We start from the raw sequence: 55706 nt of genomic DNA, 5'->3' as shown, positions 1-55706 counted from the left end.
AAGGCCTTAGAAAAAACCCAGATGTTCCTCGTTGATCAGGTACAGTCGGTCTATCAATCCCAGGGAATCGATATTGCCGATAAACACATCGAAGTGATCGTGCGTCAGATGACCTCTAAGGTGCGGATCGATGACGGCGGCGATACCAGTATGTTACCCGGGGAATTGTTGGAACTGCGACAGGTGGAGACGGTCAACGAAGCCATGTCGATCACCGGCGGGGCGGCGGCTAAATATACGCCTGTACTACTGGGAATCACCAAGGCCTCCTTGAATACCGATAGCTTTATCAGTGCCGCCTCCTTCCAAGAAACCACCCGCGTTCTCACCGAAGCGGCGATCGAAGGCAAGTCCGACTGGTTACGCGGTCTCAAGGAAAACGTGATTATCGGTCGTCTGATTCCGGCAGGTACTGGCTTCAATGCCCACGAAAACACGGCGGGGATCGGCGATTACCCCCCCCCAGAGGAGGAATATAACTACAACAATCGTAGCTATTACGCTGCCCCCGGCGGGATCGGACTCCCCCCCCGTCCCGGTTTCGGCGATAGTAGTGACGATAGCGATATGATTCTTGACGATCAAACCGCTCGCGCCTACGCTGAGGGTGATGTGGTCGATTTAGAGGATGATGAAATGGCTTTCCTCTCCTCCCGCGGCAGCAGTCGCTTTAGTCGCCCACCTATCAGCGATCGCTGGTCAGCAGCTGATGAGGAAGGAGAGGAGGACGATTTCGAGGAGGATTACGAAGAAGAAGAATAATCCTCGGTCGAGATATTACAAGCAGCAGTGGGAGACATGGGGAGGCCAGGGCAATTTTTCTAGAGAAAAACCCTGATGATTCCCCAAGAATCTCCTACTTCTCCGAATTTTCTCTTAAGTCGGGATGACAGGATTTGAACCTGCGGCATCCTGCTCCCAAAGCAGGCGCGCTACCAAGCTGCGCTACATCCCGAAGTGAACTCTTTTTTTAGTATAGCCTAAGAGCGGCGTTCTTAATCGGGATACCAAAACATCCCTTTAATACCTTCGGGATCGAGAACAAAACCGAGACGACGATAGAAATCCACCACCTGCGGATCGGCGAAAAGAGTTATATTACTGATGTCCTCACCTCGCAACTTCCTGATCATAAATTTCATTAAGGCTTTACCAAAGCCTTTACTTTGATAGTTAGGATGAACCACCACATCCCAGACCGTAGCATTAAAAGCGTGATCGGAAGTGGCACGAGCAAAACCCACTAAACGACGACGATTACCTCGCACTTCCCACATCGACACCACTAAAAAACTACATTCGATCGCCTTTTTAACTTTGCGTAAAGGACGACGGGCCCAACCTACCGAGTCACAAAGTTCTTCTAACTCATATAGGTCTAGCTCTCGATCGGTACTAAAAAACACTCGTGTCTGTCCGAGGTCATTCTGGGCAACCTCTACCAAGTCTCCCGAATAGTCAGGTGATGCAGTGACTTCGGAACTATTAAACAATCTTTTCCAAAAAACCATGCCAGGGGGCTATCGCCTCAATATTATCCTTTTAGCCTAGTATATTTTATTTTCCCCTCCCTACCAACAATCGGGACACCTGAGCGCCAATTTGATTGGTTGAGTACGGAGAGGGTGGGATTTGAACCCACGAACCATTGCTGGTTACTCGATTTCAAGTCGAGCGCAATCGACCACTCTGCCACCTCTCCAAGGCAGTCAGACCTATATCCTATCATTACATCTCTTGCATAAATCAAAAAAAATTTTTTCCGCAAATGTAGGGAAAAGGGCAGGGTTAAAGGTTAAAATTTCCCCTTCCCCCCTTCCCCCACTTCTGCAAGAAGTCTATTCTAGTTAATTAGAGGCGTAATTAGGGGTTTCCGAGCCGGATTTTGGGGGGACGATCGGCCAGACCAGAGCTACTTCCCCTCACCATCCCCACCCAGAGAACCGACTTATTTCTTTAATTTCTGTAATCTTCGGCTTTCATGGGGGAAAACTACAATTAAAATGGGGGGGTGTCTTGAAATCGCTGTTTTGACGTATAATCACCTCAATAAAATTTAGAAGCTTCTAGAGTTTATAGTTTTAAACCTTTCTGTGGGGAAAATGTATTTATTATGAGTTCAATTATTGAAATCGGCGAGCAAAAAATTAGCGACTCACAGGTCTTGCCTCTTTTGACCAAATATGGTATGTTACCGCAGTTAATCCGGGAAGTAATTATCGAGCAAGCGATCGCCAATAGCAGCTGCAATCCTGAAGAAAGAAACGCCGCCTATTCCCGTTTCTATCAAAATAATCAAATTGCCAACGATGAACAAATGAAATCTTGGTTACGACAAAACGGGATGGATTCCGAACAACTAGAATATCTAATTCTTCGGGACATTAAATTGGAAAAATTTAAACAGGAGACTTGGGATAACAAAGTAGAATCCTACTTCTTGCAAGTCAAAAATCAATTGGATAAGGTGGTTTATTCGCTGATTCGGACAAAAAATCTCGGCATTGCCCAGGAACTATTTTTCCGGATACAGGATCGAGAAAATAGCTTCGCTGAACTAGCCAAAAAATATTCCCAAGGATCAGAAGCGGAAACCGGAGGACTGCTCGGACCGGTGGAACTGAGCGTCCCCCATCCCCAGATCGGGCAAATTCTCAAAGCAAGTAAACCGGGGCAACTGTGGCCACCGACGCAAGTGGGAGAATGGGTCGTGATTGTCCGGTTAGAAAAATATTTATCCTGTGAACTGGATACTCCCACCCGTCAACGCTTACGCAATGATTTATTCCAACAATGGTTAATGACTCAAATGCAAACAGTGAAATTTATCTCCGAATCAACCCCAGTCAATAGCGAGCAGGTATCGGTTATATAGCATCCCTTGCAAAGCTGGGTAAACCCAGTCTTTTCGCTTAATTATTTGCCAACTTAGTCAATTTTCGCCTAGCTAATGAGTTACACCACTTTAGATTTTACCGCCTTTCTGGAGACTGTACAGCCCTTTGATCGCCTGCCCGTCGAGGTTAGACGTTCTCTGGGCCAGAAATTACAACCCTTTCGCTATGAGATGGGCAATGCCATACTCAAGTGCGACCGCTTACCCTCTCACCTCGTTCTTCTCTACCAGGGAGAGGCCAGACTTTTGGGTTACGATGCTAGGGTTAACAATCCGTTGCCGGTTACTTTGGCTAAATTGCAGCCGGCCGATTTATTCGGGTGGATTAGTCTTCTGCGCGGTAGCCCCTGTGAAACGGTGATCGCTTCTTCGGAAGTCACGATCTGTTTAACCTTAAAAGAAGAGGATTTTTGGTATTTAATCAATAATTACCCCGAATTTAAGGAACATTTCTTTAAAGAAACCTCAATCGCTGAAGTTTATGCTGTCCTAGGCTCCTATCTTAATCAACAGGCCTGGGGTGGGGGGGACCTGAAAGAAATTGCTCAGGCTCTTTTAAACAAAGCTTGTGTGTCCTACAACCAGATTAACGATGATTATCTCTGGTTAGTCAGCGAAAATACCGATAATTATCCTATCGGCACAGTTATCACCCAGAATAATCCGACTAACGCCCGCTTATTAGGTCTTTCCTCCAATCAGTTAGACGAATTCCTGACAGTTGCCACCGAAGCGGCCGCAGCAACAGAAACGGATGATATCTGGGAAACCCAAGTCATCAAAGGAAATAAACCCACCCAGGTATTGGATATCCCCCAAGGAAGAATAAGCGACATCACCAGCGATATCGACCTTGAAAAAACTGTCCAGAAAAACCAGAAATCCTATCCTTTTTTCAGGGGAAAAACGGAACTAGAGGCGGTGAGTGCCTGTTTTCAGATGATCTGCAAATATTTTAATATCCCCTTTCGCAAGGACGTGATCCAACGCATACTAAGGGATCAACTGCAAAGAACTGGCAGCCTTTCCCTGCCCCTGTGTGGGGCTGTGGCTGAGGTAGTGGGACTCCATAGCCAATTAGTACCCCTAAATGCTACTTCCTTGCCCAATATCAACCCTCCTGCCCTAATTCGCTGGCAAGACACCATCGTTATCCTCTACGAAATTAATCAACGGGAAACCACGATCGCCGTTCCCGAACGGGGGATAATTAAACGCAAAACCAGCGAATTTCTGGAATCTTGGGGCGAAAAAGGGGAAGTAATTCTGCTCAAACCCACCAAACACACCCAGCAACAGCGTTTTGGCTTATCATGGTTTTGGCCCTCTGTCAAGAAACATAAACGAGTCTTAATAGAAGTTTTTATCGCTTCTTTCTTCGTGCAGTTGTTTGCCCTAGCCAATCCCTTGATGATTCAGGTGATCATCGATAAAGTGATCGTGCAGAATAGCCCGGAAACTCTGAACACCCTCGGGGTTTTCCTCTTAGTAATTGCCGTTTTTGAGGGAATTTTAACCTTTTTGAGGACATCCCTTTTTGTCGATACCACTAACCGCATCGACATGACCCTCGGTTCGGAAATTATCGATCACCTGCTGCGCTTACCGCTGAAATACTTTGAACGGCGACCTGTGGGGGAAATTTCGACAAGAATCAACGAATTAGAGAATATTCGGCAATTTTTAACAGGTACAGCCCTAACGGTGGTATTAGATGCCATTTTCTCGGTTATCTACATCGTGGTTATGTTGATCTATAGCCCGATCCTAACCGTTTGGGCCCTGGGAGTCGTGCCGATTTTAGTTCTCTCCACAGCTATTTTCGCACCGATCGTGCGGCGACAACTGCGAGCAAAAGCGGAACGAAACGCCGAAACCCAATCCTATCTAGTGGAGGTAATGACGGGAATCCAAACCGTGAAAGCACAGAATATCGAATTGCGTTCCCGTTGGCAGTGGCAAGAGCGTTATGCGCGCTATGTGGCCGAAGGTTTTCAAACGGTCATGACCTCAACTTTGGCCGGTTCCTTTAGTCACTTCTTTAACCAATTATCGGGTTTATTAGTGCTGTGGGTGGGAGCAGCCCTGGTTTTAGACGGAAAACTCACTCTCGGTCAATTAATCGCCTTCCGGATTATCTCTTCCTACGTTACCTCGCCGATTCTGCGTTTGACCCAACTCTGGCAAAACTTCCAAGAAACCGGCTTATCCCTGGAAAGATTGGCCGATATCGTCGATACTCCCCAAGAAGCGGAACTAGATCGCCAAAATATACCCATGCCCTTAATTAAAGGCCATGTCACCTACGAAAACCTCGCTTTCCGCTTCAATCCCCACGGCGCCCTGCAACTATACAACGTCAATTTAGAATTCCCCGCCGGTACTTTTGTCGCTTTGGTGGGAGAAAGTGGTGCCGGGAAAAGTACCATCACTAAACTATTAGCCCGTCTCTACGAACCAGAATCGGGACGGATTCTCATTGATGGCTATGATATCAATAAAGTGGAACTCTATTCCCTGCGTCGTCAAATCGGCATGGTTCCCCAAGAAACCCTATTATTTGACGGTACGGTACAGGAAAATATCGCCCTGACTAACCCAGATGCTACTGTGGAGGAAATTGTCTCGGCAGCGAGAACAGCGGCGGCCCACGAATTTATTATGACCCTGCCCAATGGCTATAATACCCGTGTCGGTGAACGGGGAGCATCCCTATCGGGGGGACAACGACAACGGGTTGCCATCGCTCGTTCCGTCCTGCAAAGACCGCAAATTCTCATTCTTGATGAGGCCACCAGCGCCCTCGACTATAACACCGAACGGCAAGTGTGTCTGAATCTCAAAGAAGCTTTCAAGGATCATACGGTCTTTTTTATCACCCATCGTCTAGCTTCGATCAAATCCGCCGATATTATTGTCATGATGGATAAAGGGACAGTAGCGGAGGAAGGCACCCACGAGGAATTAATGGCCAAAAAAGGCCTTTACTATACTCTCTATAAACAACAGGATTCGCAAATCTAGTCAGTCAGTTATCAGTGATCAGTGATCAGTTATCAGTTATCAGTGATCAGTAAACGGTTATCGGTTCACTGATTACTGTTTACTGTTCACTGGACGGCTACGCCGTGCCTTTGGCAACACTGAAAAAATAAATATAGGAGAATCTTCATGGATGGTAATTCTAACAACGGTCAAAACGGCAACGGCAACGGTAAAAGCGATGAACTGACCCAAGCGGGTAAAAACGTGGCCACTACCACGAAAAATAAAAGTATTACCCCTTCCTTACCCACTTTCAGCCCACCGGAACAATCGGTGATCCTGAAACAATCGCCCATTTGGTCGCGGACGATTATCTGGACATTAATGAGTGTCACCACTGCCGCTTTAATTTGGTCAGCGTTCGCCAAAATCGAGCAGGTGGTGGGCGCCCAAGGACAACTTAAACCCCAGGGCAAAGTGCAAGAAGTACAATCACCGGTGAATGGGGTAGTACAGGAAGTTAAAGTTAAAGACGGCGATCGAGTTAACAAAGGTGATGTACTGGTTTTAATGGATTCCAGTGCCTCGCAAGTGCAGTTAGAATCCTTGAAGAAAATTCGCACCAGTGCTGAGAAGGAAAATCAATTCTATCGTCTCTTAATGGCGCAGGATCTGACACCGGCAGCAGTGGAAAGTTCGATCGCTCAATTAAAATTACCGAGTGAAATCGCCGACTTAGCCCGTAATCGTGCCGCTTTGGTGGCAGAAAATCAACTTTATCAAGCACAGGTCAATGAAGGTGCCTCTAGCTCTTCTTTACAAGGTGATCAATTAGCCCGTTTAGAGGCGGCCCAACGGGAGTCCGATTCTCGACAAGCGGCCGCTAGATTGGAAATGGAACAACTAGAAAAACAATTGGCCCAAACTAGGGTACAGTTGGCCGATGCCCGCTCGCAATTAATTAATGATCGCTTCGTCTTAGAAGAAATTAAGACTCGTAATGCCAATGCCATGAAACAGGGCCAAGAAAGCTTGGATATCGAGCGCAATATTCTTAACGATATTGAACCGTTGGCAGAAGAAGGAGCAGTGGCTCGTTATCAGATCAACAAGCAAAAACAATCGGTTACTGACCGTCAAAATGAACTGCTGCAGCAAGAGGCTAATGGCAAAATCGATCAAGAAAAACAAGAGAAAGAAGTACAAACCGGCATCGCCGAAATTTCCCGTTTGGAACAGGAGGAAAAGCGTTATTTCCTGTTGATCTCCCAAGCGCGAGAAAAGCTGATTAATACCACGGTAATCACGGAAAAAGATGTGCGCGATAAAATGGCGGACAATCACAAACGGATCGCTGAAATCGATAGTCAGATCAGTCGCATTATCATTGATAATAACAAGCGCATTGCTGAACTAGACAGTCAAATTAGTCAAGCACAACAGACGATTAAATATCAAAAAATTACCGCCCCCATCGATGGTGTGGTCTTTGATCTCAAGGCGCGGCCGGGGTTTGTTCCCCAACCGAGTCAAGCGGAGGCATTATTAAAACTTGTTCCCGATGGCTGTCCCACCCAGGTCAAAGATGCCGCTAAAGGTTGTTTAGTGGCAGAGGTGGACGTGACTAACCAAGACATCGGTTTTGTCCGCGTGGGACAAAAAGCCGATATTCGCATTGATTCCTTTTCCTACAGTGAATACGGCGATATTAAGGGAGAAGTAATCTCGATCGGTTCCGATGCTTTACCTCCCGACGAAAATCACCGTTTTTATCGGTTCCCCGTCCGGGTACGCTTGAACAGTCAAGATTTAGTTTTGAAAGATCAATCCACTCTACCCCTGCAATCGGGGATGTCCGTGAGCGTCAACATCAAAGTCAATGAAAATCGCACTGTTTTGGGACTATTTACCGATATGTTCAACAAACAGGTGGATACTCTCAAACAAGTCCGTTAAGCGAAAAAATTCGGGGGTACATCCTGCCAACGGCCCGATCCGATGGCGTTAATCGCTTCCGAGAGGTTAACTGCACCGGTATAAAGGGCGCGGCCCACGATTACTCCCGTTACTCCCAAAGGTTCCAAAGACAATAAACTCAGTAGATCCGTCAGGGAACTAATACCCCCGGAGGCGATCACGGGAATTTCGACAGATTCGGCTAATTCTCGCAAAGCGGCGAGATTAGGGCCAGAAAGCGTGCCATCTCGATGAATGTCAGTGTAGATAATCGTGCTGGCCCCTCTTTTTGCCATATCTTGCCCAAGAGCGATCGCTTCTACCGCAGAGGTTTCTAACCAACCCCGAGTGGCTACTTTGCCATCGCGAGCATCAATACCAACAATTATTTGCCCCGGAAAGCTTTGACAAAGTTCGCTGACTAATTCTGGCTTTTCTACGGCTATTGTCCCTAAAATCGCCTTTTCTACCCCGATTTTTAGGAGATTACTCACCGTTTCTAGATCTCGCAGTCCACCCCCCACCTGCACCGGGATGGCAATATCATTAAGAATTGTTTCAATAGTTGACAAATTAACCGATTTACCCTCTTTAGCTCCATCCAAATCAACTAAATGTAATCTGGTTGCCCCCTGATTGACCCATTCTCGCGCCACTATTGCGGGATTATCGTTAAAAACCTGCGATTGTTGGTAATCTCCCTGATAAAGTCGCACACATTTGCCATCGAGAATATCAATAGCGGGGATAACTTCCATGTTTTTCTCAATATCTAACTAAGGAGCGTTTTTTATTATATAGTACCAGCCGTCAGCTATCCGTGATCAGTTTGGAGTCTGACAGGGGAACAATCCCTCTCAAAGCATTGTCCACAAAGGTTTTGAGGCTCTTCAGTTACAAACAGATACATCGCTTTCAGCCAAAAAGCTAAGGAGAGAATCAGGGATTTGGGCGAGCTTACTAGAAATCTTGATCAACAACTGGGGATCAGCTGCATCGAACTTTTTGGCTCGAACACCCCAAAAAGCTTGTACTGTAAAGAGTTCAGCCAGCTTGTCCCCCTGTCAGGTTTTGAGTATTAAGTGAGCAGTATCTATTAAGTGTGCATGATTAAATGGCAGTAACATTGCTGTCTTTTCACTGATTACTGTTTACTGATCACTGATTACTGATTATCGATTCCTAGAAGAAAAAATTCTTCTAGAATGATAAGTAGATATACTAGAGGAATTATACTCATGTCTGCTGGGAAGTTTCAAACAGCCGCTTCATTATCTGATCGAGAGCTAGAAATACTCGATTTAGTGGCTAATGGTTTAACTAATCAAGAAATCTCGGAAAAGCTAGAGATTAGTAAGCGTACCGTCGATAATCATATTAGTAACATCTTGACGAAAACAAAAACCGATAATCGGGTGGAGTTGGTGCGTTGGGCATTGCATTGGGGTAAAGTTTGTCTGGATGATATTAATTGTTGTATCCTTCCTTCCCCGGTGCCGACCGATGATCAGGTTTCCTAAACTTCTGGGACTTTTGCTTGCGGTTAATATCATCAGTCTGGGGGGATGTAGTGATGCGGGTTTTGTCACCCCTCCCCAACAGCTTTTAGGAAATACTTTAAATACCCCTTCCTCTGAAGATAATCCCCGTTTTAACTACGATGGTCGTTATCTGGTCTTTGCCTCCGATCGCAGGGGTCAACGAACGATTTATTTATTCGATCGAGTGGCTAATCGTTTAGTTCCCCTACCCGGGTTAAATCAAGCAAAAACCTATCAAGATCAACCGGATATTAGTGCCGATGGTCGCTATATTGTTTATGTGTCGGAACAGTCCGGTAAACCCGATATATATATTTATGATCGACAAACTCTGCAAACCAAAAATCTCACCGAAAATATTTTAGGAGAAGTGCGTCGTCCGACGATTAGTGGTAACGGTCGTTTTATTGCTTTTGAAAGTAATCGTTTCGGTCAATGGAATCTGGAAATATTTGATCGAGGTGGTGAAATTTCTCCTTCTTTACCCTCGATCAATTCTTCCCCGTCCCGATAATCAGTGATCAGTAATCAGTGAAAAGACAGCAATGTTAAGTAGTCGTGCAAAATTAATTTCCTAGTGAAGATAGGCAAGAGGCAAGAGGTGGTTAGATATGTGTAATTAATTTTGCTTAGGTACTTACTGCCATTTGATATGGAGAGTTTGGTCAGTATCTCTGTCAAAACTGGAATTAGCAGCACGGCAGGGATCAACAGATTAAATCCCTGGGACTTTATATTATGCCAGAAAGGACTGTCCCTCCCGGAGAAAAACAGGCAATTGAAAAAGAACTACTCTGGCAGCAAAATTGTCGGCTCTCCCAGGTTTGGTGGGTAAAATGTATTCTAAGATACATTCCTCCTAGCGAGGGGGTGGAACGAACCACAAAGACACAAAGGACACAAAGATCGATCGATCCTATGTCAATTAAACTTATCACACAGAACCTAGAAGAGCCAATTGTCTTTAATCAGCTATCAGTCATCAGTCATCATTTATTATTTATTAGCCAGATCCAAGTCATCTTTTTCCCTTTCCCACTAACTACCGCTCAACTTTAAACATCGCTAGAACCGCTCTGGAGAGTAGCGAGGGATTTCTCAAAATTCATTCTCTGTTCGGCATTGCGGAGAAAGTAACCACTCATCATTGCCGAGGCCAATAACCGGCCTAGATGTTCGCGACTGGTACTGATAGTGACCCCGAAATGTTCAGAGGGAAGGTTGCCCAAAAGTCCGATAATGTTGCGTTCCATCACCTGGAAAACCTCTGGGGACTCCGGTTTCGAGAGTTGGGCGATTGTTTCTGGACTTAGGGTCTGCACATACTGCCACAAACTCTCGGAAAATTCGCTATCGGTACCAAATAAATTGTGATGGCGATCGTTTTCTCTATACACCTTTGATCTCCTTAACTCAATTTTTTTAAATTACCCTTTTGGTTCTTCCAATCTAACAGTTTTTTGAAATAGTGGGAGTCGGTAGAACCGAACCTGAAGGTGATGGTAATCCCAAGCAGAAAACCCATCTCCAGCAAAAATAAAAAACTTAACACTGATGATAACCGATCGCTGTTCACCGATAACTTTTATTTACCCATACCTAACTGCTGGGCCTTTTGATAGACTTTCCCCTCCGTCAGCAGCGAGGGAGCAATCACCACTTCCACCTGTTGCATTTCTCTTAAGTTCTTAGCACCTAAAGTTCCCATACTGGTTTTCAGCGCCCCTAGGAGGTTATGAGTACCATCATCTAATTTTGCCGGTCCAACGAGGATTTCGGCAATAGTTCCCGTACTGCCCACACTAATTCGGGTCCCCCGGGGTAGAACCGGACTAGGTGTGGCCATACCCCAGTGAAAACCGCGGCCAGGGGCCTCCAATGACCGGGCAATGGGAGAACCAATCATCACCGCGTCAGCACCACAGGCGATACATTTGCAGATATCACCGCCGGTAATAATGCCGCCATCGGCAATAACGGGGACGTATTTACCGGTTTCTTGGAAAAAATCGTCCCTAGCGGCGGCACAATCGGCCACAGCAGTGGCTTGGGGAACTCCCACTCCTAAAACGCCGCGAGAAGTACAGGCAGCCCCCGGACCGATACCGACTAAAACCCCAGCTGCCCCGGTTTTCATCAGGTTAAGGGCGACTTCGTAGGTGACGCAGTTACCCAAAACCACGGGAATGGGCATTTCTTGGCACAGTTGCACCAAATCGAGGGGGGTGATAGCTTCCGGGGATAAATGGGCAGTGGAAACAACCGTTGCTTGGACAAAGAGAATATCGGCCGCTGCTTGGGCAACGATAGCACCGTATTTGACGGCACCGGCAGGGGTGAGGCTAACTGCCGCAATACCGCCTTTTTCTTTAATTTCTTGAATACGAAGCTCGATTAGTTGCGGTTTAATCGGTTCTGCGTAGAGTTCCTGCATTAAACCGACGAATTCTGCTTTGCCGACCGCCGCAATGCGATCGAGAATCGGGTTAGGATCCTCGTAACGAGTTTGAATACCTTCGAGGTTTAGTACCCCTAGCGCCCCCAACTCGGAGAGAAGGACGGCCATTTTAGTATCCACCACCCCATCCATAGCGCTGGCGATAATCGGGATTTCCCGCTCGATATTGCCGAGAGACCAACGGGTATCGGCTAAACTAGGATCGAGGGTTCGCACTCCGGGTACAAGTGCGATTTCATCGATACCGTAAGCTCTACGGGCTGTTTTGCCCCGACCAATAATTGTATCCACGTTTCTATACTATTTCAGACCTATTTAGCCTAGACTAGCAAATTTCGCACCATCTCGAAAAGCTTTTCGGTATTATGGCAAACTAGGCATCGGGAAAATAATCGCCACAGTTGATCGCTTGTTCGGTGTTGGCGCTCCTGGGTTGTACACTACATTTGAGGCGATAATCGTTGGTAAAGTAGCGGCAGTGGGAGCAAGGGATAGAGTGCATCCGTCGCGCAACTTGCCAACTATCGCGCACGGCACTGGTTAAAGACCAGCAAACTAAAGCGATAATGGCAGCGGCGATTGAAAAACGTAAAATAATCCAGATTTCCATAGCGAGCAACTAAAATTACCTGATGTGGATGGGAATCAACCGAGGTAATCGGCAGATGGTTAGATACTGAACAGTTTACTGACATCCAGACTAACCGTTAGCAATCACCAGACTTTTAAGAACATTTTCGGTCATGGCCGCTATTTGATCCAATTGTTCCTGATGGCGTTTTGCCTGTTTTTTGGCTTCTACCTTGCGTTTCAGGGCTTCCCGGGCTAAATCATCGCGATTTCTACTTAAAGCTTCGATCGCTACTCGATTCCATGTTTCTGCTTCTTGAATGGCTTTTTTGTACTGGGGTTGAATTTCATCCCAACTCACCTTAAGATTGCTTAAAGCCCCTGTTAACAGGGTTTGGGCATTGTTGGGGTCGGCTCCGATGAGGGATTTTTTCAGAGGTTCGTAGAGTCCCACCGCTTGTAAATGGGTAATAATCGGGATAAATTCTTCTATCTGTTGACTTTTGCTAATACCAGTCTTACACCAAGTGGCAAAATGTTCGCAGTTGTTAAAAAGAAGATTATATTTCTGCTCCCCCAGACGACTTAGCGCCCTTTCTACCACCACATCGGGGATAAATGAAAATCCCACCTCTACATAGCGCACCACATAGATTTTACCCCCCCTAGCAAAGGTTTCTAGGGAAGTTCGTTCCACAATCTCGCTCGGTTTTCGGTAATGAATGACGCTACCATCACCGCAATCGATGCCATGATGGGCATAAACACCCCGAAGATTGAGCAATTCCCGATAGGCGTATATTTGATCCCCTTTAGCCATATTTTTTTAGTGATAAAGTAAACAAGGAGATTATCTATTGAGTCAGTTTTTCTGGGTATTAATCTTCGTTTTCATGAAAATATTCCCGATCGCGATTTGTCAAAACCTATGGTAGCATTTATCTTAATAGTGAGGTACAAAGTTTTCCTTTAGGGGAGTCGGTCGTCAATACCAAATTAGGTTACACTTCATTTTTATGGGAAACGCTGTAAAAATTATCGCAGCAGAAATTGAGAACTATAGCCTAAATACCAGCGATGGAAGCCCCTTTTTGACTGTTAACCCCCTTAAACCAGAGATTATGGATGCTTTTAGTCCCTTTCCCCCTGACTGGACAGAGAATGCTGTTCACGCCTACAATTTTTGTTGTCCTTACTGTGGGGCAAAAGCTAAAGAAGCTCAGGCCGTTTGGATCAATCGCCGCGCTCCCGTTTTAGGAGAAGATTCCCGTCGTAAATGGCAGGAATTCTATCATTGTCAATGCGATCGAGTTTGGTGGGCCTGGAGTAGTGATCGACCTGCCGAAAATAAGTAATTCTCAATCGGGAATCGAAAATATGGCCGATGTTTATGTTTCTTGGGATGAATACCATCGTCTGATCGAAAAATTAGCAGTAAAAATCGATCATTCTGGTTGGCAATTTGCTCAGATTGTCTGTTTAGCTAAGGGAGGATTGCGCGTCGGTGACATTCTCTGTCGTCTTTTTCGTCAACCCCTAGCCATTCTCTACGCTGCTTCCTACGGGGGGCAAAATCATCAAATTCGGGGAGAATTAACTATTTCCTCGAATTTAGCCATGATCGAAGCCAAATTAAAGAGTCCCTTGTTATTAGTGGATGATTTAGTCGATTCGGGAATCACCCTCCAAAAAACCTCGATTTTATTGCAGGAAAAATACGGGATTACCAATATCAAAACTGCGGTGATCTGGTACAAAGCGGCATCAAGAATCAAACCTGACTATTATGTGAAATATTACCCCGATAATCCTTGGATTCATCAACCCTTCGAGCGTTACGAGTTAATTACCCCCAAAGACCTCCTAGAATAAATTCAGTTTAGCATCAGCGGTAGAGAGTTTCCCCTTAAAAATACCACCAAAGAAGATTCATATCTGAAATCGGCAACGCCATCTATTCTCCGTAGGATTCAGCAGTAATTTTGCCCCGAAAAACGATGTAATTATAAACTGTATAGGCTAGTAAAATTGGGATTAAAAAACCAACAAAAGTCAGCATAAACACCAAAGAACTAGGGGCGGCCGCCGCTTGATAAATTGTCACGGACGGGGGAATAATATCGGGGAAAATCAACAATCCCAAACCGATAAAAGAGAGCATAAACAGCAATACTGTCCAGACCATGGGGGTGTTTTCTTCCTTTAGTTGCAAACTCCGCAGTAATAAACCCAGTAAGACCACAGCTAAAATCGGGATGAGGATAAAGATGTAAATTAGTCGAGGGTCAAATAAACGCTGACGGATATGGTCAGAAAGCAGCGGCGTACTGATGGTGATAAAGACAGCACCGATAAAAGTGGTAATAGCGGCAATTTTTGCCGTTTTATAGTGAACTTCCTGTAAATTACCCGTAGTTTTCAAAATTAGGTAAGTGGAACCCACTAAAACATAAGCTTGGATTAAAGTTAGAGACACTAGAATCGATCGCCATGTTAACCAATCAAAGGGGCCGCCGGCAAAATGACCCAATTCATCCACTTTAATGCCCTCAAAAACCGCACCGAGGGCGAATCCTTGCCCCAAAGCGGCCAAAAAACTGCCGAGTCCGAAGGCATAATTCCAGAACAACTTGCGACGAGAATGTTCACGAAACTCGAAGGAAACAGCCCGAAATAACAGCCCCACCACCATAATCACTGCCGGCAGGTATAAAGCGTTTAAAATTGTCCCGTAAGCTAGGGGAAACGCCCCAAACAGGGAACCACCCATCAAGACAATCCAAGTTTCGTTAGCATCCCAAACATTGCCCAAACTGGTCATTAAAATACTGCGACGCTTCTCGGAGGAGGAAGTCAGGGAAAGAATTCCCACCCCCAAGTCAAAACCATCGAGAAGGACGTAGAGAAACAGGAATAAACCCAGAATAAAAAACCAAATTTGCGGCAAAAAATACTGTAACGGTTCCATAGTTCCTCCTATTGTTGCGCTTCTAGGGAACGAGGATTTAGTTCTGGTGAGGTCACTTTTTCCTGTTGAGTCCCCGGCAGTGGTAAGTTAAGATTTGGTCCCTGACGGATAATAAGACTACCGAAATAGAGAGCAGAAACCAAGAAAACGACATAAATCGCCGTAATTCCGATTAAAGAGGTTAAAATCTCGCCTGCGGGCAGTTTAGAAGCAGCATCCACTGTCCGGATTTGATTGTAAACCGTCCAGGGTTGACGACCGACACAACGGACAATCCAACCGGTTTCAACCGCAAGATAACCCAGAGGGGCCGCAAAAACCCAAGCGCGCAGTAACCATTTTTGACTGTCGATTTTTTCGTTACTCAGTTGACCGCGCAGCCATTGCCCGACAGTTACAGCCATTAAAGAAGCAAGAAAAAGACCGATAGCGACCATAATCCGGAAGGAATAATAGATTAGCCCCACCATGTGCGGTCTGTCTTCGTATTTCCACGTTTTTAAGCCGAGAACAGGTTCCGATAACTTGGGTTTTAACTCCAAAAGATAACCCAAAGCATTAGGAATTTTCACTTCCCAGCTATTTGTCTCCGCTTTATCCTTGGGTAAAGCAACCAAACTCCAACCGGCAGTTTCTCCCGCAGGAATAGTTTCCCATTGCGCTTCCATGGCGGCTAATTTAGCCGGTTGATAGTGATACACTTGTTCGGCACTAAGATGACCGACAAAAATTTGCAAGGGAGCAATAACAATCGCTAGAGTAAGAATAATTTTGAGAGAACGACTAAAAAAGCTAATGTGACGTTTATTGAGCAAATACCAAGCACTAATCCCACCAATGACGAAAAGAGAAGTTTCCAGAGTAGCGAAAAACATATGCAGGAAACTATTAACCATGAAGGGATTGAGAATCGCTTGTAGGTAATCCTGAACGATAAATTTACCATCCACGAAGATGCCACCGGCGGGGGTTTGCAGCCAAGAATTAGCGGTTAAAATCCAGAAAGTGGAAAGATTAGCCCCGAAAGCGACGAGAATTGTCGCTAGGAAGTGAATTAAAGGGGGAACTCGTCCCCAACCAAACAACATAATTCCTAGAAAACTAGCCTCTAGCATAAAGGCCATGGTTCCCTCGAAACCGAGGATAGTTCCGAAAAAGTCCCCCACCGCTTCCGAAAAAGGCGCCCAATTCATGCCAAACTGGAAGGCCATGGGCAAACCAGAAGCAACTCCAATGCCGAAATTGAGAATGTAGAGTTTTGACCAGAAGCGAGCGTGATGATAGTAGTCAGGATTGCGAGTTTTTAGCCATAATCCTTCGACAATGACTAGATAAATGCCCATACCAGTGGTTAACACCGGCCAAAGCATATGGAAGATAGCGGTGATGGCGAATTGTATCCGCGACAAAGCAACGGGATTGGCAAGTAAATCCATGATTACAATCTTTAAACGATCGTGAAGATATGATAAGCACCTATAATACTTAGCCAGTAATGCCCTGAAAAGGCAAGGGTAAATAGGGATTATACAGATTGTTTTTAGATTTATGCGATCGCTTTGGTGTTAGTCAATGACTTAGTTAGTATTCTTGTATTATATTGGGGGGAAAACTCAGAAAAATTGCTAGAATATTAGCCTGATTAATTAATTTTCCCCTCGATCGAGTATGACTTTCTCCTCAGCCGCAGACTTTCAAGATGAATTTGATGTCATCGTCGTCGGGGCGGGCCATTCCGGCTGTGAAGCGGCCCTAGCTTGCGCCCGTCTCGGTTGTCGTACCCTTCTCCTCACCCTTAATCTCGATAAAATCGCTTGGCAACCCTGTAACCCCGCCGTCGGTGGTCCGGCTAAATCCCAATTAACCCACGAAGTGGACGCTTTAGGCGGCGAAATTGGCAAAATGGCCGACCGCACCTATCTGCAAAAACGGGTTCTTAATGCCTCTCGTGGACCGGCAGTCTGGGCCCTACGCGCCCAAACCGATAAACGGGAATACGCGGCGGTGATGAAAGGTATCGTCGAAACCCAAGCCAATCTGGTTATTCGGGAAGGCATGGCCACAGACCTGATTTTAGGGGCAAATGAGCAAGTTTTAGGGGTAGAAACCTATTTCGGCACTTGTTTCGCCGCTAAAGCCGTCATTTTAACCACTGGCACTTTTTTAGGCGGCAAAATCTGGATCGGCGGCAAATCCATGGCCGCCGGACGCGCGGGCGAATTTGCGGCGGTGGGTTTAACAGAAACCCTAAATCGTCTCGGATTCGAGACCGGTCGCCTAAAAACTGGCACTCCTGCCCGTGTGGATAAGCGTTCGGTGGATTACTCCCGCATGGAACCGCAACCGCCCGATGACGAGGTACGTTGGTTTAGTTTTGATCCAGAGGTGTGGATCGAACGAGAACAAATGAACTGTCATCTCACCCGCACCACGGCGGCAACTCATCAATTAATCAGAGATAATTTACATTTATCCCCCATTTATGGCGGTTTTATTGACTCCAAAGGGCCGCGTTATTGTCCTAGTATTGAGGATAAAATCGTCCGTTTTGCCGATAAAGAAAGTCATCAAATTTTTATCGAACCGGAAGGGCGCGATATTCCCGAACTTTATATCCAAGGCTTTTCAACCGGACTGCCGGAAAATGTTCAATTAGCAATGCTGCGGACTTTACCCGGTTTAGAAAACTGTGTGATGTTGCGTGCTGCCTATGCAGTGGAATATGATTATTTACCAGCAACTCAGTGTTATCCAACCCTGATGACGAAGAAGATTGAGGGATTATTTTGTGCGGGACAAATTAACGGGACAACCGGTTATGAAGAAGCGGCAGCCCAGGGACTGGTGGCGGGGATTAATGCGGCGCGGTTTGCTTTAGGAAAAGAGTTAATTGTTTTTCCCCGGGAGGAAAGTTATCTAGGAACTTTGGTCGATGATTTATGTACTAAGGATCTGCGGGAACCCTATCGAATGTTAACCAGTCGTTCCGAATATCGCTTAGTATTGCGATCGGATAATGCAGATCAAAGATTAACACCTTTAGGGCGAGAAATTGGCTTAATTGATGACCGGCGTTGGCAATTATTCCAGAGCAAACAAGCTAATATTATCGCTGAAAAAGAACGCCTACACGAAACGAGAATTAAAGAACGGGATGAGGTGGCAATTGCCATCGTTAAGGATACGGAACAAAAAATCAAAGGTTCTCTCTCTTTAGCGGATTTACTGCGTCGTCCTAGCTTGCATTATCTCGATCTTGATCGTTATGGTTTAGGTAATCCCGAGTTAAATTTAGCCGAAAGAGAAGGGGTAGAAATTGAAATTAAATATTCCGGTTATCTGAAACGACAACAAAATCAAATTGACCAAATTAGTCGCCACAGTAACCGTCATTTATCCCCCGATATTGACTACATGAAAATCGAAACTTTGTCAATGGAATCGCGGGAAAAATTAACAAAAATTAAACCCGCCACCATCGGTCAAGCCTCGCGAATTGGCGGAGTCAATCCTGCCGATATCAACGCTTTATTAGTGTATTTAGAAATGCGGCAGATGTCGGCAGTTAAAAGTTAGCAAATAATCTCGATTTTAAGCGATCGAGAATTATTATCGGCTGCTTAATTAGGGTTTGCTGAATAAATGTGAAATGTAGGCAAGGTAAGGGTTTTGTGGCTTTTCTCGCGAAACAGGTGCAAGATTTTGAGAGAATCATGCTTCAAAACCTTGCGTCTTCATCGGCCCGCCTCCTGTAGGGGCGAAGCATTCGGGCAATAACCTATCGGTGAAACCGTAGATTTTCTATCCGAATGCTTCGCCCGTACTTTTTCAGCAAACCCTAAGTGGGTGGGTGGAATTAAATATAAAATGAACGTAGGTTGGGTTGAAGCATGAAACCCAACGCCCGCATGGGTTACGCTACCGCTAACCCATCCTACAAATAATTGTGCCTACCTACTTAATTAGCAGACCCAATCAAAATAAAGGGCGACCAAAAATAAGGATGGCTTTTAATTTGACTCAGTTTGGCCTTTTGCATGGCTTCACTTTTAGTCATACCATTCTTGAGATTTTGATAAAATTGGGTCATAATTTCGGCACTGGTATTATCTTCAGCACTCCAAAGACTGGCAATTACTGATTTAGCACCGGCTCTTTCTAAGACGTAAGCAAGTCCTGAAATTTCCTGGCCGTCTGCGTTGGCTTCCTTGGCGGTTTGACAGGCACTCAGGGTGATTAATTCGGTATTTTTTAAGCCTAATAATGCGGCATCAGCGATGTTATATTGCTCTTTATTGGCGAAAAGAATAGTATTAGCTTGCATACCCAAATTAGGACAGCCAGCAAGATTAAAGCATCCATGAGTTCCTAAGTGTAAAATCGAGAAGCGAAAGGCTTGTTTTTTGAATATATCTAGAGTTGCGTTTATACCGAGATATTTTTCACTTCCCGGAAAGATTTTGCTGATAGTTTCTGCTTCTATTTCTGTGCCTTTAAGTTCTTCTTGGGTGGGTTTAGGGTTAGCAAATGCTAGGCCTTGTAAGGGTTTTCTTTCGGTCGCGGGAGGGGTAGATGTGGAGATGCGAGTTAAATAATAAATTGGATATTTTTCTAGGAGAACTTGGTCATTTTTCTTATCGTAGAGAGTTTCAAAGGGAATATAGCGCAGTTGTCCAGTGGCGATAATAGCGATATTTTTCGGGGAACTGGTGGCGATTTGTGATTCAATGGGACGGATTAAAATCTCGTAGAGTTTGCCACCGGTAACATCCACATCGCTATTTTTATGATCGGCTAACTGGGTACGGTATTCGCTGACGAGTTTATTCAATTCATCGCGTTTTGCATCACTTTGAATAACGATTAATTTTTCTCTAGTAACGAGAAATAGAGCGACTTTATCGCGGAGGGGAACGGGTTGAATAACGAGGGTATCAGGAGCGATATTTTTCTGTAGTTGGGCGATGTCGGTGGGTTTGGTTTCAAAAAGTTCAGCAATTTCAGGATATTTATCTCCGATAGTTTCCGCATTTTTATACACTTTCTCCTCGAATTGTCGGATCTGTTGTGCCAGTTCTTGGGAGTATTTATCCTGTAGTTGTCGGCGCATTCCTTCGAGTTGTTGATTGTCGGTGTTCCAGTTATCAAGTGCTTTTTGTGCATCGGGATCAGCAACTTTGGCATTAATCAGGCGATTGTAATCGGCGAGATCGGCGGTAGTGGCGAGGTTAAGCCATTGAAAGGCTTTTTCTGGTTGGTTTTGCTGGATGAGGAGATCGGCGAGATTGTTTACGGTTCTTTCGTTAGAGGCTAAAAAATCCTTGCGATCGTCGCGCAATAATCCCCCACGCATATCTAGATAAATGTTTAGAGATGCTTCTAGGTTTGTTATAGCTTCCGCGGGCTGTTTGTTATCTCGGTAAGCTACGCCAAGATTGTTGAGGCTGAGAGCTTCTCCAGCGCGATCGCCGATCTCGCGGGCGATAGTTAAATACTGTTGAAGGTACTCGATCGCCTTTTGGTACTGTCCGAGGGAACGGTAAGCGTTTCCTAAATTGCCTAAAGAATTGGCTTCCCCTTGGCGATCTCCGATCTCGCGGGCGATAGTTAATTGCTGTTGAAGGTACTCGATCGCCTTTTGGTACTGTCCGAGGGAACGGTAAGCAATTCCTAAATTGCCTAAAGAATTGGCTTCCCCTTGGCGATCTCCGATTTCCTTGGCGATAGTTAATTGCTGTTGAAGGTACTCGATCGCCTTTTGGTACTGTCCGAGGGAACGGTAAGCGTTTCCTAAATTGCCTAAAGAATTGGCTTCCCCTTGGCGATCTCCGATTTCCTTGGCGATAGTTAAAGACTGTTGATAGAACTCGATCGCCTTTTGGTACTGTCCGAGGGAACTGTAAGCGATTCCTAAATTGCCTAAAGAACCAGCTTCCCCTTGGCGATTTCTGATTTCTCGATAAATCTGTAAGGCTTGTTCCCACGATTGCAAGGCTTCCCGAAATTGACTGGTTTGAAATTGTTGAATACCTCGCTCATTAAGCCTATCCGCTTCCGCTTCCCTCGCATCCGTATTTTGCGCTATTACCGCAGGGACGAGAGAGGAGAGTTTCCCGTTAACAACTGGTAGGGTGACGGTAGCCACTAGAGAAAGGGTAAGTAAGGCGTAAATTTTGGGATTCATAGTTATTTCCGCTATCAGTTATTAGTTAATACACCTCATCATGAGTTCCAATGTTAATCAAAACTATTCTATCTGTTGGAATTTTCTCGTCTTGTTCTAAATAGAAAAGGCTCTCTTAGATTTGGTGGGTAAAATGTATTCTAAGATACATTACTCCTAGCGAGTGAGTGGAACGAACCACAAAGACACAAAGGACACAAAGATCGATCATAATGTAAGTTAAACTGATCACACAGAAACCAGAAGAGCCATAGAAAATGATGCGGCAATCATAACTACAGGAACAGGCTCTCAATTCCTGATATTCTCCCCTGACTCGATTAACATTTCTTGCTGTTCCCTGGGTAATTGACTAACCAACTCCAGCGCGTTTTCAAAGGTAATCATATTGAACTCCCTTGTTAAATTTAATGCGATAACAGTCTTATTTAAGTACGAAGATCTAATCAATGACATGATTTTTCCCCTCGCTAACCCGACATTAGAGGAATCTTTAATAAACGTTTCCTAATCCAATCAGCTAATTCTTCCTCTGAAAGCTTACCAACAGCAAGATCGATCCATATCTGGTATTTTTCTTGACTAGAAGCTTGAACATCGTAGCCATTGAGCCTGAGAAAAGTCCTCGTCACCACATAGGCCGTTCTCTTATTCCCATCTACAAAAGGGTGATTCTTGACAATCCCATAAGCGTAGGCTGCTGCCAAAGAAGCCATGTCAGGAGGCGACTCAGAATAAGCCAGAAGATTTTGCGGTCGGGAAAATGCGCTTTCTAGCAACCCCTCATCTCGAATACCCTCTAATCCACCATGCTCGGCTATTTGGCGGTGATGAATCGCGAGAGCTACCCCATCAGCTATCCAGATTAGCTGGTTCATGAGCCTAAGTTGCCAGCTTTCTCAAAACATTCCAGTCTTCGCGCATCACTTCCTCCGCCACTTCCATTTGCTGGACAAATTCGGGGTCGTAGGGTGTAAGCTCAAAGCCATTCGGCGTTTCCAAGACGTAGAGCATATCGCCTTTACTAAGGCGCAACTTCTCCACCAACTCTTTCGGGAAAATCACCCCCATAGAGTTCCCTACCGTTGTGACTTTTAACTTAATCATCGTTTTTTGACTGAGTAAATATGTCAATTATAGCACCTCCCATATTTCCTGAATTTCTCACATCACTTAACAATTTAGTATTAACTTTCCGAACCATTGTCTAATCTCTTGTTTTTCACTCTCTTCCAACGGAAAATCAATATTTTTGAATTGTTCGGCCGTTCTCTGTTTGACTCCTAAAATCTCAATCCCTACAATCCTATCCGTCTCATCGTAATCATAGACAATACCCGGCGCTACTTCCTCAGAATCAATAACCTTTCCCTCAAAACGACGAATATAAGCGGCATTAGCGGCTTGATCATAGTCTATTTTCATAGTTTCCCCTTTAATCGGCGTTCAAAACGGACAGTTACCAAAAGATTATAATTACTAAGTAGGTAGGCGTTAAAAATTATCAGAAACCCCCCTTATCAAGGGGGGACTAAGGGGGGATCGAACCTAAAATCCATTTTTAATTTAATTATAACCAGCTACTTATATTGTTCACATCAAACAAAAATACCCATGAAAAATAGACAAGAATACCTCAACGCCCTAGTCAACTTTGACCAACCCCTATCAACTATCCTCCCTATCCTAAAAACCTTTCCTTGGGACAGTAGCGAAGCAATTATCACCCTAAAAAAAGAGCATCTGATCGATATTCTCGATCGCTATCTTAATAACGCTCTATCTGCCACCGACTTAGAAAACTGGGCTGATGCCATCGAATGCAGAGAAGATATCGCCTATAAAACAGATGAGGAATATCTCATCAATGACATCATTTTTTACCTCGCTAATCCGACCTTAAATGATCCACTATCACCAAAAATGATCGAACAATACATCAGCCAACTTTTCCATTTAAAGTCTTCTTTAATTGCCTAAAAAATAGACCTCTTCTTTGTGAATTTTAATGGGGGTTTACTTGAATCTCAATTTTGTCCGAGGAGTTGAATTTAATTTCCTCGACAACGTAGGAACTCTTACTCGCTACCCCCTCGATACCTCTTATTTCTAGAGAATCTAGCGAGGTTAAAGTTACTTCTGCTTTTCCTTCATTAACATCAATAATTTTAAAGTTCTGTAAAGGTTCCTGCCAGCGTTGTCTATTCTGGTTTGGATTGCTTGATCCCCCTTCCCCACGAATAACAAGCGTTCCGCTTTTGATAATAACCTTGCCTTGAAACTCTATCTGTTTGATCTCTTTCATTGCCACTTCTTTTGTTTTTGATTCTCTCCCTAAAGCGATCATTTTTGCTTGGGAATCGAACTTGATTAATCTCCCAGATAGAGAAGTGCCATTTTTTAAAGATACTTTTGTATCATCCGGCATGAATACGGGGATTTTCTTGACGGGAGATCGATCGCCGGTGGCTGGTAGATGATAGCCAGCAAGAGAGGCGATCAAAACTAGGCTAGTTGCGGTTATTATTGGGTAGAGTTTTTTCATCTTTACCTTGCCTGAATGATCGGGATTGGGTTGGTTCTGTTTTCAATCTTGGATGTGGTGGGTTAGCGCTACTCGTAACCCAACCTGCGGTTTTTGTCAATATATTTTTACTTTCCGAAACCTTTGTTCGGGCGGTTTTGTTTGGCAATACGGAGGGCTTTTCCAGTTTTACCATCCTGTAGTGCGATCCGCATCGATCGCTTTTTCTGGTAGGATTGAATATCCGCCGCTAACGGATGAGAGTTATCGATGCGTAGATGGGTTAAAGAACAGACAAGACTCGTTTGTTTTCCCGATTCGTTTTTTAGGGAACAAATAATTCCCCCCTCGTCTCCCATGTAGAAAATTTTATCGATCGAAAACTGGTGATCGGGTTTGTATCGCTCGCCTTTTGTTTCAGCTATTTTTAACGTTTCGGGAGTTGCACGCACAGGGATCGGTAAACTTGCTTCCATTTTCTCAATTAAAAAACGAACTTGTCGGGGATCGTCGATGGACATGGTTATTCTCCTTGATAAAATACAAAGAACTGGCGATAGAACCCGGTCGATCGAGTAGGATAGCGATCGAAAACGCCAATCAGGGACATTTTGCCGTGAGCGCTCCGAATTCTCCCCCTCCCGGAACACAGATACTAGGAACCTTCGCCAGTCTTCTCGGTTTGCTGGGGATTTTTCTCTATTTTACAGGATGGATCTATCGGTGGGCCTATTTCGGCTGGTTTAGCCTTGAGATCAACCGTCTGGACTTGCCCTTGCGTTCCTTCCTTTTCGTGCCGATACAGGTCTTCTGTGGCGATTTCGGGGCGTTGCTGCGAACGTTTCTGGCGCTGGTTGCCGTTGCCTTTGCGATTCAATTTACTCTCTGGATTTTGTCTCCCCTGCCATCCTATTCAATTGTCAGTCAATCTAAACGGAAATTTCATCAAAAATTTCAACCCCTAAGTTTATTAGTTCGGGGAATTCCCGAATCTCTCCGAAAAGATTTGATCGCTGTTATTTGGCTATTAATTATTCTTTTTTGGTTAGCTCGAATTCAGGGATCGATCGATGCCCGTCGCGATGCAATTAATGATAGTTCTACCTTACCAGTTATCACTTTAGTTTTACCAGAAAAACAGATAGCGATCGGTCGCAATCCTGATGATGTTTTTACCGATCCTTCTCTCAAAGGTTATCGAATTATCGGTGAGACCAAATTACTCGAAGAGCTGCGGGGAAAAGAAACGAATGATAGTAAAGTCAATCCCCCGCGAGTTTGGCGGTTATTAATCCAAAATAACAATTGGATCTATGTTTTTCGCGGGTTATCTCCTCAGTCGGCAGAAAATGAACGTCCGGCGATTCTAGCCATTCGCGAGGATAAGGAAGGACAATTGATGATTCTCGCGCCGGATGTCCCAAAATCCTGATGAGAGTCAATCGGGGAAATGATCAAAAGCGATCGTTAATAAAAAAAGTCTAAAAGTCGCAACCCACAAGGTTTTTAGATTCATTCAGCATACCCTATCTAGGGATTGCCACCACCGACAGCGATGCCAGTACCATAAATCTGAGCATTTGTCAAGTTAATTCTCTCCATCGATGCACCTGTCACATCGGCATCATAAATCACGGCGCTGGTGAAATTGACTCCATCGAGATCAGCTTGATTGAAACTTGCATTAGTCAGAAAAGCTGCGGTTAAATTCGCGCCTTCTAGGTTAGCATCGGTCAAATCTGCGCCTTCTAAGTTAGCTTCCTCCAGATTAGCTCCCTGTAAATTCGCTTTTCTCAAATCTGCGCCGATTAGATGCGCCCCCCTTAAATCCGCACCGCGGAGATCACAGCCCGGACATTCCCGCGTATTCAATAATTGTTGTACCTGTTGGGGATTTTCCGCACCGACGGGGTTAATCAGCAGTAAGGAGGCTAGGGAACCTAGGGTAATCATTAAAGTCCTTTTCATCGTTTTCGCCTCCTCCTTCGTTTTCTTCTCTACTTTTAGGATAGGAAAAAAGCTGCTAACCAACTTCCCCCGATCGGGCTAATTCTCCTGTTATCTCACTTTTGCTTGCTTTTGCTAGTCGATCTCTCCTTTCATCACTGTTGCGATCGCTGCTCGGGCATTTTCCTTAAATTCCTTGACATCGACGCGACTTAATAACCAAACTGCTAGGATCATTCCCAATGCTTGCACGAGGAAAACTAAGCCATAGGCTAAAACCGGACTAGAAAAGACAACTTTACCGATATTTAAAATCGTACCGCCTAAAACCGTGGCTAATCCCCGGGCGATCGCTTGGGATAATCCCCAAGCGCCGATAAAAGTTCCTGCGGTTTCGGCGGCGGTTAAATCTAACATTAAACTGGTAGCTCCGGCGGTAATCATTCCCGAAGCTAAACCGAAAAAGAGCAAGCTTGATTTTAATAAACTTTGGTTAGCAGAAAAGCCGGCAAAAATCAACAGAATAAAACAAATTGTTGCAAAAATACAGCCATATTTAGTGGTTTTTTGTTTACCGATGCGGGGAATGAGCATAAATCCCGTGGCAGCAATACCAAAAAGGGTTCCGGTTCCCCAAAAAGCGTTCAATTGGGTGGTTTGGGCGATACACATCCCAAAAACCTCGCCGCCAAAGGGTTCCATAATTGCATCCTGCATAAATAAACTCAAAGTCATCATCAGCAGGAAGGTGAAAAATAAACCAGTTTGCCGACTAGCGGTGAGAACCTGTAACGCATCCTTGAAGGTAATTTGATCCTCTCTTTGCACAAGAGTGGACCGGCTACTAAAACGAGAATATTTTTTTTCTACGCCAAAAGTCGCTAAAATACAGAGAACGAAAACGATAGCGGGCATAATCGCGAACACGGGGTTAATACTCGCCTGTAGCTGCGGAATATTGGCTATAGGGGCTGATTGAGTCGGATCATAGGTCAAAATATTTGTACCGCAGATATTGGGAGTATCCAGCAAACGAGAACTAACGATCGCCCCGACGACGATTCCCACCATCAGCATTGACCAAACTATAGCAACTAATTGCGATCGATTATCTTCATCGGATACATCCACCAAGAGGGCAGCAAAAGGGGTGGAACTGGCACTTAAAGCGAGTCCGTAGAGGGCGAAAATTAAGGCTAAGAGGGCAATCCAAGCGTAGGAAATGGTATTCCATCCCGAAGTTTGAATACTAAGTCCCAATTGCCAGACTACCTGCAAAGCAATAAAAGCTAAAGCGGTAAAAACTGCCGCGCCAATCCAGACATAACCGCTGCGATGATGACCGAAAATAGTTTTACCGTCGGATCTTTGCCCAAACCAGATGCGCGCCGGACTAACAAACTGGTGCATAGCGATCGCAGCTGCGGCGAGAAAGGGTAAAACTTTTAACTCATCGATCATAATCCGATTGAGAACCCCCAAAGTCAGCAGGGACATAATACCTAGTCCCATTTGAAAAAGTCCTAAGCGAAACATGGTGAAAAGTCCCAGTTTTGGCAGGGGTTTTGGGGATGAGTGAGTAGAATTGGAGATATCGCTGGTAGCCATGGTTAAATCAGTACAAAAAAAGCCGGTATTTAAAAATTTAACGCAGGACGAGCAGACATCTTCTATCGAGCAGCGCTTCTCCTAAAGTTTCTAATTGTTCTAGAGATAGTTCTTGGATTTGTTGGCCTAAAGTCGAGGATATTTCACCTCAACGAGGGTTAAGTAGCCTTAGAATCAAAGAAACCGCTTCTTATCCTCTTCCTTTTTCCCAGATGTCCTGATTAATGACTGATTCGCCCATAATTTCTTCCCTTTCTTCCACTTTTTGAAACCATTTAGTCCATTTTTCTTTTAAGTCCTCTCTTCGGTACGCTTCAATTTCTGCGGCGATATCTTTTTCGGTAATATCCTGAACGCCGGGTAAGGATTGAGTTTTATCAAAGAGTTCTTTAACTTTTTGGCTTAAAATCTGACGGTTTTGTTTGTCCGCTAAATTTAACAAAGCGTCTTTTAATAAATCTTCAACGCTGTTATAGTTTCCTGTCGCTAATTGAGAGTTAATTAATTGTTATAATTCGGGATTTAAGGTAATATTTATGGTAAAATATGCTCCTGTATAATTCGGTGGATATTATGATGGTTCGTGAACGATTTCATCGATAAATTCTTCTCTTTCGTCTTCCGTCATGGTATCCCAATCATAACCGCGTTCTTTGGCTACGATTCTAGCTCTTTCTGCTCCTTCATTAAATACTGGTTCCAACTGTCTCCACTGACTGAGAATGAGAATTTTATAAACTTCCCGTTTCTGGTCTTCGGGGAGTTGTTTGAATAAGTCGATCACTTGTTCGTTGCTTAAGGTTAAGTTCGGCATAGGTCGCTTCTAGACACCAGCATGATTAATCAGTTTAACACGAGTCCTCAATGGAGAGGTTTTTCGGTTCGCCTATCCCTTCTGGGCTTTGATCGGTTAGAATCAAGAAATTATCGGCCTAGAAAGTCCTTTCATCTTCCCGCTTGCCGTAAAATTATGATTGTCTCTCTCCAAGAAGCTCAAGCCAAACTGCCCGAACTGATATACAATCTCAAACCGGGGGAAGAATTATTAATTACCGATAATAATCTCCCACTGGCAAAATTATCAGAATAATAGAATGATCTCGCACACCTCGAAGCGGAAACCTTCGCAATTAAAGAGGGAAAGTGCAAGGGTTTTGAGTCCATATTTCGATTTCTCAACGTTTGTTTCTTGCACTTTTTTGCCAAAAAAACCCCAAGCCATTTTCTAGCATGACCTCCACTGATATTTAGCAAGCCCTAAGTATTAATGATCTTTTAAGTCCATTTAGTTAAAAAATCTTGTAGTGGCGGATATGGTATTCGTTTTAATTTACCAAAATTAGTATCTTTTTCATAATCATTATCTGCCAATGTTTCCCCTGCCCTTTGTTTTTTCCTGCCATTATTACTAATCACCTTGGGAACATTATCAATCCATTTACCGCCAGTTTCTATCAATCGTTGATCTCTTGCTCGAATGCAATCGATCATTGAAAACACTTCAATGTCAACGATAAATGGTGAACAAAAACCATTTTCTTCTTGAAGTTGAATAGCTGCAATCAATAAAACATCTTTTTCGGCATCAATACTATCAATCGTAATATTTTCTTTTAGTCTTGCCGATGGTTCTCTTGGTGTCGGTGGTCTTTTGAGTTGTAAAGTTTTATTATCTACAAATAAACCTTTTAACTCTACTCTTTTGCCTGAAATATGAATGTAGTCGGGATAACTTTCTCGTTCTCCAATTTGACTGGGAGATTTCTCTAGTCCAAGGTTTTTAATTTTTTCCTGATTTTGATAATTTGAAATTAATTGAATTTGGGGTAAAACTCCATCTAAAAGTGTGTTAACAATTACAGCCACTTGGCTAGGTTCAAATCCTTTTAGTGCTTGATCTGGAATACTCAACCAATCTATTTTTATGCCAATCAATGACTTAAAAATATTGCGTAGTGATTGAATTTCTTGTGGTGATATATCGGGCATAATCATTAATTATTTGATAAATTTGCCTGTTTCATTATCTGTCTGCAAGCAAGAAGGTTTTGCCAAGATTGCTCTGCTAGAACTATTAAACTAGAGTTTATTTTTGTCCGTTCTTGCAATGTAGGAACGCTTACAGGTATCTGTTCCAAATTCTCTATGCTTACTCTTGGACGTGTTCCACCACTCCCTGCTGGCATTTGATGGAGAAATAAAGCTGATTTGAGATAACACCACCAAAAATAAGGGAGTTTATCTTTGGGTATGATCTCTACAAACTCTGAATTAATAGGATAGAATAAGGGACTATCTTTTTCGATCCAAGTTGCTTTTGGTGTTACTAAAACATTGCCAAGATAGGCTCTCATAGTGCCAAAAATTAGAGATTGTTCACCGACAACACTATATCGTCCTTTTGCTAAATAATTATCTTCTAGGACAAAGGTTAATAGTTCTCCTTTTGGAATGTTTTTATATTCTATCGGTGCAAAATGACACAAACTAATATCGCATTTATGATTGATAATTTTTTGAATATCAACAAAATCTGATAGAGTATAACCTAAGTCATTCTTTTTGTAATGATAGGGATTCCAGATACCTGCTTCTATCTTACAGGTATCTACTATTGTCAAAAAAGTATGCCCGTTTTTTTTCATTGTTTTTATACTTAAATACCGAGAACTTTGGCGACTTCCTTGTTTTCTAGCAATGTTTTTAGATCGTTGCTTTCTGTCTTTTTTTGCTGATTGTTCAGGGGGATGCCAATTGAAGAAATATTAGAAAAAATCGTTTTTTTATTTATTGTATTTTTACCTTTTTTGTCCAAGACAATAATATCGGCACGAGTCGTGGTATTTGAAGTTGATTGAAAAACGCCTTCAGGTAATATTATAACGGCAGTTAATAACCAACTTTTCTCGACACTTTGACGTAACTTTTCATACTCTTTATTCGAGATAATTGAATGAGGCAAAAGACAAACTAAACGTCCGTCAGGCTTTAATAACTCTAGAGCTAAATCAATAAATAGAGCATCGCTATTTCTATAGCCTAAATTGAATAAGTCGCTTTGAGATTCTAACAAGTCTATTGGCAGTGAAAACGGTGGATTTGCTACAATGTAATCTACTTGACCAAATAGTGTTTGAATTTCTTGATCGGGACGATAAATATTCGAGGTAAATAGAGAAATATTCTGACTTTGGTTAGTATTTATTCTTAAAACTAATTCCGTTAAACCGACCAACATCTCATCTACATCATTGGCAATGAGATGACAAGGTGTATATTGCCAACGTTCTCCCGCTTCTTTTAGAAAAGTTCCACTGCCACAAGTAGGATCCATTATTAAAGCATCCGATTTAATAGGAAGCATACTGACCATTTGTTCTGCTATTGCGTGTGGGGTAAAAAACTTTCCTGTAATATCTCGAAATCTTTTAGCCAGAAAATATTGATAAAAAATCGGTAGATTTTTTCCATTGACATCTTTTTTTATCTGACAATAAATTACTTCTTGAAGAGTCTTGTCTTGAAATACAATTTCTGATAAGCAGTGGCCTTTCATAATAATCTTATCGAGCTTTTTAGTAGTTTCAATGGCAAAAACATCAATGTAAGAATAGGCAATTACATTGAATACATCTTCCCCTTCATAGCCAAACTGTCTAAAAGCTAACTCTATATCTTTCAGAGCTTTAGTTTCTAACATTCTTTTACCTCGCACTTTTTGATCCAGATTTAGATTATACATTTTGTTAATCTCCTAAAAACCTTCTGGCTTTAAGACAGGACGATAACGTAATTTGATAATAACAGAACCACTAAACCTAAAGCTTGATTGAAAAGCAATAAAATTGAGTTGCTGAGTCATTATCCCATTGTTACAAATCTGATTCATTATTATTTCATAATTCATTTTAAATTCAGAACCATTTTTATCAATTAGAAATATAAAATCAGCACATCTTCTATTAGGATTGTCTCTAGATGGATCATCTTCATAACAAAAATCTTCGGTTTTATAGATAACCGAACCATTATTACACTTAATAGCGAAAAAAACGCTAGTAATTCCTGATTCTAAAACTTGACAATTATATTTTCCTTGCTGAGTTTCGATAAAACCACTTGCTTCAAACCAAGTATTATTGATTAATCTCTGGGGCCAGTCCTCTGGACATGAATTAGCAAAAGCAGCATAGTTTTCTAAACTTATTATAGCGGTTCTCGCATCTGTGCGGCACACTTAAACCTTTGCTAATTAAGCTGTTCAGGATCGGGAATGTACCTCTTGTGAATCAGAAACGCTATATTATGCTTATAGCTTTTGTTAACCATTTTAACATTTCAAATTTTCCTTTGCATAAGGATTAATTATAGTAGTTTTATTGTAGGTTAACTTTATGTTAACCTACAATAATTTTGTACTACTTAACTACCGCCAATCCTTGCCACATCGCGGGCGTTGGCTTCAAAAGCCGCATCGAGGGCAGAATCGCCGGTTAAACCAGAATCTAACGCCTCTTTAATACACTGCAACATCCGCTTATAATCCTTGGGCATTACCTTAACAAACTTGGGCAACATTTCCGACCAATTTGCTAAAACCAGTGCCGCTTTTTGACTTTGGGTGTAATCAGCATGGCGTTGAATTAACTCGCGTAAATCGTCGATTTCTTCCCCTTCTAGCGCCTCTAAAGCCACCATTTGGGTATTGCAACGAGTGGCGAAATCCCCCGACTCATCGAGGACGTAGGCGACACCACCACTCATCCCGGCGGCGAAATTGCGACCGGTGGGCCCTAAAACAACGACTTTACCCCCCGTCATATACTCGCAAGCATGGTCGCCAACGGACTCAACCACCGTAGTCACCCCAGAGTTACGCACCCCAAAACGTTCCCCAGCAACCCCAGAAATATACACCTCACCACTGGTCGCGCCGTATAAAGCCACATTACCGATGATAATATTATCCTCGGCCACAAAAGTGGAACCTTTGGGCGGATAAACGATGATTTTGCCACCGCTTAAACCCTTACCCACATAATCATTGGCATCCCCTTCTAACTCCAGTGTCACTCCTTTGGGAACAAAAGCACCGAAACTCTGCCCCGCGCTGCCCTGAAAATGGAGATGTACGGTATCTTCCGGTAAACCCTCCCAGTGACGTTTAGTGATTTCGTTGCCTAAAATCGTCCCCACCACGCGGTTAATATTTTTAATCGGTAGTGTCGCCTTGACTTTTTCGCCTTTTTCAATGGCATCCTTGCATAAATCCAGTAAAACGGTTATATCCAAGCACTTATCTAAACCGTGGTCCTGGGGAATCTGACAATAACGCCCTACCTCTGCATCTACCTCCGGTTGATAGAGAATTGGAGTTAGGTCAATTCCTTTCGCTTTCCAATGTTCTACCGCCTGTTTTGGCTCTAATACATCAGTTCGCCCCACCATTTCATTTAAGGTGCGGAATCCCAATTCGGCCATAATTTCCCGCACTTCCTGGGCGATAAATTTCATGAAATTCACCGTATATTCGGGATCTCCGATGAAATTCTGCCGTAATAACGGATCCTGGGTCGCTACCCCCGCCGGACAGGTATTAAGATGACAAACCCGCATCATAATACAGCCTAACGTCACCAGTGGCGCGGTCGAAAAACCGAATTCTTCGGCCCCCAATAGGGCTGCCACCACCACATCGCGGCCGGTTTTCATCTGGCCATCGGTTTCCACCGCAATGCGACTGCGAAGATTATTTAACACCAATGTTTGATGGGTTTCTGCTAGTCCCAACTCCCAGGGTAAACCCGCGTGTTTAATCGAGGTTTGGGGTGAGGCACCGGTCCCACCATCGAAACCAGAGATTAAAACCACGTCAGCGTGAGCTTTAGCGACTCCGGCGGCGATTGTGCCAACTCCCACCTCAGAAACCAGTTTTACGCTCACTCTGGCCGCACGATTGGCATTTTTTAGGTCATGAATCAACTCCGCGAGGTCTTCAATCGAGTAGATATCGTGGTGGGGTGGGGGAGAGATTAAACCAACTCCGGGGGTGGAGTGACGGACTTTGGCAATCCAAGGATAGACTTTTTTACCCGGTAATTGACCGCCTTCGCCAGGTTTTGCCCCCTGGGCCATTTTTATCTGCAATTCTCGCGCTTGGGAAAGGTAAAGACTGGTGACACCAAAACGGCCGGAAGCCACCTGTTTAATGGCACTATTTTTCGAGTCTCCCCGTTCATTTGTCCAAGTGTAGCGCTCGGAATCTTCGCCGCCTTCCCCGGTGTTCGACTTGCCACCGATACGATTCATGGCAATAGCGAGGGATTCGTGGGCCTCTTTGGAAATGGAACCGTAACTCATGGCCCCAGTTTTAAAGCGTTTCATAATCGCTTCAATCGGTTCCACTTCTTCGATGGGGATACTTTCCCGGTTTTTAAAGGTTAATAGTCCCCGCAGGGTGAAGAATTTTTGATTCTGTTGGTTGACCAGTTGGGAATATTTCTTAAAGAGGTCGTATTTGCCCAATTTTACCGCTTGTTGCAGGGTATGAATGGTTTCTGGGCTAAAAAGATGGGCTTCCCCGTCCTTACGCCATTGATATTCACCGCCAATATCGAGGGTATGCACATTAACATCCCGGTCGGGGAAAGCGTGGCCGTGTCTGAGTAGGGATTCTTTGGCAATAATTGCTAAATCGGCCCCTTCAATGCGGGAAGCTGTCCAAGTAAAATAGCGATCGACTACCGATCGATTTAAGCCAATAGCCTCGAATATTTGCGCCCCACGGTAGCTTTGCAGGGTAGAAATGCCAATTTTAGAGGCCACTTTAATTACGCCCTTGGTGGCGGCTTTTATGTAGTTTTTACAGGCACTCTGGTGGTCAACTCCTACCAATAATCCTTCCTCGATCATACTGCCGAGGGTGGCAAAGGCTAGATAGGGATTAATCGCACCGCAACCATAACCGAGGAGAAGGGCGTAGTGATGCACTTCCCGGGGTTCGCCGGATTCCAGGACAAGGCCGACTCTGGTGCGGGTTCCCTGCCGGATGAGGTGGTGGTGTAAACCGGCAACCGCCAGCAGTGAGGGAATCGGGGCGTGATTTTTATCGATACCTCGATCGCTTAAAATAATAATGCTTGCGCCCGCTAAAATTGCCTCGTCCACCTCTTGACAAATTGCCTCAATTGTGCTACGCATCCCCTCGACTCCCGAAGTGGGATCGAAGAGAATGGGAATAGTCACGGTTTTAAATTCGCTATTGCCCTGTAAACGCGCTAATTGGGCATTAGTGAGGATGGGAGAGTTAAGTTTAATCAGGTGACAGCTTTCGGGCTGCGGATCCAAGAGATTTCTCTCAGCACCGATAGTGGTGATGGGAGAGGTGATAATTTCTTCGCGAATCGAGTCAATCGGGGGGTTAGTGACTTGGGCGAATAACTGCTGAAAGTAATCATAAAGCAGTTTTGGGCGATCGGACAAGACGGCTAGGGGTGTATCGGAACCCATGGAACCCACTGCTTCCACTCCATCCCGGCCCATGGGGGCTAATAAAAGACGTAATTCCTCAAAAGTGTAACCGAAAGCGGTTTGCTGTTGAATTAGGGAAACAGCAGTTTCCGGCGGGGCAGTTTCAACGGCCGGTAAATCATCTAAATTGACTAAATTTTCGTTTAACCACTGGCGATAGGGATGAGCTTTGGCAATAGCTTCTTTTATCTCCTCATCGGCCACGATACGACCTTCTTTCATGTCCACAAGGAACATCCGGCCGGGTTGCAGACGACCTTTAAAAGCGACGCGTTCCGGTTCAATGGGTAAAACTCCCGCTTCCGATGCCATGATTACTAGGTCATCTTTGGTGACATAGTAACGGGAAGGACGTAAACCATTGCGGTCTAACACTGCTCCCATCATCGTACCATCGGTAAAAGCGATCGAGGCCGGACCATCCCAGGGTTCCATCAAACAGGAATGGTATTCATAAAAGGCTTTTTTCTCATCACTCATCGATTCGTGGGCTGCCCAGGGTTCAGGAATCATCATCATGACAGCGTGAGGGAGAGAACGCCCCGATAAAACCATTAATTCTAGGGCATTATCAAAAATTAAGGAGTCACTACCCTCGATATTAATAACCGGCTGGATTCTTTTGATGTCTTCCCCGAACAAGGGTGAGGCAAACATCGACTGACGGGCGTGCATCCAGTTAATATTACCTCGCAGGGTATTAATTTCGCCATTGTGGGCAATATAACGGTAAGGGTGGGCGCGTTCCCAACTGGGGAAGGTATTGGTACTAAAACGGGAATGGACTAATCCTAAAGCGCTTTGAAAGTCGGGGTCGTGTAAATCGGGGAAATAGTCACCCACCTGTACCGGCATTAATTGCCCTTTATAGACAATGGTACGACTAGAAATACTGCAAGGATACCAGTAACGATTAAAAGATTGACGACTGAGGTGGGAACGTTTGCGAATAACGTATAATTTGCGTTCAAAGGCCAGATCATCGCTTAAATTGGCATCGCGTTCGATGAAAACCTGTTCGATAAAGGGTTCGGTAGATTTGGCCGAATTACCCAAACTAGAGTTATCCGTGGGAACATCACGCCAACCGAGAACTTTTAACCCCTCTTCGGCGGCGATTTTCTCGAATTCCTGCCGACTTTTCCCGCGAATTTCGGCATCAGGGGCCGTGTAGAGCATTCCTACCCCGTATTGTCCGGCTGCTGGTAAGGTAAAACCTAGATTACTGGTCACTTTCCGGAAAAATAGGTCAGGGATTTGGCATAAAATACCCGCCCCATCTCCGGTATTTTTTTCCGCACCGCACGCGCCACGGTGATCGAGGTTTAATAAAATTGTTAAGGCCTGTTCAACAATATCGTGGGACTTTTTCCCCGTTTTATGAACGATAAAACCGACACCACAAGCATCATGTTCAAATTGGGGATCGTATAGTCCTTGTTTCCGTGGAGTTTGATTGTTATTCATCTTGTCTAATAGCCTAGCAGTCTGGAAGGGAATGGCCTAGAGGGTGAGCCAGAGTAGCGATTCTAGGTATATCAATTTTGTATCCAGACTGGACCTTCGGTCTTATATCTTAAGGAAATGTTTCGATGTGACAAGGGTTCCTTTATGCCGAATCCAACTTCCGACCATTCTAGAACCTAAAAATGGGTCACGGCGATTTTTCTTGGCGATTAAATATATCGAACTTGGTTTCGCATTTCGTCCGCAGTCACTCGATCAAGAATAACCAGTAAACGGTTCGCCATCTCTCGCGGAGGGCGACGGACAGCGAAAATCACCCCGTAATGGGTTCGATTGGCATCGAAGTAATCGCGAACCAGTTCTTCAAAATCGGTTCGGTTGTGAGTGACTAAGGTTCTCCCCTGACTCACCGCGTGAGCGAGTTGTGCTTTATCTGTGGCGTTAAGTTGTCCCGCATCCCTCGCAGTAATCGCGTCAAACCCCCTCGCTCTCAACAACTCGGCGATTAAAACGTTAACATCTTCATCTAGATAAGTAGGTGGGTGGAATTAAATATAAAATGAACGTAGGTTGGGTTGAAGCATGAAACCCAACGCCCGCATGGGTTACGCTACCGCTAACCCATCCTACAAATAATTGTGCTACAAATAATTGTGCCTACCTACTTAGAGACGGATAAAGAGATTATTCACGAATTTTTTAGCAGCGGATCGATTAAGTCGTCGGGAACGCGGTTATGCTCGATATAAGCGTTAATTTCCTCTAGATGGTCGCTGTAATAGGTCAACGCACTGAAGACCTGACTTAACGTCAGATGGGGCATTCCTAGGGGTATTTCTTCGGGAGCGACCCCCAGACGCCAAGTTTCGACGATGGCGCGGACGGGTGTACGCGTTCCTTTGATAATTGGTTCCCCGTGTAAAATCTCGTCGTCTCGAACGATATAGAGATATTCGGTCGCTTGAACCATCGCGGTTTTCTGGAGTGGATATCGTTTAGTTTATCGTATCGATCGAACCCCCGACTATTCCCCATAAATATCGGTTCGGTTACTTCAGCCACCCGATCTCACTTGCGGCGATTCTTTCTGCTCTTTCTCGCCATTTTTTTGAATTTTCTGTAATTACCTCGCACATCGATCGGGCTTTTTCCGCCGCATCCCGCGCCATTTCCAGAATTTCCTCTAGTTCCCGTTCATTTAGTCCTGTTTCTTTTTCGTCCATCACCGTAAGCCCTCCAAGCGATTTTTAACTCGAATAGAAGCGATCGATCACACATAAATTGCCTCTCGATCGATCCGTGCCTTGAGGTAAGGATTCAGAGAATCCCGATAGCGGATCACGTCCACTTCCCGTCCGAATAGGTTCTCTAGTTCGGCTTTCAGTCTGACTCTTTTAAGCAGATCGGGGGGCATATATACCACTATATCTATATCGCTCGTCGGTCGGGTTTCCTCTCTGGCTACCGAGCCGAAAATGCCGATTCGATCGATCGCGTATCGTTCCTCCAGTTCGGGTTTCAGGGTTCGTAAATGTTCCAATATCTCGTTGGCGGTGATTTTATCTACCATCTAATTTACTCCCTTTAGTTAATCGTGCGATCGATCTCTCGATCCTGATCAAAGACTAAAACGGGCTGCCACAATCGCACAACCCGTTCCCAATCAATTTAATTTTTAGTCGGTCAAAATTACTTTTCCAGTTTCCGGCCTTTGCACAATAAACCGACCCCGGCAACAGAGAGTAAACCGAGAACCGTCGCAGGTTCGGGAACGGTGGTAGGAGCGGCGGGAGAGTAGGTTAGGGTTGTACTATTGACATCGAGGACACCAGTGAATATACTTGCTCCTCCCTTGACAGAGAATGTATTCCCCAAGCTGCCAGGGAAGTAATTTAGAGCCAAAATATCGGCATTATTCTGAGCGGCAAATGAACTCGCGGTAATCACCCCGCCACTGACCGTAAAACTATTAGCCGGTACATTAGCAGTAAAATTCGCCAGAACATTAAAGGGGAATGTGTAGCCTAGGGCGGAGGGAGCGGAAGTCACGATCAGCGAAGTGGCGGCCAAATTTGTTCCGTCTCCGTCCGGCAGGGTGAGCGTCCCCTGTACGGTTCCGGAGACCGGACCGGTTACGTTGCCGAAGGAGAAGTTAAAAGTGGCGGCACTGGCAACCGGTGCGAGGGTGGCGGTGGCTACCGTGGCGAGGGCGACGGAATAGCAAAAGGAACTTTTGAGTGGCATAGAATACATTGTTTAGCTAAATTCACCCGAATTTTACCCCCCCCCCCGATTTTGTCAAGGTTGTTGCTATTTATATTTATTATGCTTTATCTAGCTATTGATTACTCGATTCGGGATTGAGGGGGATCTGCCAAGAGAGCGGCGAAGTGGTGCGCTTTTCTGGGGTGCGGGGGGTTATAGTATCATCAAAGAAATACTCTAGCCGCCGATCGCTCTTGTCATTGGCCAAAGACAAACAAAATAACTAGCATTAAAATAGTTATGGTCTCCGTTTCGGTGTTTCCGTTATCCCAGTTCCCCTGATAGGATTTAATCGCTCCCTTAACTCTAGAGCTAAAGTAGAGATAGGGTTTAATTGGAGTCATGTATGGAAGCGATCGAATTTAGGACGGTTATTTATAACGGTCAAGTGAGCGTTCCCCCCCGATATTCTTCTCGATGGGAAGGTAAGATGATGCGGGTGATTGTTTTGGATGACTCGGAAATCGTCCCCGATCCGAGCCAGAAAACTGAAAAAACGATGTTCGAGGCGATTTCTTTAAATACACGGGGATTTACATTCGATCGGGACGAGGCTAATGCCCGATAAAGTTTTTATCGATACTAATGTCTTAATTTACGCGTATTCTGAGGATGAGCCGGATAAACGACAGCGAGCGATTGATTGTGTTCGATCGGGTGAGGCTTGGATTAGTACACAGGTTTTAAATGAAACGATAAATGTATTAAAACGGAAATTTTCCCTAAGCTATTCGCAAATTCGAGACGCTGTACAAGAGCTTTCCGAGGGATTCCCAATCGTCCTCGTTTCTGTTAATACGATAGAGATGGCATTGAATCTAGCGGAACGTTATCAATATAGTTACTTTGATAGTTTAATACTGGCCAGCGCTCTGGAAGCGGACTGTCAAATTCTCTACAGTGAAGATTTACAAGATGGTCAGCGAATCGAGAATCAATTGATGATTATTAATCCCTTTAGTTAAGTAGGTAGGCGTTAAAAGTTGTCAGACACCCCCCTTGATAAGTAGGGTTGATTCATGAATCAACCCTACTATGAATCAACCCTAGGACTAAGGGGGGATCGAACTTAAAATCCATTTTTAATTTAATTATAACTACTTACTTAAGTTAATTTCTCCCAAATTTTTGCGGCTCTCTTATCGTTTGTGTGATCGATTTTAGCGATTAAATCTATCTTCCTCTCTCTGTCCTTTGTGCCTTTGTGGTTTATCCCCAAGAGGCTCTTTTTTCCAGTCTATCCCTTGGGGGAGAAAAATAATAAGGGGAACCACAGTTGATGAAGAATATCTTCATTAATCCGACGCACGGCTAACCATTCCAACATATTGGAACGATGGCAGGTAGCCACTGCGATGGCACTGATGTCATCTTCTTCCGCTGCCGTCAACACTTCTAATACAGGTGTTCCCTGTCGCACTTGGCTCTCTACTTGCAAACCGAGTTTTTCTAGTTGCGCTTGTACCGATTCTAATTCCCGACGGGCATCATTTAAACGGTATTCGGTGACACTGGGATCGCGACTGATGTTTTCCACTACCCGGACGAGGAGACATTGCTCAAAAGAGCCAGGGGTGCGGGTTTGAGCGTATTTTTCCATCTGTTCAATTAGATAAATTGCGTCGGGACTGCCATCGTAGGGAATTAATAAATGTTTCCAGAGATGCTGACAGCGCAGGGCTAATTCATCGTGAGTATAAACTGATAATAATTGCGGTCGGAAAATCAGCAGCGGAATATCGGTTATACCTGCGATCGCTAAACTGGTACTACCGAATAATTTTTCTTGGACAGCACCGCGCATGGGATTGCCCATCAAAATCACGTCAATAGAGTGATGCGCGAGGATTTCCCGCACGGCATCCACGGGACGACGGTTAGAGATTTCGACAATAACTGTCATGCCGTCGGGAATATTTGCTAAAGCTGGGGATAATTTTTCTTTAGCCGCATCAATTTTTCCTTGATCTACGGCAGCTAGGGTGGGTTGTTCCCAAACCGGAATACTGTGGAGGAAGATAACTTGTTTTAAGCCGCTCAGGGCTAAGTGTGGCACACAATGGACAAGACGATGGAGACCATCGAAAAGATCTGTACAGATCAAAGCGCGCTCGAACATAAATTAACCCCTAGCAATTCGGTTATTCTTCCCTAAGAATAACTAAAAAGGTGAAGAAATGCGCCCCGCATCCCTAGCTCGTTTCCGCAGAAACCCAGCCGGAGAAAGAGGTCGCCCGCAGGGGTGAAATGAGTTACTGGGAGGCCCAGGGATTAGAATCTAGACCCCACTGGTGTTTGAGAAAAGCTTTGTACATATTTTCTCTGACCATCATTTGTTCGTAGAGCTTGATCAGGAAATCCTGCGCTTGCTCCTGACTCATTTTTTCTACCTGAGTCTGAAAAGAACGAATGTTGAACTGTTGTTCTAAGGAAAGTTCGATCGGTTGAGACATGGTGTTCCTCCTCGATGAAGACAGTGGTTGATAACAAGCGAGATGGGTGATTGGTATCACCTCTTTTCTTTAACTAATGTAACAAATACTTGACAAAGTGTCAATGTATCTGTAAAGAGGGTTTTGCTTTTTCCCTCCTGTTAGCTAGGATACCCCGCCGCCAAAAGGAAAGAAGCATATAATGATACATTTAGCAAGAGTTTTAATAAAATTTTGCTTACTGTGAACAAATACTTAAGTAGTTATACTTATTTTTCCCCAGGTCCGACCAGAGCGAGAGAAAATATTTGACAAATTGTGTAAAGATTCTGTAATAATCGAAGAGAGCGACATAAATCGGGTAAGTTGAATGATTAGCCCTGTTAACAGCTAAAAACGTAACCCCTAGATTCCGTTCCTCTCGTTGAAATCGTTAAGGATAGTCGAAATTGACGGCCACAGCCGCTATCGTGCAGAAACTACAAGCCTATCGCTGGGAAACATCTTCCTTAGCTCTGTTTGCCTTAAAAAAATCAGGATACAGGCACGGAATGTCGCACAAGTTTTTACATCAACCTATACTTGGAGGAATCCATCATGTCCGTTCGTCTATACGTTGGTAATTTGCCCAAAGAATCCGTCGAGCGCGAAAAATTACAGGCGCTTTTTGCCGATGAAGGGGATACGATTACCACTAAAGTCATCAAAGACCGCAAAACCGGCAAATGTCGCGGTTTTGCCTTCGTTACCGTCCCTAGCGATGAACTAGCCGACCAGTTTATCGAAAAATACAACGGCCAATCCTTCATGGAAAACCCGATCAAAATCGAGAAAGCTCTCCCCCGCAGCAAGGGAGGTAAAGAAGAAGGAGAAGAAGCAGAAGGCACGGAGGCCAGCGTAGAAACCCCAGAAAAAGTCGAAAGACCGACTCCGAAACCGACGACAGCAGCACCGCGCAAATCCAGTGGTGGTGGCGGCGGCAAAAAACGCAAGGCTGAACGGGGTGGCAATAATGCCCCGAAAGTTACCAGCGATGGTGACGCTTTACAGCCAGATCCCCGTTGGGCCAATGAATTGGCTAAACTCAAGGAAATGTTGGCCGCTCAGGCCACTAATCCCTAATTCCATTGACAAGAGGGCAAGGGATGACCGATAACTAAGAGGTTCAAAACATCGCTTTTAGGAATGTGCATAATGACAGCAATCGATCCGATCATTATCATGAAACAGGAGGTCGGTAAGGCCGCCGCTAATCTAGTTCAATCTAATTCGGTCGTGGGATTGGGAACTGGTTCAACGACGGCCTACGCGATCGAATATCTGGGCGCTAGACTGCAAAGCGGGGAAATCAGCAATATTGTCGGGGTTCCCACTTCTTTTCAAGCGCAAGTTTTGGCTAGGAAGTACGGAATTCCCCTCACTACCCTTGATGTCATCGCCAAGATGGATATCGCTATCGATGGGGCCGATGAGGTGGATCCCCAGAAAAACCTGATTAAAGGTGGCGGTGCTGCCCATACTCAGGAGAAAATTGTCGATAGTCTCGCCGATATTTTTGTCGTGGTAGTGGATGGCAATAAGCTGGTGGATAAGTTGGGATCGACTTTTCTTTTGCCAGTGGAAGTGTTACCCATGGCCATGACTCCGGTGATGCTGAAATTAGAGGCCCTCGGTGGTAAACCTTCTCTCCGCATGGGAGTGAAAAAAGCTGGCCCCGTGGTGACAGATCAAGGCAATTTAGTTATCGATGTTAAATTTGATAGTATCGATGATCCGGCTGATTTGGAAAGAACTATTAATAATATGCCGGGGGTTTTAGAAAATGGTTTATTTGTCGGGGTTGCTGATCTGATTCTCGTCGGTGAAATTATCGACGGTAAGCCGGTAGTGCGCGAGATTAGGTAGGATTAATTATTCTTAAGCTAATAGTGAAACAGGCCTGCGGCCTGTTTTGTTATTATGGGTATATACAAACAAAGAGCAAAACAAAGAGAGACTATAGGCTAATAAAAAATATGTCCCTTTTTGACAGAAAATACCTGGGAAGATTGCAACCAACGGGACTCAAAAGAACTGAGATGAGTGGTGGTAATTAAGGTTTGAAAACGGTCTTCGATCGCATCTAATAATTGATTTTGTCGCTCGATATCTAATTCCGCTAAAACATCATCGAGGAGCAGTAGGGGAGGTTCCCCGATAATCTGCTCTAGTAACTGTAATTCCGCTAATTTCAAGGCTAAAACTAAGGTTCTTTGTTGTCCTTGGGAACCGTAGGATTTAGCGGGGTTTTGGTTAATTAAAAAATCCACTTCATCCCGGTGCGGACCGACTACCGATGTCCCTAGTTGTTTCTCTGCCAAACGACGGGTTTCAATCTTATCTAAAAAAGCCCTTTGTACCTCATTGACATCATCTTCTATCCAAGGCACATTGGGAACATATTGTAATTCTAGATATTCAGTTTTTCCGCTAATACTTTCGTGCCATTTTTGGGCTAAAGGAATTAATCTTTGCAGGACTCGCGCCCTTCTTCTCGTTACTCTTGAACCGGTTTCTGCTAGTTGTAAATCCCAGAGTTTTAGTTGGGATAAATCCGCATAAACTTTTCCCTCTAATTCCTGTTTACGAATCTCTTTTAAGAGGGCATTTCTTTGTCGTAAAACCTGATTATATTGCTGTAAAATATGAACGTATAGGGGTTCTAATTGAATTAACAAAGTATCTAACCAATCTCGGCGAGCTTCCGGACCACCGCGCACTAAATCCAGATCGAGACTAGAAAATTGTACCGCATTAATCACGCCCAAAAAGTCAAGATGACGGCGTAGGGGTTGACGGTCGCGGATCACGGTACGACGACCGGAAGAACGGAGAATTAAACTTAATTCTGATGCTCCATAAAGACGATTAACCCTAGCAAAAATTCTCGCCTCCGAGTCCGATTCTAGCACCAGATCCCGATCCTTGCTAACTCGATGGCTCTTGAGAGTGGCCAAAAGTTCGATCGCTTCTAGTAAATTAGATTTTCCCTGAGCATTATTACCCAATAATATTGTTTTTTTGGACTCGAATTTTAGCACCTGTTCGGCATAATTTCTAAAACTGTGAAGGTGCAGGTGTTCTAGATACATTGCAAGTTGGGGGTTGGGGAATTATGAATTATGAATTATGAATTATAAATTATGAATTGGGGTGTGGGGTGTGGGGTGTTGGGGAAGTGGGGAGAAAAAAGCTGATAACTGATCACTGATAACTGATCACTGACAATGGCAGGGGTTTGGGGTTAAGTGAATTTGCTATAATTCCCCTTGACAATCAGTATTTTATAGCAGCTTTTACCTTGAAAATTCCCTTTTTGCCTTTAAAACAGACTGAAAGTCTATCTAAACTCGCTTTGATGTCTATACTCGCTTTTGATGCTTCTGTTTCCCTCGCTGGACAATTTCCCGATGGCAGCATATTTTTTGAGCGCTCTCCCACTCTGGTTAATTTCTCCGCTACTTTTCAATCCGTGCGTACTTGGGGTGTCAAATACTATCTTACCATCGCTCTACCGCCGTCTCTCGGGGCGCCCTTGGGTAAAGTAACCATACAACAGCAGCCTAATATTCAAACTATTGCTTTTCTTGGCGATCAAACCTTTGCTTTTCTTGGCGATCGCAATCAGCGAGGCGAAAAATTAACCCTAAAATCCACTACTTTTAACCCCAATACTCAGACGATTACGGTCATTTTTGATCCTCCTGTCCCCCCCGGTAATACCGTTTCCATCGGTCTGAAACCAGTACGAAATCCCGATTATGGTGGTGTCTATCAGTTTGGAATTACTGCCTATCCCCCCGGGGAGAATTCTCCCGGATTATATCTAGGAGTCGGACGTTTAGCAATTTATGAGGCTGGCGATCGCTGGTAGGCTGTTCCGCGTCTAAAAACAGTGAGCAGTAAACAGTGAGCAGTGAGCAGTAAAAAGACAGTAGGAAACTTCTATTTAATTAGGAATAGGTGCAGCCTTAAATCGAAAACTGTAACCCCTAAATTATCATCGGCAAAAGTTCCCTGACTTCCTTGTACATTTAAAGTCAGGGATTAAGCGTTTGCTTGACATAAATGTATATCTCGACAACCCCAGAGTCTTATGATTTCCACCCTAACCCTTGAAGAAATCAAAACCCTAGTCTATCAACTTCCCCTCTCAGAACAAATTTCTCTCTTAGAAGACCTCGAAGACAAGCTAGAAACCCTCACCCTCATGAAACTAGCAGAAACAGGCTTTCCAGAATGGAACGACCCAGAGGAAGATATTTACAATGTCCAAACCTAAAGCTGCCGAAATTTGGTTAGTTCGCTTTCCCTTCAGCGACCTTAGCACCACAAAACTCAGACCCGCGCTAGTTTTAGCTGTACATCGAGAAGAACAAATCATCCTGGGAATCTTCTCCAAAATCCCCCCTGGAGAGTGGTGGGAAACTTGGATACTGGTTAGGGAAGGACATCCCAACTTCTCACAAACAGGCTTAAAAAAGACCTCTGTAATTAGAACTGACAAGATTGCGACGGTCAACCAGTCCGTTTTTCAACAGAAACTAGGCATTTTACCCTCAGACATCCTAAACCAAGTTCAAACTGCCCTCAAAAAATCCTTAAATATTCCCTAGCATTGATTTTATCCAATGATTAACTTTCCTAAAGCGATCTCAAAGACTTCCTTAAATTTCCCCTGAGCAATCCAGAAAGCTTCATTACTATACTACTATACAACTAAACAATCACTCAAATCTAATTCTCCAGAGGCTTTTCAATCATGACATTAGTAAAACTGATTGATTTTCGGGGGAGAGGTAAGAATAACTTATTAAAGATAGCGATAGCGAAGCACTGCTGCAAGCAGATCGCCTCCTCTGTTTTTGCTAAGTACCTAAGCAAAATTAATTACACATATCTAACCACCTCTTGCCTCTTGTCTCTTGCCTCTTGCCTATCTTCACTAGGAAATTAATTTTGCACGACTACTTATTAGTACCCTAACGATAGTATCTGTTCAAGCAGCCTATGCTGCTCAAATTTTTTTTGGTGAAGATATCAACACCACGGCGACTGGAAATAACGAGAACGCAGTACGGATTCCTCACCCCAATGCTGACATAGCACGCAACGCCTTTTTCTCGAACCTGCAAGGCGTAAAAACAGAAACATTTGAGACTTTTGCTCCTAATTCTATCATCACTACACTAAATTTTGGAACAGATACAGCGTTTTTGTCACCGGGACTTCCAGTAGTCAATATACCAACTGGTACATTAAATGGAACGTTTCCTATTTCTGGTAATCAGACAGTTGGAACTAATACTGGTACTAGCACAGTATTTCGTATTGATTTTAGTAGTCCACAGAAAGCATTCGGTTTTTATGTCACTGATGTGGAGATACCTAATAATCTTAGTCTCAGATTTTTATTAAGTGACGGTTTATCTACCATAGACCGCCCTGTTCCCACGCAAGCGGGTACGGGTGGTGCAAATAATACAGGTTCAGTCACTTATTTCGGTGTAATAGACACTAACAATCCATTTATTTCTGTTTCCTTCATCAGAAATCTAAATACTGATGATGGTTTAGCATTGGATGATTTTACTATCGCAAGCACCAGTCAAATAAATGTCCCCGAACCCTCATCAATTCTAGGAATACTGAGTTTAGGAGTATTAGGAATAGGTGCAGCTTTAAAGCGAAAACTGTAACCCCTAAATTATCATCGGCAAAAGTTCCCTGAATTGGTTGTCCATTTAAAGTTAGGGATTAAGCGTTTGCTTGACCCAAATTCGGAATTGTTTTAATGCCATTGCACTACCGATTTTTTGACTATTTTGTAGCGTTTCTGGAATTTTTTCTATTAGATTAAATTGAGAAAATAGTCGGCTTTGGGAAGATTCAACATATTCCGATCCTTGTAAAACACTGATTTCCAGTCTCTCTCCATTATATCGCCACAATTCAGGAACACCCAATCGCTCATAATTATTAAATCGGGTTCGCTTAGTAATATCAATTTCAATTGCTAAATCGGGAGGGGGATCAATAGCCAAATCAAGTCGCTTTTTTCCCCTAACAGCAGCACAATTTTCGATATAAAAAGACTCATCTGGTTCTATTCCTTGATCCATTTGTTGATTTTTAAAGGTTGTCGATCCAGCGGGTTCATAGTCTAACTCTAATTCATCCAGGAGAACTTTAACCAAATCCCCGATTAAAACTTTGGTATTTTCATGAATAAAAAGAGGAGTCATTGCTTCTAAATTTCCCTGACTATAAGATAGACGAATTGACCGTCTATCTCCCAATTCGTCAAGAATTTTTTCATAATCTTGCCAAGTGAGCGAAGTTAACAACAGGCGATCGCCTGGGGTAACAGTTAGTTGTTTTAATGCTAATAACATCAGAATTTGTCGGCTCAGTTGTTATGATTGGGCGGTTTAGTCAGTATTTAACTTTTTTCTACCTTAGATTATATTATATAGCAGTTTTCATCAGAATGAGGCATGGGCAAGGGGCTTAAACTCTTTGTTGGCAAAACTTGTCGATACCTCAGTAACGTGAAAAGCTCTATATGCAAACTGAAAACTCAAATCTGATCACTGATCAAGGAGAACTTCCCACCCGTCTGAATTTTAGAAAAATTTAACTTTATTCAATCCATGAACATCTGTTCAGATGTTATACTAAAGTCAGTAAAGAAGTTCAGAGGTAGTAACCATGATCGCTGTCACCACCATGAAATGTGCTTGTGAATCCTGTACGTGTCAAGTATCGATCGCCGATGCCATCAAAAAAAACGATAAATACTACTGTTGCCAAGCTTGTGCCAATGGTCACGTTAACGAGAACGAGAAAGGCGGTGGACACCCGGGCTGTTCTTGCAGTCAAATTTAGTTATTGGGGAGAAGGGGACAAGTATCGGCATGGAAGATTTGATCGATACCTCCCTTTCTCAACTTTCCCTTAATAACCGATCAGGAAAAAACATGGCCATAGAGAAAATAGCGCCGGTTTGTGGGGAATCCCATCACCAAGAGGCGAAATTCCAGCACTTGCAGGGATTAGAAATCGAAAAAGCCCAAAAAATGGCCGAATTTTTCAGCCTTTTGGGGGATGCCAACCGCCTCAGAATTCTGTCGCTTTTAGCCAAACAAGAATTATGTGTTTGTGACTTAGCCGACGACTTAGGGATGAGTGAATCGGCCGTATCGCACCAGTTAAGAACCCTAAGAGCCTTAAGATTAGTTAAATACCAAAAACAGGGACGGAGAGTCTTTTATCGTCTTGCCGATCATCATGTTCTTGACCTTTATTATGCGGTCTCGGAACATTTAGAAGAGCCAGCGGACGAGGACTAAAACAGTCCCAAAGCGGGTAAAACAAACTGTAAGAGCAGAGAACCAATCCCCTGCACCATTTGGTCTAATTGAGCGTTGCCACCACCTTGTTCTCGCGGTTTTAGGGCGATTTCCATGCCTTTAATAAAATTCTCTGCCGCTTCGTAACCGGGGGTATTACCTTGTCGTTCAAAGAGAGTCGAAGCCATTTGAGCATCCTGGGCCGCTAGAGCATTTTGTCCCAGACGATAGTGAGCCATGGCCCGGGCCAGATAAGCTGGAGCATATTCTGAGTTAATTGTCAAGGCTTTATTAAAATTTTCTATAGCGGCGCTGGTGCGTCCCTGTTTTCCTTCCACCATTCCTAGACCATAGAATAGTTCGGGAGTACCGGCACTACTGGGAATTCCCACCGCACCCTGCACGTATGCAGTGTCTAGTTTAGTGTTGTCGAGGTTAGCATTATTGAGATAAGCACCTCTTAAATCCGCACCCGTCAAGATTGCCCCAGTTAGGTTCGCTCCAGTCAGATTAGCACCAAAAAGAGAGGCGCCGGTTAAATTTGCCCCACTCAGATCCGCTCCACTTAAATTAGCTTGACTAAGATTGGCCCCGACGAGATTGGCCCCATTTAATTTTGCCCCGACTAGATTCGATTGCACTAACCCCGAACCGCTCAGATCGCATTGGGGACATTTTCGGGTCGATAATAATTGCTGTAGGTGGTTTAGATCTTCCGTCTGACCAACTAGGGAGAAGTTCAGGGGAAGACTGAGGACGAGGGTTAGGGCGATCGATTTGTACATAGTTTAAAAATAACTCTATTTATTATTACTGATAATACCCATTCGATCAGGGCTAATCGCTCAACTAGATTCTGCTTGAGAAATCAGCCCTTATCAACTAAAATAGAAGATTAGAGGCTCTTAAGGTCAGAAGAAGCGACAAAATCGAGATTTGTTACCTTTTCAACAGCAAGTTTTTTTAAAGGAATTTCCCCATTTCATAATGACTACTCTACACGGTAATTGGCTGATTGGTTCGCAAGATAGTGTTTTTTTTCTTTGGGGTGAACAGTGGCAAGGGAAAGAATTAAGTGAAACAAAGGAAAATCATCCTTTTTGTCTAGAATCCAGGGCATTAGCCCAATTTATCGAGAAATTTTCCCCTCAGCTTGACTGCTATTCTCCAGAATCAATCAAGCTCAGTTTGCCTAGTTATTCCCCCCCTAGGAAAAAATATTTTTTACCGCTGCTGTCGGGGCAAATTCTCGAACCCTCAACTAAATCCTTGTCTTGGCAACCATGGCAGATATCGGGATTAACTTTTTCTGCGGGGATGATAGTGCGGTTATGGGAGAAATTACCCCTAGCTAAGGCCGAATTTATCGGCAATGATCTACGATTTTGGCTGTATTTGCACCGTTGGAGTTTAGATTTATTAGCAAGGGGGAAATTTTTAGCGGGAATAAATCAGGGTGAAAGTTGCTGGTATCCCCTGCTGGATAGTACCATCGATCGCACTCGTTTAGCTAAGTTTATCCAAACCATCCCCCCAGTCTGTCTTGCCTATCAAGAAAATAGCGAACCACAAACAATTATTCTCGATTGCTTAAAAAATATTGTCGATGCTCGTTTGCGACAAAAGATAGATAGTAGTGTTAATATTTCCCCCTCATTGATGGTGAAACCCTGGCTACAATCTTTAAGCGGTGAGCATCATGACATTGCTTTAGAAGCCAAGAATTTACAGCGTCTAGAAAATGCTTATAATAACTGGGTGTTTCCTATCCAAGAAAGTTTAGTTAATGGCAATAATCGCCAATTAATTGAGAATCAATACCGTGTCTGTCTATCCTTACAACCTCCCAGTTTAGGAACAGTATGGAAACTCACCTATTATTTACAAGCGTTAGATGATCCCGAATTTCTCATTAGTGCCAAGTTGATTTGGTTAGAGGGGAAAGAAAGTTATCATAGTTATCAAAGAGTTGTCAATAATCCCCAGGAAATTCTCTTAAAAGGATTGGGATTAGCAGCGCGATTGTACGAACCGATTAGAATTAGTTTAGAGCAGAGACACCCGGAGGAATGTTCTCTTGATTCGATCGAAGTTTATCAGTTTATTCGCTCGATCGCTTGGCAATTGGAAGATCAGGGATTAGGGGTAATTTTGCCAACGGGTTTAACTGCCGGTAGTAATGAACAAAGATTAGGAATTAAGATTGCTGCCAGTGTAACTCCCAAAAAAGGAGAAAGATTAAGTTTAACCAGTTTGTTAAACTTTCAGCTTAAATTAGTGGTAGGGGAACAGGAAATATCGAAAAAAGATTTTGATAAGTTATTAGAGAAAAAATCGCCAGTGGTGGAAGTGGGGGGCAAATGGTTAATCCTACAACCTACGGATGTCAAAGCAGCTCAGGCAATTTTAAATAATACCATCGCTCCCCTGAATCTCTCGGTGGAGGATGCCCTGCGCTTGAGTTCAGGAGATAATAATCTAATTGCTAAACTGCCGGTAGTTAATTTCCAAGCGGAGGGAGCATTAAAGGAATTAATTGACAATTTAAATAACAATCAAGGGATTCAATTAATCAACCCCCCCCGGGAGTTTCGGGGGGAATTACGTCCCTATCAAATCAAGGGAGTTAGTTGGTTAGCTTTCCTAGAAAAGTGGGGTTTAGGTGCTTGTTTAGCCGATGATATGGGTTTAGGAAAAACCCCGCAATTAATCGCTTTTTTACTAGCATTAAAAGAACAGGATATGTTAGTTAATCCCGTGCTAGTTGTTGCTCCCACTTCTGTGGTCAATAACTGGGAACATGAGTTAAGAAAATTTGCTCCCACCCTAGCGGTTTTTGTGCATCATGGCGAAAAAAGATTAAAAGGTCAAGCTTTTGCTCAAGAGGTAAAAAATAAATCGGTTGTTATTACCAGTTATCCTTTAATCTATCGTGATCTGTCCAGTTTAGAAGCAGTACAATGGCAAGGTTTAGTTTTAGATGAAGCTCAAAATATCAAAAATTCTACGGCTAAACAATCCCAGGCAGTGCGAAAAATACCGGCAGGATTTCGGATTGCCTTAACGGGAACTCCCGTAGAAAATCGCCTGACGGAATTATGGTCAATTTTGGATTTTCTCAATCCCAATTTTTTAGGAACTCAAGCCTTTTTTCAGCGTCGGTTTGCCCTTCCCATTGAAAAATACGGCGATCAAGAATCCCTGCATAATTTGCGTTCCCTTGTCCGTCCCTTTATTTTACGGAGATTAAAAACCGATAAAACTATTATCGAAGATTTACCAGAAAAACAGGAAATGAATGTCCTGTGTGGTTTATCAAAAGAACAGGGACAACTTTATCAACAATTAGTCGAGACAACCCTCCAAAAAATTGAAGAAACTCAAGGAATTCAGAAACATGGATTAATTTTAACCTTGCTAATGCAACTAAAACAAATTTGTAATCATCCTGGGCATTTTTTGAAAGAAAATAGTTTAGAAACCAGTCAAAGATCGGGAAAATTATTACGTTTAGAAGCCATGGTAGAGGAAGTGATAGCAGAAGGCGATCGAGCTTTAATTTTTACACAATTTGCCGAGTGGGGAAAACTCCTACAAACCCATCTCCAGAAAAAATTAGCCGAGGAAATATTATTTCTCTCCGGTTCTACCAAAGCAAAAGATCGGGTAGAAATGATCGAGCGCTTTCAAAATGATCCCCAAGGACCAAAGATTTTTATTCTCTCCCTGAAAGCGGGGGGAACAGGATTAAATTTAACCCGCGCTAATCACGTTTTTCATATCGATCGTTGGTGGAATCCGGCCGTAGAAAATCAGGCCACCGATCGCGCTTTCCGCATCGGACAAAAACGCAATGTTCAGGTACATAAATTCATCTGTACGGGAACCCTAGAGGAACGCATTAATGAGATGATCGAAAGCAAGAAACAATTAGCGGAACAAACCGTAGATGCCGGGGAAAATTGGTTAACAGAATTAGATACCGATCGCCTGCGAGATTTATTATTATTAGATCGATCGGCAATTATTGATGAAGAAGAAACCGATTAGAAGCGAACCACCTGATAAACCGTGGAACCATTCTCAAACAGGGGCTGATAGTAGATACCGCTACAATTGTAATAAAGTGTATTGTCAGTCGTGATTGTGGTGCAGCCGTCTGGGATATAGGTGACAATTGCGCCGATTGGCGGGGCCACCACCGTGTAGGAACTACCGCTAGGCTGAAGATAGATGCCGTCCGAGTAAATGTAGGAAGTGGGACCCACATAGACGGTATTGTAGTAGGGGGGGAGAGTGGCGATCGCTGAACCGATGACTAGGCCAGTGGTTAACCCCACCCAACCCCAACCCGGGGGGACATAATAACCGCCACCGTACCAACCGCCACCACGCCAGTAACCGTTGCGATTATCGTCAATAAAGTTCTGACGGTTCTGTTGGCGATCGCTAACCTGCTGCTGCCGTTCACCCTGTCTTTCGCTGCGTTCCCCTTGACGGATATCGGTTCTTTCGGTGCGTTCCCCCTGCCGTTCTCCCTGTCTTTCCGTGCGTTCCCCTTGACGGGTTTGTTGACTGGTTTGCCGTTCTCCCTGTCTTTCCGTGCGTTCCCCTTGGCGGTTTTGTTGACTGGTTTGCCGTTCCCCCTGTCGTTCCCCTTGACGGGTTTGTTGATTGGTTTGCCGTTCCCCCTGTCTTCCAGAAAAATCTCTAGAGGGTTGGGAACGATTACTAAAATTCCCTCGGTTTTGCAGATCACTACTGCGGTTAACCCGTGGGGAAGCTCCACCACCGCCACGACTAACGCCACCACCGCCACGACTACCGCCACCACCGCCACCGCGAGCGTCCACATCATCGGTGATCAGTAAACTTGTACCCAAGAGGAGGGCGGCAAGAACACATAAGTTTTGACATAAAGATCTTTTCATGGCCCGGACTCCTTGATTTTTTTATGGCTGGGATTGATTATCCCTAGGGGGTAGAAGTTCGATAGGGATCGACTCTGATCCCGGTTGGAAAGTGAAAGTATCGGCGGGTGTACTGGGATTAAAATTCCAGTCGGATAATATTGCCGTGTACTGGGGTGAACCGGGTAGAGTTTTATAGGTGATAATCGCTTTCCTCAGTAGGGGGGTGGCATCCTGCGTGACCCAGATTTGATAATCGCGATCGCTACCGATCAGCATCAGATGATACATTTGTTCGCTATTGACCATGTTGTTGCCGATAAAAATAATTTGCCCGACATCGGCCATTAGATCTGCACAGGGATCGTTCGCTGCCAGATTTGACATGGGAATGGTGATTCCGTACCTTTGCTCTACTTGGTCTAAGGCTTCATCTAGAGTATTCGGTGCCGGTTTCGTGACGTATAGATCCCGTTCCAGATCCTCGAGGGTGAAGGTTTTACCGTCGTAAAAAAAGCGGGTAACTCGTTCATCCCCAGTGTAGTCCGAGCGCAGGCGATCGGGTTTTTCTACCCAGATGTTTTGATAGGCACTGTACTGAACTTTCGCCCCGGAGTCGAGTATATCGTCATAGGTGACATCCATATGGACGGTGAACGATCGCTGTTTGGTTAAATTAGCACAGAGTTGCTCGATCACCTGTTCCGCCGTTTTTGGGCGGATTTCCTGGGATAGAGTCGGTATTTCCGCCAAGACTCCTGCGGCAGTGACCCAAGGCAAAAGTAAAGAAAGAATCGGCATGAAGCGAGGCATAATCATCTAATATTCCTCCAAGGCGATGGATTGTTTTGGTTAACGACCATTGTGTAAACTGACTAAACGAGCAATAAAAACGGCGGGATAGAGAACTCCTGTCATTCCTTCTAAATTGGCCAGAACTCTAGCGATTTTACTGGTAGGAACGATATCACCATAGCCCACCGTGGCCAGGGTAGTAAAGCTGAAATGAATTATATCCGCTTGGTTGACGGTTTTAGCGGCGGAGCTAAAGGCATCGGGGTCGAAAATCTGGACAATACTGTAAGCCGATGCCCAGAAAAATCCTAGGAGAAAATAGACACAAATTCCCCCTTTGATGATATCGGATGTCACCTGTTCGGCGAGAATTAATTCTCGTAAAATCGAGTACACGCATAAACCAATAAAAGCTAGAGAAATTAATGTACTAGACAGATCGAACCAACCAGTTAAATCGCTATAAATAGGGATAATCCTGCCGAATACTCGCAGGATAAGTGCAATTACAAACAGACCGATATTACATCTTAAAGCCAATTTACTGCGATCGATCTGATAGACGGCGATGATCAGGGAGAGGGAGAAGAAAAAGAAAATCAGCAAATCTCCCAGGGGTAGATATACTAAAAATGGGTAAATAATGTAGAGCAAGACTAGATTTGCCAGCAGCCGATTGTATTTATTTTCTGTTGCTCGCATCAATTGACGAAATTTCATAGCAGCGAACCTTTAATTGGCTTAACCATATATCAACTCTCGCTTTGAGGGCTTTTCTCTCTATTCTAACGCTCCTCCTCTGACAGAAGAGGGATAAGTTAGCTCTTAGCGTCCAGATTTTAGCATATAGTACAATTAATACTAAGTAGCTGGTTATAATTAAATTAAAAATGGATTTTAGGTTCGATCCCCCCTGCCCCCTTGATAAGGGGGGTGTCGATAGGCGGGGGGATCTGATAATTTTTAACGACTAACTACTTAAATCCCCTTATAATAAATGAAATTAAAAGCTTGACTAACTATCATTGGCTAACTTGTCATTGATTGTTATCAGCTTTTCAAAACAGGATTTACTAGGATTTTAGTGAGATTCAATCCCTGGCAGTTTTTTCAATAAAAAACGGTTCTTCTCAACCTAATAAGCTTTTACGCATTTAAGTTACATTGACAGCATTACCCTTATTTTTAAGTTTTCTACTCCATTTAATAATCAATCCCCCTTCATTTAAAAGCTGATTGACTACTTTTTCCAGTTCTTCTTTATTTTCAAATTCTCGAT

Annotated in this window: 60 protein-coding genes, 2 tRNA genes and 2 pseudogenes (1 of these 64 running past the window's edge); 24 read left to right on the top strand and 40 right to left on the bottom strand. The window is 43.9% G+C overall.

All coding sequences use genetic code 11. The features are described 5' to 3' along the window. Window positions 1–436, top strand: a pseudogene (locus ACE1AQ_RS08590) (DNA-directed RNA polymerase subunit beta'); its annotated part reaches 3246 nt to the left of the window's first position; the annotation flags it as partial. Window positions 437–881: 445 nt separating this feature from the next. On the opposite strand, the gene ACE1AQ_RS08585 reads toward ACE1AQ_RS08590, so the two are convergent. From ACE1AQ_RS08585 to ACE1AQ_RS08575, 3 genes are all read right to left on the bottom strand, one after another. Next, window positions 882–955 (bottom strand) — tRNA-Pro (locus tag ACE1AQ_RS08585). A gap of 40 nt (window positions 956–995) precedes the next feature. Then, window positions 996–1511, bottom strand: a complete 516-nt coding sequence (locus tag ACE1AQ_RS08580; protein WP_110544242.1) for a GNAT family N-acetyltransferase — start codon at window positions 1509–1511, stop codon at window positions 996–998. Window positions 1512–1617: 106 nt separating this feature from the next. Beyond that, a tRNA-Ser gene (locus tag ACE1AQ_RS08575) sits at window positions 1618–1702 on the bottom strand. 411 nt (window positions 1703–2113) lie between these two features. Between ACE1AQ_RS08575 and ACE1AQ_RS08570 the strand changes: the two genes are divergently transcribed. The 3 genes from ACE1AQ_RS08570 (at window position 2114) to ACE1AQ_RS08560 (ending at window position 7837) form a co-directional block, all read left to right on the top strand. Next, a complete protein-coding gene (locus ACE1AQ_RS08570) occupies window positions 2114–2875 on the top strand; it encodes a peptidylprolyl isomerase (RefSeq protein ID WP_008198780.1) in 762 nt (253 codons plus the stop codon). A 75-nt stretch (window positions 2876–2950) separates the two neighbouring features. After that, complete coding sequence (locus tag ACE1AQ_RS08565) at window positions 2951–5920, top strand: peptidase domain-containing ABC transporter (protein ID WP_110544239.1); 2970 nt, start codon at window positions 2951–2953, stop codon at window positions 5918–5920. A 147-nt stretch (window positions 5921–6067) separates the two neighbouring features. Then, a complete protein-coding gene (locus ACE1AQ_RS08560; RefSeq protein WP_110544234.1) occupies window positions 6068–7837 on the top strand; it encodes an HlyD family efflux transporter periplasmic adaptor subunit in 1770 nt (589 codons plus the stop codon). Here ACE1AQ_RS08560 and hisA read toward each other — a convergent pair. Beyond that, entirely contained in the window at window positions 7834–8595 is a 762-nt protein-coding gene (gene hisA / locus ACE1AQ_RS08555; protein ID WP_110544230.1) for a 1-(5-phosphoribosyl)-5-[(5-phosphoribosylamino)methylideneamino]imidazole-4-carboxamide isomerase, read from the bottom strand. The genes ACE1AQ_RS08560 and hisA overlap by 4 nt on opposite strands. A 480-nt stretch (window positions 8596–9075) precedes the next feature. Here hisA and ACE1AQ_RS08550 point away from each other — a divergent pair, with 480 nt between their 5' ends. The 3 genes from ACE1AQ_RS08550 to ACE1AQ_RS08540 all read left to right on the top strand — a co-directional run bounded on the left by ACE1AQ_RS08550 (window position 9076) and on the right by ACE1AQ_RS08540 (window position 10437). Continuing rightward, the gene (locus ACE1AQ_RS08550; RefSeq protein WP_002754772.1) at window positions 9076–9357 is read left to right on the top strand and encodes a helix-turn-helix transcriptional regulator; all 282 of its coding nucleotides are present in this window, start codon (window positions 9076–9078) and stop codon (window positions 9355–9357) included. Next, on the top strand, window positions 9341–9892 hold the full coding sequence (locus ACE1AQ_RS08545) for a TolB family protein (RefSeq protein WP_008198763.1): 552 nt from the start codon (window positions 9341–9343) through the stop codon (window positions 9890–9892). Before ACE1AQ_RS08550 ends, ACE1AQ_RS08545 begins: the two co-directional genes overlap by 17 nt. A gap of 224 nt (window positions 9893–10116) precedes the next feature. Then, window positions 10117–10437, top strand: coding sequence for a hypothetical protein (locus tag ACE1AQ_RS08540; protein ID WP_172456633.1), 321 nt, complete (start codon window positions 10117–10119; stop codon window positions 10435–10437). Here the strand turns inward: ACE1AQ_RS08540 and ACE1AQ_RS08535 are convergent. From ACE1AQ_RS08535 to ACE1AQ_RS08520, 4 genes are all read right to left on the bottom strand, one after another. After that, on the bottom strand, window positions 10434–10775 hold the full coding sequence (locus ACE1AQ_RS08535) for a DUF760 domain-containing protein (protein ID WP_008198760.1): 342 nt from the start codon (window positions 10773–10775) through the stop codon (window positions 10434–10436). The genes ACE1AQ_RS08540 and ACE1AQ_RS08535 overlap by 4 nt on opposite strands. A 188-nt stretch (window positions 10776–10963) precedes the next feature. Beyond that, the gene (locus ACE1AQ_RS08530; protein WP_008198757.1) at window positions 10964–12127 is read right to left on the bottom strand and encodes a GuaB3 family IMP dehydrogenase-related protein; all 1164 of its coding nucleotides are present in this window, start codon (window positions 12125–12127) and stop codon (window positions 10964–10966) included. Window positions 12128–12209: 82 nt separating this feature from the next. After that, entirely contained in the window at window positions 12210–12446 is a 237-nt protein-coding gene (locus ACE1AQ_RS08525) for a hypothetical protein (RefSeq protein WP_039899623.1), read from the bottom strand. 90 nt (window positions 12447–12536) lie between these two features. Then, window positions 12537–13226 carry a lecithin retinol acyltransferase family protein gene (locus ACE1AQ_RS08520; RefSeq protein WP_008198756.1) on the bottom strand — a complete coding sequence of 230 codons (690 nt, stop codon included), beginning with the start codon at window positions 13224–13226 and terminating at the stop codon, window positions 12537–12539. A gap of 301 nt (window positions 13227–13527) precedes the next feature. Between ACE1AQ_RS08520 and ACE1AQ_RS08515 the strand changes: the two genes are divergently transcribed. Continuing rightward, window positions 13528–13761 carry a hypothetical protein gene (locus tag ACE1AQ_RS08515; RefSeq protein WP_002771307.1) on the top strand — a complete coding sequence of 78 codons (234 nt, stop codon included), beginning with the start codon at window positions 13528–13530 and terminating at the stop codon, window positions 13759–13761. A 22-nt stretch (window positions 13762–13783) separates the two neighbouring features. Beyond that, on the top strand, window positions 13784–14278 hold the full coding sequence (locus ACE1AQ_RS08510; RefSeq protein WP_044034776.1) for a phosphoribosyltransferase: 495 nt from the start codon (window positions 13784–13786) through the stop codon (window positions 14276–14278). 82 nt (window positions 14279–14360) lie between these two features. Here ACE1AQ_RS08510 and cydB read toward each other — a convergent pair whose 3' ends face one another. Next, window positions 14361–15374, bottom strand: a complete 1014-nt coding sequence (cydB, locus tag ACE1AQ_RS08505) for a cytochrome d ubiquinol oxidase subunit II (protein ID WP_002753098.1) — start codon at window positions 15372–15374, stop codon at window positions 14361–14363. An 8-nt stretch (window positions 15375–15382) separates the two neighbouring features. Continuing rightward, window positions 15383–16810 carry a cytochrome ubiquinol oxidase subunit I gene (locus ACE1AQ_RS08500; protein ID WP_110544226.1) on the bottom strand — a complete coding sequence of 476 codons (1428 nt, stop codon included), beginning with the start codon at window positions 16808–16810 and terminating at the stop codon, window positions 15383–15385. Between the two features lie 232 nt (window positions 16811–17042). Between ACE1AQ_RS08500 and mnmG the strand changes: the two genes are divergently transcribed. Then, a complete protein-coding gene (gene mnmG / locus ACE1AQ_RS08495; RefSeq protein ID WP_110544223.1) occupies window positions 17043–18950 on the top strand; it encodes a tRNA uridine-5-carboxymethylaminomethyl(34) synthesis enzyme MnmG in 1908 nt (635 codons plus the stop codon). A 382-nt stretch (window positions 18951–19332) separates the two neighbouring features. Here mnmG and ACE1AQ_RS08490 read toward each other — a convergent pair whose 3' ends face one another. From ACE1AQ_RS08490 to ACE1AQ_RS08475, 4 genes are all read right to left on the bottom strand, one after another. Further along, window positions 19333–21558 carry a CHAT domain-containing protein gene (locus ACE1AQ_RS08490; RefSeq protein ID WP_374808227.1) on the bottom strand — a complete coding sequence of 742 codons (2226 nt, stop codon included), beginning with the start codon at window positions 21556–21558 and terminating at the stop codon, window positions 19333–19335. A gap of 470 nt (window positions 21559–22028) precedes the next feature. Next, the gene (locus ACE1AQ_RS08485; protein ID WP_008198742.1) at window positions 22029–22436 is read right to left on the bottom strand and encodes a type II toxin-antitoxin system death-on-curing family toxin; all 408 of its coding nucleotides are present in this window, start codon (window positions 22434–22436) and stop codon (window positions 22029–22031) included. Between the two features lie 4 nt (window positions 22437–22440). Beyond that, window positions 22441–22665, bottom strand: coding sequence for an AbrB/MazE/SpoVT family DNA-binding domain-containing protein (locus tag ACE1AQ_RS08480; protein WP_012267820.1), 225 nt, complete (start codon window positions 22663–22665; stop codon window positions 22441–22443). A 66-nt stretch (window positions 22666–22731) separates the two neighbouring features. After that, window positions 22732–22983: a DUF2283 domain-containing protein gene (locus tag ACE1AQ_RS08475; RefSeq protein ID WP_110544215.1), complete on the bottom strand. Its 252-nt coding sequence runs from the start codon at window positions 22981–22983 to the stop codon at window positions 22732–22734. 189 nt (window positions 22984–23172) lie between these two features. Here ACE1AQ_RS08475 and ACE1AQ_RS08470 point away from each other — a divergent pair, with 189 nt between their 5' ends. After that, window positions 23173–23538, top strand: a complete 366-nt coding sequence (locus ACE1AQ_RS08470) for a hypothetical protein (RefSeq protein ID WP_110544213.1) — start codon at window positions 23173–23175, stop codon at window positions 23536–23538. A 25-nt stretch (window positions 23539–23563) separates the two neighbouring features. Here ACE1AQ_RS08470 and ACE1AQ_RS08465 read toward each other — a convergent pair whose 3' ends face one another. Next, complete coding sequence (locus ACE1AQ_RS08465; RefSeq protein WP_110544210.1) at window positions 23564–24103, bottom strand: hypothetical protein; 540 nt, start codon at window positions 24101–24103, stop codon at window positions 23564–23566. 107 nt (window positions 24104–24210) lie between these two features. Then, window positions 24211–24603, bottom strand: a complete 393-nt coding sequence (locus ACE1AQ_RS08460) for a hypothetical protein (RefSeq protein WP_008198724.1) — start codon at window positions 24601–24603, stop codon at window positions 24211–24213. An 11-nt stretch (window positions 24604–24614) separates the two neighbouring features. On the opposite strand from ACE1AQ_RS08460, the gene ACE1AQ_RS08455 reads away from it, so the two are divergent. Then, complete coding sequence (locus ACE1AQ_RS08455) at window positions 24615–25514, top strand: hypothetical protein (RefSeq protein ID WP_106909649.1); 900 nt, start codon at window positions 24615–24617, stop codon at window positions 25512–25514. A gap of 98 nt (window positions 25515–25612) precedes the next feature. Here ACE1AQ_RS08455 and ACE1AQ_RS08450 read toward each other — a convergent pair whose 3' ends face one another. The 5 genes from ACE1AQ_RS08450 to ACE1AQ_RS08430 form a co-directional block, all read right to left on the bottom strand. Continuing rightward, window positions 25613–26050 (bottom strand): pentapeptide repeat-containing protein, encoded by a 438-nt coding sequence (locus tag ACE1AQ_RS08450; RefSeq protein ID WP_002758200.1) that lies wholly within the window; start codon window positions 26048–26050, stop codon window positions 25613–25615. A 114-nt stretch (window positions 26051–26164) separates the two neighbouring features. Then, complete coding sequence (locus tag ACE1AQ_RS08445) at window positions 26165–27637, bottom strand: BCD family MFS transporter (RefSeq protein ID WP_110544206.1); 1473 nt, start codon at window positions 27635–27637, stop codon at window positions 26165–26167. Between the two features lie 37 nt (window positions 27638–27674). Next, window positions 27675–27779, bottom strand: coding sequence for a DUF4351 domain-containing protein (locus ACE1AQ_RS08440; RefSeq protein WP_255348747.1), 105 nt, complete (start codon window positions 27777–27779; stop codon window positions 27675–27677). A 48-nt stretch (window positions 27780–27827) separates the two neighbouring features. Further along, entirely contained in the window at window positions 27828–28079 is a 252-nt protein-coding gene (locus ACE1AQ_RS08435; RefSeq protein ID WP_008198716.1) for a hypothetical protein, read from the bottom strand. 129 nt (window positions 28080–28208) lie between these two features. After that, the gene (locus ACE1AQ_RS08430) at window positions 28209–28451 is read right to left on the bottom strand and encodes a hypothetical protein (protein WP_008198714.1); all 243 of its coding nucleotides are present in this window, start codon (window positions 28449–28451) and stop codon (window positions 28209–28211) included. A 156-nt stretch (window positions 28452–28607) separates the two neighbouring features. Between ACE1AQ_RS08430 and ACE1AQ_RS08425 the strand changes: the two genes are divergently transcribed. Next, entirely contained in the window at window positions 28608–28727 is a 120-nt protein-coding gene (locus tag ACE1AQ_RS08425) for a type II toxin-antitoxin system Phd/YefM family antitoxin (protein WP_016515497.1), read from the top strand. A gap of 185 nt (window positions 28728–28912) precedes the next feature. On the opposite strand, the gene ACE1AQ_RS08420 is transcribed toward ACE1AQ_RS08425, so the two are convergent. The 10 genes from ACE1AQ_RS08420 to ACE1AQ_RS08375 all read right to left on the bottom strand — a co-directional run bounded on the left by ACE1AQ_RS08420 (window position 28913) and on the right by ACE1AQ_RS08375 (window position 38878). After that, window positions 28913–29626: a hypothetical protein gene (locus ACE1AQ_RS08420; protein WP_253860456.1), complete on the bottom strand. Its 714-nt coding sequence runs from the start codon at window positions 29624–29626 to the stop codon at window positions 28913–28915. A gap of 5 nt (window positions 29627–29631) precedes the next feature. Continuing rightward, window positions 29632–30282, bottom strand: a complete 651-nt coding sequence (locus ACE1AQ_RS08415; RefSeq protein WP_008198708.1) for a restriction endonuclease subunit S — start codon at window positions 30280–30282, stop codon at window positions 29632–29634. A gap of 11 nt (window positions 30283–30293) precedes the next feature. Beyond that, window positions 30294–31379, bottom strand: coding sequence for a class I SAM-dependent DNA methyltransferase (locus ACE1AQ_RS08410; protein ID WP_008198707.1), 1086 nt, complete (start codon window positions 31377–31379; stop codon window positions 30294–30296). Between the two features lie 12 nt (window positions 31380–31391). Next, on the bottom strand, window positions 31392–31874 hold the full coding sequence (locus ACE1AQ_RS08405) for a hypothetical protein (RefSeq protein ID WP_110544202.1): 483 nt from the start codon (window positions 31872–31874) through the stop codon (window positions 31392–31394). 185 nt (window positions 31875–32059) lie between these two features. Next, window positions 32060–36634 carry a glutamate synthase large subunit gene (gene gltB / locus ACE1AQ_RS08400; RefSeq protein WP_374808224.1) on the bottom strand — a complete coding sequence of 1525 codons (4575 nt, stop codon included), beginning with the start codon at window positions 36632–36634 and terminating at the stop codon, window positions 32060–32062. A gap of 209 nt (window positions 36635–36843) precedes the next feature. Continuing rightward, complete coding sequence (locus ACE1AQ_RS08395) at window positions 36844–37131, bottom strand: DUF5615 family PIN-like protein (RefSeq protein ID WP_374808222.1); 288 nt, start codon at window positions 37129–37131, stop codon at window positions 36844–36846. Between the two features lie 191 nt (window positions 37132–37322). Then, complete coding sequence (locus ACE1AQ_RS08390; RefSeq protein WP_016515500.1) at window positions 37323–37604, bottom strand: DUF433 domain-containing protein; 282 nt, start codon at window positions 37602–37604, stop codon at window positions 37323–37325. 79 nt (window positions 37605–37683) lie between these two features. Beyond that, on the bottom strand, window positions 37684–37857 hold the full coding sequence (locus ACE1AQ_RS08385) for a hypothetical protein (RefSeq protein ID WP_374808220.1): 174 nt from the start codon (window positions 37855–37857) through the stop codon (window positions 37684–37686). Between the two features lie 47 nt (window positions 37858–37904). Beyond that, window positions 37905–38204: a nucleotidyltransferase family protein gene (locus ACE1AQ_RS08380; RefSeq protein WP_190381225.1), complete on the bottom strand. Its 300-nt coding sequence runs from the start codon at window positions 38202–38204 to the stop codon at window positions 37905–37907. A gap of 119 nt (window positions 38205–38323) precedes the next feature. After that, window positions 38324–38878: a PEP-CTERM sorting domain-containing protein gene (locus tag ACE1AQ_RS08375; protein ID WP_110544196.1), complete on the bottom strand. Its 555-nt coding sequence runs from the start codon at window positions 38876–38878 to the stop codon at window positions 38324–38326. 367 nt (window positions 38879–39245) lie between these two features. On the opposite strand from ACE1AQ_RS08375, the gene ACE1AQ_RS08370 reads away from it, so the two are divergent. After that, complete coding sequence (locus ACE1AQ_RS08370) at window positions 39246–39467, top strand: hypothetical protein (RefSeq protein ID WP_110544193.1); 222 nt, start codon at window positions 39246–39248, stop codon at window positions 39465–39467. Beyond that, window positions 39457–39864, top strand: a complete 408-nt coding sequence (locus ACE1AQ_RS08365; protein WP_110544188.1) for a PIN domain-containing protein — start codon at window positions 39457–39459, stop codon at window positions 39862–39864. The genes ACE1AQ_RS08370 and ACE1AQ_RS08365 overlap by 11 nt, the downstream gene beginning before the upstream one ends. A 272-nt stretch (window positions 39865–40136) precedes the next feature. Here the strand turns inward: ACE1AQ_RS08365 and ACE1AQ_RS08360 are convergent, their stop codons facing one another. Then, window positions 40137–41018 carry a universal stress protein gene (locus ACE1AQ_RS08360; protein WP_106909643.1) on the bottom strand — a complete coding sequence of 294 codons (882 nt, stop codon included), beginning with the start codon at window positions 41016–41018 and terminating at the stop codon, window positions 40137–40139. Between the two features lie 133 nt (window positions 41019–41151). Further along, the gene (locus tag ACE1AQ_RS08355; RefSeq protein ID WP_002791926.1) at window positions 41152–41352 is read right to left on the bottom strand and encodes an NblA/ycf18 family protein; all 201 of its coding nucleotides are present in this window, start codon (window positions 41350–41352) and stop codon (window positions 41152–41154) included. A gap of 576 nt (window positions 41353–41928) precedes the next feature. Here ACE1AQ_RS08355 and ACE1AQ_RS08350 point away from each other — a divergent pair. Both ACE1AQ_RS08350 and rpiA read left to right on the top strand, forming a co-directional pair. Continuing rightward, on the top strand, window positions 41929–42453 hold the full coding sequence (locus tag ACE1AQ_RS08350) for an RNA-binding protein (RefSeq protein ID WP_008198691.1): 525 nt from the start codon (window positions 41929–41931) through the stop codon (window positions 42451–42453). Window positions 42454–42525: 72 nt separating this feature from the next. Continuing rightward, window positions 42526–43236 carry a ribose-5-phosphate isomerase RpiA gene (gene rpiA / locus ACE1AQ_RS08345; RefSeq protein ID WP_008198690.1) on the top strand — a complete coding sequence of 237 codons (711 nt, stop codon included), beginning with the start codon at window positions 42526–42528 and terminating at the stop codon, window positions 43234–43236. A gap of 98 nt (window positions 43237–43334) precedes the next feature. On the opposite strand, the gene recF is transcribed toward rpiA, so the two are convergent. After that, on the bottom strand, window positions 43335–44462 hold the full coding sequence (gene recF, locus ACE1AQ_RS08340) for a DNA replication/repair protein RecF (protein WP_106909641.1): 1128 nt from the start codon (window positions 44460–44462) through the stop codon (window positions 43335–43337). Window positions 44463–44671: 209 nt separating this feature from the next. On the opposite strand from recF, the gene ACE1AQ_RS08335 reads away from it, so the two are divergent. From ACE1AQ_RS08335 to ACE1AQ_RS08320, 4 genes are all read left to right on the top strand, one after another. Further along, on the top strand, window positions 44672–45244 hold the full coding sequence (locus ACE1AQ_RS08335) for a DUF2808 domain-containing protein (protein ID WP_110544252.1): 573 nt from the start codon (window positions 44672–44674) through the stop codon (window positions 45242–45244). A 222-nt stretch (window positions 45245–45466) separates the two neighbouring features. After that, a complete protein-coding gene (locus ACE1AQ_RS08330; protein WP_008198687.1) occupies window positions 45467–45652 on the top strand; it encodes a hypothetical protein in 186 nt (61 codons plus the stop codon). Next, complete coding sequence (locus tag ACE1AQ_RS08325) at window positions 45639–45986, top strand: type II toxin-antitoxin system PemK/MazF family toxin (protein ID WP_149977443.1); 348 nt, start codon at window positions 45639–45641, stop codon at window positions 45984–45986. The genes ACE1AQ_RS08330 and ACE1AQ_RS08325 overlap by 14 nt, the downstream gene beginning before the upstream one ends. 600 nt (window positions 45987–46586) lie before the next feature. Further along, a complete protein-coding gene (locus ACE1AQ_RS08320) occupies window positions 46587–47069 on the top strand; it encodes a PEP-CTERM sorting domain-containing protein (protein ID WP_374808215.1) in 483 nt (160 codons plus the stop codon). A gap of 51 nt (window positions 47070–47120) precedes the next feature. Here ACE1AQ_RS08320 and ACE1AQ_RS08315 read toward each other — a convergent pair whose 3' ends face one another. Then, window positions 47121–47765: a Uma2 family endonuclease gene (locus tag ACE1AQ_RS08315; protein ID WP_106909640.1), complete on the bottom strand. Its 645-nt coding sequence runs from the start codon at window positions 47763–47765 to the stop codon at window positions 47121–47123. A 316-nt stretch (window positions 47766–48081) separates the two neighbouring features. Between ACE1AQ_RS08315 and ACE1AQ_RS08310 the strand changes: the two genes are divergently transcribed. Together ACE1AQ_RS08310 and ACE1AQ_RS08305 are read left to right on the top strand one after the other, a co-directional pair. Continuing rightward, window positions 48082–48258 (top strand): metallothionein, encoded by a 177-nt coding sequence (locus ACE1AQ_RS08310; protein WP_110544185.1) that lies wholly within the window; start codon window positions 48082–48084, stop codon window positions 48256–48258. 29 nt (window positions 48259–48287) lie between these two features. Continuing rightward, window positions 48288–48722: a metalloregulator ArsR/SmtB family transcription factor gene (locus ACE1AQ_RS08305; RefSeq protein ID WP_172456631.1), complete on the top strand. Its 435-nt coding sequence runs from the start codon at window positions 48288–48290 to the stop codon at window positions 48720–48722. On the opposite strand, the gene ACE1AQ_RS08300 is transcribed toward ACE1AQ_RS08305, so the two are convergent. After that, window positions 48719–49507 (bottom strand): pentapeptide repeat-containing protein, encoded by a 789-nt coding sequence (locus ACE1AQ_RS08300; protein WP_008198683.1) that lies wholly within the window; start codon window positions 49505–49507, stop codon window positions 48719–48721. The genes ACE1AQ_RS08305 and ACE1AQ_RS08300 overlap by 4 nt on opposite strands. Before the next feature lie 202 nt (window positions 49508–49709). Between ACE1AQ_RS08300 and ACE1AQ_RS08295 the strand changes: the two genes are divergently transcribed. After that, window positions 49710–52772 carry a DEAD/DEAH box helicase gene (locus ACE1AQ_RS08295; protein ID WP_374808213.1) on the top strand — a complete coding sequence of 1021 codons (3063 nt, stop codon included), beginning with the start codon at window positions 49710–49712 and terminating at the stop codon, window positions 52770–52772. On the opposite strand, the gene ACE1AQ_RS08290 is transcribed toward ACE1AQ_RS08295, so the two are convergent. The 4 genes and pseudogenes from ACE1AQ_RS08290 to ACE1AQ_RS08275 all read right to left on the bottom strand — a co-directional run. After that, complete coding sequence (locus tag ACE1AQ_RS08290) at window positions 52769–53653, bottom strand: DUF6515 family protein (RefSeq protein WP_110544181.1); 885 nt, start codon at window positions 53651–53653, stop codon at window positions 52769–52771. The genes ACE1AQ_RS08295 and ACE1AQ_RS08290 overlap by 4 nt on opposite strands. Window positions 53654–53674: 21 nt before the next feature. Then, window positions 53675–54451 (bottom strand): DUF2092 domain-containing protein, encoded by a 777-nt coding sequence (locus ACE1AQ_RS08285; RefSeq protein ID WP_110544178.1) that lies wholly within the window; start codon window positions 54449–54451, stop codon window positions 53675–53677. Window positions 54452–54484: 33 nt separating this feature from the next. Next, window positions 54485–55147 carry a potassium channel family protein gene (locus ACE1AQ_RS08280; protein ID WP_110544175.1) on the bottom strand — a complete coding sequence of 221 codons (663 nt, stop codon included), beginning with the start codon at window positions 55145–55147 and terminating at the stop codon, window positions 54485–54487. Window positions 55148–55581: 434 nt separating this feature from the next. Further along, a pseudogene (locus ACE1AQ_RS08275) lies at window positions 55582–55706 on the bottom strand (IS630 family transposase); the annotation flags it as partial.

Source organism: Microcystis sp. BLCC-F209 (assembly GCF_041928595.1).
Taxonomy (GTDB): domain Bacteria; phylum Cyanobacteriota; class Cyanobacteriia; order Cyanobacteriales; family Microcystaceae; genus Microcystis.
This window is presented reverse-complemented; position numbering and strand designations above follow the sequence as displayed.

What these genes read in the sequence shown, in the direction of transcription:
- ACE1AQ_RS08580 (WP_110544242.1), bottom strand. Translation starts at nt 1,511, where the DNA reads ATGGTTTTTTGGAAAAGATTGTTTAATAGTTCCGAAGTCACTGCATCA.
- ACE1AQ_RS08570 (WP_008198780.1), top strand. Translation starts at nt 2,114, where the DNA reads ATGAGTTCAATTATTGAAATCGGCGAGCAAAAAATTAGCGACTCACAG.
- ACE1AQ_RS08565 (WP_110544239.1), top strand. Translation starts at nt 2,951, where the DNA reads ATGAGTTACACCACTTTAGATTTTACCGCCTTTCTGGAGACTGTACAG.
- ACE1AQ_RS08560 (WP_110544234.1), top strand. Translation starts at nt 6,068, where the DNA reads ATGGATGGTAATTCTAACAACGGTCAAAACGGCAACGGCAACGGTAAA.
- hisA (WP_110544230.1), bottom strand. Translation starts at nt 8,595, where the DNA reads ATGGAAGTTATCCCCGCTATTGATATTCTCGATGGCAAATGTGTGCGA.
- ACE1AQ_RS08550 (WP_002754772.1), top strand. Translation starts at nt 9,076, where the DNA reads ATGTCTGCTGGGAAGTTTCAAACAGCCGCTTCATTATCTGATCGAGAG.
- ACE1AQ_RS08545 (WP_008198763.1), top strand. Translation starts at nt 9,341, where the DNA reads ATGATCAGGTTTCCTAAACTTCTGGGACTTTTGCTTGCGGTTAATATC.
- ACE1AQ_RS08540 (WP_172456633.1), top strand. Translation starts at nt 10,117, where the DNA reads ATGCCAGAAAGGACTGTCCCTCCCGGAGAAAAACAGGCAATTGAAAAA.
- ACE1AQ_RS08525 (WP_039899623.1), bottom strand. Translation starts at nt 12,446, where the DNA reads ATGGAAATCTGGATTATTTTACGTTTTTCAATCGCCGCTGCCATTATC.
- ACE1AQ_RS08520 (WP_008198756.1), bottom strand. Translation starts at nt 13,226, where the DNA reads ATGGCTAAAGGGGATCAAATATACGCCTATCGGGAATTGCTCAATCTT.
- ACE1AQ_RS08515 (WP_002771307.1), top strand. Translation starts at nt 13,528, where the DNA reads ATGGATGCTTTTAGTCCCTTTCCCCCTGACTGGACAGAGAATGCTGTT.
- ACE1AQ_RS08510 (WP_044034776.1), top strand. Translation starts at nt 13,784, where the DNA reads ATGGCCGATGTTTATGTTTCTTGGGATGAATACCATCGTCTGATCGAA.
- cydB (WP_002753098.1), bottom strand. Translation starts at nt 15,374, where the DNA reads ATGGAACCGTTACAGTATTTTTTGCCGCAAATTTGGTTTTTTATTCTG.
- ACE1AQ_RS08500 (WP_110544226.1), bottom strand. Translation starts at nt 16,810, where the DNA reads ATGGATTTACTTGCCAATCCCGTTGCTTTGTCGCGGATACAATTCGCC.
- mnmG (WP_110544223.1), top strand. Translation starts at nt 17,043, where the DNA reads ATGACTTTCTCCTCAGCCGCAGACTTTCAAGATGAATTTGATGTCATC.
- ACE1AQ_RS08490 (WP_374808227.1), bottom strand. Translation starts at nt 21,558, where the DNA reads ATGAATCCCAAAATTTACGCCTTACTTACCCTTTCTCTAGTGGCTACC.
- ACE1AQ_RS08485 (WP_008198742.1), bottom strand. Translation starts at nt 22,436, where the DNA reads ATGAACCAGCTAATCTGGATAGCTGATGGGGTAGCTCTCGCGATTCAT.
- ACE1AQ_RS08480 (WP_012267820.1), bottom strand. Translation starts at nt 22,665, where the DNA reads ATGATTAAGTTAAAAGTCACAACGGTAGGGAACTCTATGGGGGTGATT.
- ACE1AQ_RS08475 (WP_110544215.1), bottom strand. Translation starts at nt 22,983, where the DNA reads ATGAAAATAGACTATGATCAAGCCGCTAATGCCGCTTATATTCGTCGT.
- ACE1AQ_RS08470 (WP_110544213.1), top strand. Translation starts at nt 23,173, where the DNA reads ATGAAAAATAGACAAGAATACCTCAACGCCCTAGTCAACTTTGACCAA.
- ACE1AQ_RS08465 (WP_110544210.1), bottom strand. Translation starts at nt 24,103, where the DNA reads ATGAAAAAACTCTACCCAATAATAACCGCAACTAGCCTAGTTTTGATC.
- ACE1AQ_RS08460 (WP_008198724.1), bottom strand. Translation starts at nt 24,603, where the DNA reads ATGTCCATCGACGATCCCCGACAAGTTCGTTTTTTAATTGAGAAAATG.
- ACE1AQ_RS08450 (WP_002758200.1), bottom strand. Translation starts at nt 26,050, where the DNA reads ATGAAAAGGACTTTAATGATTACCCTAGGTTCCCTAGCCTCCTTACTG.
- ACE1AQ_RS08445 (WP_110544206.1), bottom strand. Translation starts at nt 27,637, where the DNA reads ATGGCTACCAGCGATATCTCCAATTCTACTCACTCATCCCCAAAACCC.
- ACE1AQ_RS08430 (WP_008198714.1), bottom strand. Translation starts at nt 28,451, where the DNA reads ATGCCGAACTTAACCTTAAGCAACGAACAAGTGATCGACTTATTCAAA.
- ACE1AQ_RS08425 (WP_016515497.1), top strand. Translation starts at nt 28,608, where the DNA reads ATGATTGTCTCTCTCCAAGAAGCTCAAGCCAAACTGCCCGAACTGATA.
- ACE1AQ_RS08420 (WP_253860456.1), bottom strand. Translation starts at nt 29,626, where the DNA reads ATGCCCGATATATCACCACAAGAAATTCAATCACTACGCAATATTTTT.
- ACE1AQ_RS08415 (WP_008198708.1), bottom strand. Translation starts at nt 30,282, where the DNA reads ATGAAAAAAAACGGGCATACTTTTTTGACAATAGTAGATACCTGTAAG.
- ACE1AQ_RS08410 (WP_008198707.1), bottom strand. Translation starts at nt 31,379, where the DNA reads ATGTATAATCTAAATCTGGATCAAAAAGTGCGAGGTAAAAGAATGTTA.
- gltB (WP_374808224.1), bottom strand. Translation starts at nt 36,634, where the DNA reads ATGAATAACAATCAAACTCCACGGAAACAAGGACTATACGATCCCCAA.
- ACE1AQ_RS08390 (WP_016515500.1), bottom strand. Translation starts at nt 37,604, where the DNA reads ATGGTTCAAGCGACCGAATATCTCTATATCGTTCGAGACGACGAGATT.
- ACE1AQ_RS08385 (WP_374808220.1), bottom strand. Translation starts at nt 37,857, where the DNA reads ATGGACGAAAAAGAAACAGGACTAAATGAACGGGAACTAGAGGAAATT.
- ACE1AQ_RS08380 (WP_190381225.1), bottom strand. Translation starts at nt 38,204, where the DNA reads ATGGTAGATAAAATCACCGCCAACGAGATATTGGAACATTTACGAACC.
- ACE1AQ_RS08375 (WP_110544196.1), bottom strand. Translation starts at nt 38,878, where the DNA reads ATGCCACTCAAAAGTTCCTTTTGCTATTCCGTCGCCCTCGCCACGGTA.
- ACE1AQ_RS08370 (WP_110544193.1), top strand. Translation starts at nt 39,246, where the DNA reads ATGGAAGCGATCGAATTTAGGACGGTTATTTATAACGGTCAAGTGAGC.
- ACE1AQ_RS08365 (WP_110544188.1), top strand. Translation starts at nt 39,457, where the DNA reads ATGCCCGATAAAGTTTTTATCGATACTAATGTCTTAATTTACGCGTAT.
- ACE1AQ_RS08360 (WP_106909643.1), bottom strand. Translation starts at nt 41,018, where the DNA reads ATGTTCGAGCGCGCTTTGATCTGTACAGATCTTTTCGATGGTCTCCAT.
- ACE1AQ_RS08355 (WP_002791926.1), bottom strand. Translation starts at nt 41,352, where the DNA reads ATGTCTCAACCGATCGAACTTTCCTTAGAACAACAGTTCAACATTCGT.
- ACE1AQ_RS08350 (WP_008198691.1), top strand. Translation starts at nt 41,929, where the DNA reads ATGTCCGTTCGTCTATACGTTGGTAATTTGCCCAAAGAATCCGTCGAG.
- rpiA (WP_008198690.1), top strand. Translation starts at nt 42,526, where the DNA reads ATGACAGCAATCGATCCGATCATTATCATGAAACAGGAGGTCGGTAAG.
- recF (WP_106909641.1), bottom strand. Translation starts at nt 44,462, where the DNA reads ATGTATCTAGAACACCTGCACCTTCACAGTTTTAGAAATTATGCCGAA.
- ACE1AQ_RS08330 (WP_008198687.1), top strand. Translation starts at nt 45,467, where the DNA reads ATGATTTCCACCCTAACCCTTGAAGAAATCAAAACCCTAGTCTATCAA.
- ACE1AQ_RS08325 (WP_149977443.1), top strand. Translation starts at nt 45,639, where the DNA reads ATGTCCAAACCTAAAGCTGCCGAAATTTGGTTAGTTCGCTTTCCCTTC.
- ACE1AQ_RS08315 (WP_106909640.1), bottom strand. Translation starts at nt 47,765, where the DNA reads ATGTTATTAGCATTAAAACAACTAACTGTTACCCCAGGCGATCGCCTG.
- ACE1AQ_RS08310 (WP_110544185.1), top strand. Translation starts at nt 48,082, where the DNA reads ATGATCGCTGTCACCACCATGAAATGTGCTTGTGAATCCTGTACGTGT.
- ACE1AQ_RS08305 (WP_172456631.1), top strand. Translation starts at nt 48,288, where the DNA reads ATGGAAGATTTGATCGATACCTCCCTTTCTCAACTTTCCCTTAATAAC.
- ACE1AQ_RS08300 (WP_008198683.1), bottom strand. Translation starts at nt 49,507, where the DNA reads ATGTACAAATCGATCGCCCTAACCCTCGTCCTCAGTCTTCCCCTGAAC.
- ACE1AQ_RS08295 (WP_374808213.1), top strand. Translation starts at nt 49,710, where the DNA reads ATGACTACTCTACACGGTAATTGGCTGATTGGTTCGCAAGATAGTGTT.
- ACE1AQ_RS08290 (WP_110544181.1), bottom strand. Translation starts at nt 53,653, where the DNA reads ATGAAAAGATCTTTATGTCAAAACTTATGTGTTCTTGCCGCCCTCCTC.
- ACE1AQ_RS08285 (WP_110544178.1), bottom strand. Translation starts at nt 54,451, where the DNA reads ATGATTATGCCTCGCTTCATGCCGATTCTTTCTTTACTTTTGCCTTGG.
- ACE1AQ_RS08280 (WP_110544175.1), bottom strand. Translation starts at nt 55,147, where the DNA reads ATGAAATTTCGTCAATTGATGCGAGCAACAGAAAATAAATACAATCGG.